The sequence below is a fragment of the Acinetobacter sp. YH12156 genome (assembly GCF_013418235.1).
GTDB classification, from domain to species: Bacteria; Pseudomonadota; Gammaproteobacteria; order Pseudomonadales; family Moraxellaceae; genus Acinetobacter; species Acinetobacter pseudolwoffii.
The window spans coordinates 57,672-115,342 of sequence record NZ_VPCL01000014.1; the positions used below are offsets into that span (position 1 = coordinate 57,672).

A 57,671-nucleotide genomic window follows, 5' to 3' on the forward strand; every position below is an offset into this window, starting at 1 on the left:
TCAGAAAATGAAGGTGAACACGGCGGTTATAAAGAAGTGATTTGCCTGATCAATGGTGACGGTGTATATGGTCGCTTGAAGTTTGAGAGTGGTGCGCATCGTGTACAACGTGTGCCAGCAACCGAATCGCAAGGTCGTGTACATACGTCTGCTTGTACCGTTGCGATCTTACCGGAAGTCGATGTCGATACTTCGGTAGAAATCAATTCCTCGGATTTGCGGATTGATACTTACCGTGCCTCAGGTGCTGGTGGTCAGCATATTAACAAAACTGATTCTGCGGTACGTATTACCCATTTACCGACAGGCACGGTAGTGGAGTGTCAGGATGAACGTTCGCAACACAAAAACAAAGCCAAAGCGATGGCACTTTTGGTGTCTCGTTTAGAAAATGCCAAACGGGCTGCTGCCGATGCTGCAACCTCTGAAATGCGTCGTGATCTGGTTGGTTCAGGGGATCGTTCAGAACGTATTCGTACCTATAATTACCCTCAAGGTCGTATGACTGACCACCGCATTAACCTGACTTTATACAAGCTGGATGCGGTCATGGAAGGTGATTTGACCGAATTGCTGGACAGCCTGCATCGCGAATATCAGGCCGATCAGCTGGCCATGCTTGCACAGCAGAATGGTGGATAATGAATATTTTACAAGCGCTGGCTTTACGCGGCGAAGCTGAAAGTTATGAGCGTCAGGAAAATGCCTGGTTGCTGGAACACATCACCAAGATTGATTCATTTGATCTGTTGATGAAAAAAGATCAGGAATTGACGCCTGAGCAGGAACAAGCTTATAAGGATGGTCTGGCACGAATTGCTACCGGTGAACCTTTGGCTTATGTCACCGGTTCACAACCATTCTGGACTTTGGATCTGAAAGTCAGCAAAGATACGTTGGTGCCGCGTCCTGATACTGAAGTGCTGGTTGAAACCGTGTTAAAGTTAGATTTGCCTGAAGATGCCCGTGTGGTGGATTTGGGTACAGGCACAGGCGCCATTGCCTTATCGCTTGCATCGGAGCGTCCTGAATGGGTGATTGTTGCATCAGATATTTATGCGCCTACGCTTGAAGTAGCCAAATACAATGCAGAACAACATGATATTGAGAATGTAGAATTCGTTCTGGGTTCGTGGTTGAAACCATTTGGCCGTCAGTTCTTTGATGTGATTGCTTCAAATCCGCCGTATATCGATCCGGATGATGCGCATATGCAGCATCTGGCGACCGAGCCGCAACGTGCACTGGTTGCGGATAAAAAGGGCTTGGCTGATTTGGAAGACATTATTATTCAGGCCAAAAAGCATTTAACCGTCAATGGCTGGGTGGTGCTTGAGCATGGTTATGATCAGGCTGATGCCGTGCAGCATCTATTTAAGCAGGCCGGTTATAAAAAGGTCCGTACCGTAAAAGATTATGGCGGTAATGATCGGGTGACTTTGGGTCAGTGGCCGCATTAATTTTTAATCCTTCTTTATGAAAAGAGCGACCGATTTGGTCGCTTTTTTTTTGGTTTTTTAAATTCTTAGATTAACATCTGAAATATCCAGTATTTTTAATGACATTCTATTACTATCCTATAAAGAAAAAAGTGATGCCAGAGCATCACTTTTGTTAAATTCTTTAAAAGAATTACATCGGATAGTCTTGCAGGCAGTCATAGACTTCGACTTGATCTAAGCCACCGGTTTCCATTGCCAGACAAAGCGCTACAACTTTCACAGTATGTGCCAAGTATTGTTCATCTTTGAGCGCAATACCTTGTTGCAGGGCGACAATGCGATCTGCCGGAATTTCTAAGGCTGCGGCAGTTTCAGTTGCATCAACACGGTTAAAGAACTGAACCACAACATCTTTAAGCGCTGAGTCAGAGGCACTTAAAATAGCTTGATTAAGCTGTTCAGAGATTTGATCAGCTGAATGAACTAAAGCATTGGCGAAGTTTTGAACAAGATTCTGTTCAAGAACATCAGTCATCTTTAACATGAAAATACCTTCAACTTAGGAGAAAATTTGGGAGTACAGCCAATAGCAAAGTGCTATAAATTGAGTGAAAAGTAAGCTATTTTTAGGTGAATTGCAAAGCTTTCTGGATGACTGTGTAGTCCTGCTAATATATGCTGCAGGGCTTGAAATTTATAATCATAGTAAAAATATGAACTTAAGTTTCAATAAAATTTTATTAATATTTTTTAAGTATCAATTTATATAAATTATCTAATATTATTTTGACGATAAGCTCCCGGACTGACTCCAGTCCATTTCTTAAAGGCACGATGAAAGGCGCTGGATTCCTGGAAGTTGAGCTGGTCACTGATGTCTTGCAAGCTTTGCTCAGTACGCGTCAATAATTCGATTGCGGTATCCCGGCGTATTTCATTTTTTAATTGCTGGTAGCTGACCCCTTCGCTTTTTAAACGCCGTTGCATGGTCGCCTCGGACATATTCATTTTTGAGGCAAGATCATTCAGTTCTAGCCATTCTGACGGTGAAACTTGCAGAAGCTGTCTGCGAATCTGGGTGCTGAGTGCATAAGGATTTTTAAAACGCACCAATAAATTGTGAGGCGTTTGTTGAATAAACTGATACCAGGATTGAGCATCCTGCTTAATCGGCAGTTGCAGATAGCTTGCATCAAACTGCACATAGTTTTCATTGGCCTGATATTCAATCTGTTCACAAAAACGGACTTTATAATCAAAATCATCGAGTGGTGCAGGACATTTTAATTGAATCTGATTCAGCAAAATCCGTTGTCCACTTAACCAGCAGATCAAGGTATGAATCAGCATCAGATAGGTCGCATAACTAAACATGCGTTTTGTAGATTTTAAATCATAAATCACGATATAGGCATAGTGTTCCTCAACGAGAAGCGTGCTTTGCAGATCGTCCAGAATCAAGTTGAGAAATTGCAAAATGTGTTGTAGCGCCTTTTCCAGTGTATCTGCCTGCATAAGCATTTTTGAAAGCAATTTAAAGCTGCCACGGCGCATGGCATGACTGTCCATGCCAAAAAATTCGTCATTCATGCTGTCTGCAAGCACTGTCCATAATTGGGCAAACTGGCTTACCGACACGCGCGCTTGAGGTGCATTGAGTACTTCGGCTGGAATATTGGCTTTTTTCAGAATAGTAGAGATATCAAATTCTAATCGTTTGGCATCGAGCAAGGCTTCCTTGACCAAGTCGATCGAAATAGTCCCTTTGCTATATTCCAGTGCAGGCTTATGCATGTTCAGTGTGACATCCTCATTTTTATTGTCCAAATACCTCAGGCAAGATGCAATATTTGGAAATTGTACAGAATAAAAACTCTGTTTACTCTGCATATTAAGTCGTATCTCAAATAGAAAATTATCAGGGAAGAAATATGAAAATTCAGGGAAAAGTCGTTGTGATTACCGGGGGAGCATCGGGTTTGGGTGCAGCGACAGCCACGCATCTGGTTGCACACGGTGCCAAAGTGATTCTGGTCGATATGAATCAAGAGCAGGGTGAGGCATTACAGCAACAACTGGGTGAGCAGGCTGAATTTGTACAGCTAGATGTCACCGATGAGCAGGCCGTAGAAACGTTCTTTGCACATGTCGAAAATGCGTATGCTCAACTGAATGGTTTGATCAACTGCGCAGGTATTGCACCTTCTGCCAAAGTGCTGGGGCGTAACGGTATTCATGAATTGGCGATGTTCCAAAAAGTGCTGAATATTAACGTGAATGGCACATTTAATATGCTACGTCATGCAGCGGCGTTAATTGCAAAATATGAACTGCAATCTGGTGAAGAAGAGCGTGGCGTGATTGTAAATACCGCTTCGGTCGCCGCTTATGATGGTCAAATTGGCCAGACCGCTTATGCTGCTTCCAAAGGTGCAGTGGTGGCGATGACTTTACCTTTGGCTCGTGAACTGGCACGTGAAGCCATTCGAGTGATGACCATCGCCCCGGGCATTATGGAAACCCCGATGCTAAAAGGTATGCCGCAAAATGTTCAGGATGCTTTGGGACAAATGGTGCCATTCCCATCACGTTTGGCTAAACCTCAGGAATTTGCCCAGCTGGTGGGGCATATTTTTGAAAATAGCTATTTAAATGGTGAAGTGATTCGTCTGGATGGCGCGATTCGCATGCAGCCTAAATAAGTCTTCGATTTATATAGGACATGATGATTTGCACAGCTGCCAGTTTCTCATTGAATTTAAATGACTTTGTTTAAGCATGCATTTTCTTTTGAAGGATCAAAAGAAACAAAAATCCTTTGCGAAACTGAAGATACATCCCTGTATCTCAGTTTCGCAGGCGACATCCATGCCGCCTTAACTGACGTTCCAACGATCTCAATAGTAAAAAGCTTGAAGTAAATAAAATAGATATAGAAAGGGAAGTTCAATGATTTTAAATGATGAACAAAAAATGATTCAGGACATGATGCGCAATTATTCGCAGCAGAAACTGAAACCAACAGCGGCCTTACGCGATAAAACAGCACAATTTCCTGCACAAGAACTCAAAGAACTGGGTGAGCTTGGCGCACTGGGTATGACCGTTGCTGAAGAATGGAGCGGTGCAGGTCTGGATTATGTTTCTCTGGTTTTGGCACTTGAGGAAATTGCCGCAGGAGATGGCGCAATTTCGACCATTATCAGTGTGCAGAACTCTTTGCCTTGTGGGATTACCCAGCGTTATGGCACCGAAGCACAGAAACAGCAGTATTTAACTAAACTGGCCACCGGTGAATGGCTGGGTTGTTTCTGCTTGACAGAACCTCAGGCCGGTTCAGATGCCAGTTCTTTAGAATGTAGGGCCGAACGTGATGGCGATGAATGGGTACTTAATGGCACCAAGCAGTTTATTACCACGGGCAAACATGCACAGATCGCATTAGTCTTTGCTGTGACAGATAAATTGGCAGGGAAAAAAGGCATTTCATGTTTTCTGGTACCGACCGATGCACCGGGTTATATCGTGTCACGCCTAGAGGAGAAAATGGGTCAGCATTGTTCCGATACCGCGACGATTGTTCTGGATAACTGCCGGATTCCGGTGGAAAACCTGCTGGGTCAGGAAGGTGAAGGCTACAAAATTGCCTTGTCCAATCTTGAATCTGGTCGTATTGGTATTGCAGCACAATCAGTCGGGATGGCTCGGGCTGCGCTGGATGCAGCGGTGGAATATGCCAATGAACGTAAAGCCTTTGGTGTAGAAATTGTGCAGCATCAGGCAGTGGCTTTCAGGCTGGCAGATATGGCGACACAAATTGAAGCGGCACGTCAGCTGACCTTGCATGCGGCAACTTTAAAAGATGCTGGTTTAGCCTGCTTAAAAGAAGCCTCAATGGCAAAACTGTTTGCATCAACCATTGCAGAACGGGTCTGTTCCGATGCGATTCAGATTCATGGTGGCTACGGTTATGTCTCTGATTTTCCAGTAGAGCGTATTTACCGTGATGTGCGCGTGAGCCAAATTTATGAAGGTGCATCGGATATTCAACGTTTGGTGATTGCGCGTGAAGTCTGTCAACGTTGATTTTGATTAAAAAATAGATTTTGGTCGATATTCAAATCTGGCATTTCGGTTGATGGATATGGAAATTGCCAGGATCAAGCAACCCTGATTAGCTAAAGACAGACAGTACGCAGAAGATAAATAAAGCAGCATGATTCATGTCTTAGTCATCAGGCATGAATTAGATGTGAAGAAACTATGCTGATGGAATCAGCAGGAACAACAACGATAAGTGGACACACTCAGGCAAGGTCGCCTGAAAAATACAACAGGATAGAGGTTGTCGTCATGAAGACACTAGAACAAGCATATGTTGATTTCAATTTTGAAAATATGGTTCAGGAACATCTGGCTGGAAATGCAGAGTCCATCAATGCCTATACTGAATGTTGTGGACGTTACCTTGGCCAAAACCGAACCGCACTGATCTGGGAAGGCAAAAATGGTCAAACAGAGCAGTGGACATTTGAACAATTGGCAACTGCTTCAGGACAGCTGGCCAATTATATGCATTCTCTGGGTTTAAAAGCAGGAGATTGTATAGCTGGACTACTGCCAAGAACACCTGCACTCTTAATTACTATTTTGGCCACCTGGCGGATCGGTGCTATCTATCAGCCTTTGTTCACTGCCTTTGAAAGTAAAGCAATTGAGCATCGTATGAGTACAGCCGCTACTCAACTGATTGTCACCGATCAAGAGCAGCGCTTGAAACTGCATGATCTGAATATTCCAAATATTCTGACCGTACATCAGGCAGTGGCAGATCATTATCCGGATGCTGACTTTTGGACCGAGTTAAAGCAGCAGTCAGAAGAGTTTGAGCCAGTGAGTGGCCAATTTAATGATATTTTTCTGATGATGTTTACTTCAGGCACCACAGGCTTGGCAAAATCGGTTCCTGTACCTTTAAAAGCGTTGTTGGCCTTTAAAGGCTATATGCTGCACGCCGTAGATCTGCGAGAAGAAGATTCCTTCTGGAATCTGGCCGACCCAGGTTGGGCCTATGGACTATATTATGGCATTGCGGGCCCGCTCAGTTTAGGTCATAGCATCATTATGGATGAACGTGGATTTAGCGTCGATAATGCTGTACATATCATTGAGAAATATAAAGTCAGTAACCTGACTGGCTCGCCAACTGCATTCCGGATGTTCTTTGGCTTTAAAGAAAAATTTGATGCAGGGATTAGTTCGCATTTGCGTGTGGTCAGTAGTGCAGGTGAACCGCTTACGCCTGAAGTGATCCAGTGGTTCAATCATGATTTAAATGTGAATATTTATGATCAATATGGACAGACTGAACTCGGTATGGTGATCGCCAATCATCATGGCTTGGAGCATCATAAAAAAGTGGGTTCAGCTGGATTTGCGATTCCGGGGCATCGCTTTGCGGTATTGAACCCAAAACATCAGGAAGTCGAAAAAGGCGGGATTGGAATCTTGGCAATTGACTGTTCGGCTTCACCCTTGATGTGGTTTAAAGGCTATGCCGGTCATAATCGAAAGTCTTTTGTCGGGCAGTATTATTTAACCGGTGACACTGTAAAACTGAATGAATATGGCGGTATTGATTTTATTGGACGTGCGGATGATGTCATTACAACCTCAGGCTATCGGGTGGGGCCTTTTGATGTAGAAAGTACCTTGCTGGAATGTGAAGAAGTGCTTGAATCTGCAGTCGTTGGTAAACCAGATCCAGAACGAACAGAAATTGTAAAAGCCTTTGTGGTACTTAAACCAGTCTATCCAGCCACTGAAGAACTCATGCTGAAGCTGCAAAGCTATGTGCGTTCACGCCTATCCAAGCATGCCTACCCAAAAGAGATTGAATTTGTCGAGTGTTTACCTAAAACATCGAGTGGAAAAATTCAGCGAAATTTACTCAAACAGCAGGAAATTGCCAAACTTCAAGAAATGAAGCGAGTCAGTTAGTTTTTTTGATTGAGTGCTAAAAGGCTGCCATGGCAGCCTGTGGTTTTTTGACAAAATACAGCATTTTCTAGTTAAATTTTAAATTAGAGATAGGACTGATTTTTACAAGATTTTATTTTCAAAAGTACGAATTAAATTAAGCGAAATACATTGTTGATGTAATTACATTGAAATTACGACAAGGTTTAAGATTAAATATATCAAAAATTTAGCCTCTTAGTCTTAAGAGGCTAAATGTATCCATTACCAAATATTGGTTTGTAAATTTACTTTTTGGTGTTCCGCATGTGGCTCACCCGCTTCACCGGTAACGCCACCTTTTAAAGTTAAAGCTTTAAAGAGCTGGGTGACTTTATTGTCGGTCACATTCCAGTATTCAGCGCTGACCGCTTCAGCAATCAATACCCGTACAGTCGGATCATCCTTGCCTTCAAACCAGTTTTCAGCCCAGGGATTCCATAATTGCTCAATCAAGATGCGGTCAGTACTGATCTGAGCATGTGCACTAATCGACACATAAATACCATCTGATGGTTTTGCAAAAGACAGACCAATCTGACCACGGCCTGTTTCTGCTGCTTTGACCAGATCATTGGTATTACGCAGGATGAAATATAAGTTTTGACGTTCATTCATCTGCTCGGAGTTCAGCATGGTCATCGGCTGGGAGTGGATTTCATGTGTGTCGGTTAAATGGCTGATCATGGTATAACGAACATCCTTGATCAATTCCCATAATTTTTCACGATTATCATGTTGAGTATGTTCTCCATACGATTTTATGAAAGCTGAAAAAATTGCTTGGTATTTTCAGATTAATCATATTTAGAGACAGATGCCTGAGGTCTCACTGAACTCATACATTTTCATACTCAAATACAGGCAGAGACTACAGAATTGCTAAACAAGACAGCTCGATTTACAGGGGAATTCAATAGCAAAGATTTTAAAAACTTCAGGTCTGACACCTTTTATAAATGAGAAAGAGCTGTTTGCCGGAACCGTTTAATTGAGGTGATTCAACAAATCTTGCCAAGCCATAGCGGCTGCAGCTTGATACCGAGCGTTTAGCTGATATGCTATTTGGCTCAACGATTGCCGAACCATTTATTGATATGCTGTAAATTGACTGTGAGATTGATCTTCCAGAGATTTATCAGCCTTTAGAAACTTCAGTAAGGCTAATTTTTGCGATCATTGTTAAAAATTTTCGAAACAAGGAAAGACGTTGTCTACATTTAACATGGATGCCATCTCCCCAGAATTTGAACTCACTGATGCTGAACTACATCTGTATAGCCGTCAGATTCTTCTGGATGGCTGGGATATTGACGCTCAAGAAAGGTTAAAATTTTCTAATGTCTGCATTATTGGTTGTGGCGGGATAGGCTGTACACTGGCAGAACTTCTGGCACGCGCAGGCGTGGGGAAAATTACCCTGATCGATCCGGATACCATCGAGATGAGTAATTTGCAGCGACAACTGGCATTTATGCCGCAGGATATTGGATTTTATAAGGCAGAAACTCTCGCCAAAAGGCTGGGCCAGATTAACCCGAACGTACAGGTTGAATATGTGAATCAGGCCTTAACGGCTGAAAATGCAGTCAGTGTGATTCGGCATCAGGACTTGGTGCTGGATGGTTGCGACCAGTTTGCGACACGTTATCTGGTTAATCAGCGCTGTGTAGAACTGAATGTACCTTTGTTGAGTGCCTCGGCGATTGGCCTGCAAGGGCAACTTTTTATGCTCGAAGGGGATTCGGCCTGCTATGCCTGCCTGTTCCCACCCGAGAATCAGGCCGATGAAAGTCTGCGCTGTGCAGATTCCGGAGTACTGGCGACCACGCCTAACGTGATGGCCAGCTTGCAAGCCCATCATGCCTTGTTATATCTGGGTTTGGGATTGATGCCACTCAGACAAAAACTGCTGTTATGGGATGGATTGAGTTTTAAGCAGCGGATTCTCGCTTTCGAAAAAGATACAGATTGTCCGATCTGTCAGGCAAGATAAGCCTGCAAATTAATATTTTTTTGCTACACTGCATGTAATTAATTTTTCCTAAGACATTATGAAAAACAATATCTGGTTAGATGGAATACGTTCAGTTGCCCGCATGGGAGAAACAGCGGTCGTTGCGGCAAAGGCGGGCTTTAAATATGTTACTGAAAAGCCAAGCAATGCCAAACTCATGCGGGAGACTTTTGAATCTCTGGGTTCAACTTATATCAAGCTGGGGCAGTTTATTGCCAGTACGCCGTCTCTATTTCCGCGTGAATATGTAGAAGAATTTCAGGGCTGTCTGGATCAGACTCCACGCTTGCCGTTCAGTTATATCCAGCAAGTGTTGGCCTCTGAATTTGAAGGGCGTAATCTGGATGAAATCTTTGCATCGATTGATGAAACGCCGTTAGCTTCTGCATCTATTGCACAGGTGCATGCAGCCAAACTGGTGTCTGGCGAAGATGTCGTGATTAAAGTACAAAAACCGGGCGTAGAGACCATTTTGTACACTGACTTGAACGTCCTACATTGGGCAACCAAGTTACTGGAAAAAGCAGTACCAAAAGTCAAGTTTGCGTCACTGGCCGACATTGTCGAAGAAATCAAAACCCGTATGGTGCGTGAAGTCGATTTTATCGAAGAAGCCCAGAATCTGGATGATTTTGTTAATTACCTGAATATCACCAACAATCAGGCAGCGACTGCACCGAAGGTTTATCATCAATATTCGACCCGTCGTGTGCTCACCATGCAGCGTTTATACGGTGTGCCTTTGACAGATTTTGAAGTGGTTAAAAAGGTATCCAAAGATCCATCTCAAGTACTCATCACTGCGATGAATACTTGGTTTGGCAGCTTGATGATGTGTAACAGTTTTCATGCCGATTTGCATGCAGGCAACCTGATGCTGCTCGAAGATGGCCGTGTCGGTTTTATTGATTTCGGTATTGTCGGTCAGCTCAAGCCTGAGGTATGGACGGCATGTATGGCATTTATGGATTCATTGCAACATACCAATTATGAGCTGATGGCACAGAACATGCTGAAAATGGGTATGACTGCTGTGCAGATTGATACCAAAGTTCTGGCAGCGGATCTTGAGCGTTTATTCAGTGGCGTATTGATGGCAGACCCTCAGGAGCTGTTAACATCAAATCCGGCTGATCTGAACGATATCATGATGGATATGGTGGCTGTGGGTGAACGTCACGGCATCCGCTTCCCGCGCGACTTTGCTTTGCTGTTTAAGCAAATGCTGTATTTCGACCGTTTTATGCGAATTTTGGCACCATATACCGATATCTATGCCGATCAGCGTTTGCAAATGATTCAGGACATTGATCCGAATTTACTGTTAAAGCATTAATTTAATCCCTCCCGACCTCCCTTCCTTGCGCAAATTTTAAAGCAGCGCTTTAAAATAGCTCAGGGAGGAGTGTTTCACTGCTTGATAAAGTATAAGCGATAAAAGTTCCTCTTTATAAAAGAGGGATTTAGGGAGATTAGTTGTAAATATCATATTCTCGAGCAATCCAATGGACGCCATTATTATTGAAGGTTTAAAGGTTGAAACAGTCGTGGGCTGCTTTAACTGGGAGCGTCAAATTATTCAGCCTTTAATGCTGGATTTGACCATTCAAACCGATTTAGAACAGGCATCAAATTCAGATGCTCTTGCAGATACGCTGAATTATGCAGAAATTTGTGAGATTTCAGCCAAGGTCATTCAAGAAGCTCAGCCTGAATTGATTGAACATGCAGCAAAGTTAGTGCTGAATGCACTTTTTACTACCTTTACAGCAATTGAATCGATTAATATTACGATCCGTAAGCCTGCCATTATCGCGCAAGCCAATTCTGTAGGGATACGTCTTGAACGCCACCGAAACGATTTTCGCTCTAGCATTAGCGAGTAATTGTCATCCTCAGCAACATTTTCAAGCTGCACAGCAAGGTATTTCTGAATGGGGAGAAGTCCAGTTCTCTCCCATTTATAGGATTCCTTGCCGGGATGGCATCGGCGCCGATTACTGGAATGCGGCATGTCTATTAAAAAGTTCGGTGTCGAGTGCAGAAATTATTGAGCTGCTTAAACAGCTGGAACAGGCATCAGGGCGGACACGTCCATCGCATCAAATTACCCTGGATGTAGATCTGATTGCCTGGGGATCAGATCTTCGACATATGCAGTTTAATGAAAAAAAATTGCCCCTGGCTTTGGATGTAAAAGTTCCCATGTTTGATATCTGGCAAGACCCTGTATTCGAGCATGAGTTACATTGTTTCCCAAGAGTTGAACAGCTGATTTAAATCAAATCACCTAATTTTTTGCTGATGTAATTTATGCAATACGAATGTTTAAAAGCCTGATCAAGCAAGATCAGGCTTTGTTATGATTTAGTTTTTTGTTTTTATATGAAAAGAAAAATTCAGCGAAGATGGGGCAGATGAGATTAGAAAAAATTTAAACATAAAAATATGAGAAATCTTGGCTTATGTCATTTTAATCCTCGTGATTCTTTATATCATCCAATGGGGATTTCATGGTTTTCCGACAGGTAATTCATATGTGATTGATTTGAAGCCATAGAATTTATTTTAAGTTCGGTAAAAATCCTCAAAGCAGTAAAAATGCATCATCGCGCTTTTACTTTTTCTTGTTATAAAAAATAATCAGCAATACGATAATGATCACCAAGATGGCAAGAATGATCGCAGTTTCCATAACAATACCTCTCAGACATAGATCTTAAGGTTTAAGCGTCTAAATTAAAACTGAACGTAAATTAAAATAAACTCAAGTTTTGTTAGAGCCGTTAGTTTTTCGAAAAAACATTTTTCAGTGATGTTAATAGAAGAACCGCTCAATCCTATTCTGTATTTAACTAAAAAATAAACCCATATTTAGGCAACAGACACATTAAATAATGATCCGATCCAGGCGCTAAATAACATGGCGATAATTCCCCACAGCATCACCCGAACTGCACCTCTCCAGACGCTCACTCCACCGGCATAGCTCGCCAGTGCACCCATCATCCCCAAACTTAAAACGCCAATCAGCATGACGCCTTTATCCAGATAGTGTTCCGGTAGAATCATGATTGAAATTAAAGGAAATAATGAACCTACCGTAAATGCCATAGCCGAAGAAAATGCAGCGAGAAAGGGCTGAGCCGAGGTATGTGCTGAAATACCAATTTCATCCCGGGCATGGGCATCCAAGGCATTATGGTCGGTCAACTGTTCAGCGACCTGTTGTGCCAAAGCGGGTTCCAGACCTCGTTGTATATAAATCGTTTTGAGCTCATTTAATTCATGGGTGGGATGGCGTTGCAGTTCGCGCTCTTCCATGAGTAGATCATTGGTTTCAATATCTTGCTGGGATTTTACTGAAATATATTCACCAGCTGCCATTGATGCGGCGCCAGAAATCAATCCGGCAACACAGGTTACCAATAAAATTTCAGTGGATGCTCCACTGGCTGCGATACCCACCACCAGACTGGTGACCGAAATAATCCCGTCATTTGCCCCCAGTACAGCTGCACGAAGCCAGCCCGCACGTTCGATATAATGTTTTTCAAGATGGTATGAATGGCGCACAATGAAGCCCTTTTTTATTATCATTATGATTATAGTAAATTTAAGTCATGTATAGATAGTAGGATTGAATCGATCTGAAAATTACCTTGAATGATCAGATCATAGTGCGCTTGGTTAAGTATTTTATCAATCCAAAATAAAACCGAGGTGAAATTCATTTATTCAAAAGACCAGACGGACTTGATATATAATTGATATCCAAGGGATCAAATTTATTTAATAAAAACAATTATATAAAAATTATAGCTGAGTGAGCTGGTTTAAAAAGAGAATTATCATGAAAGAAAAAAATGAGAGCCATAAATGTTTGGTGTGCGGCAAGCACTTTCTTCTGAAAGATCTTACTCCGATGGGAACGGTCAGAAAAGTCATTACTGAAGAGATTGGCAAGGATATTCCAGTCTGGACGCCGCAAGATTATATTTGTCAGACAGATCTAACCCGCTATCGCATGCAGTATGTACATTCATTATTAAGTTTGGAAAAGGGTGAGGTCACAGATCTTGAGGTCGAAGTGATTCATAGCATGCATCAGCATGAACTGATTACTAAAAATGTGGAAACAGCATTAGAGCAAAAGTGGACTCTGGGCGAAAAGCTCGCCGATAAAATTGCAACTTTTGGCGGAAGCTGGACATTCTTAATTTGCTTTGCAATTTTTCTGGGTCTGTGGATTACGATTAATACGGTTGTTTTGGTAACTTAGCCTGCCGATCCCTATCCCTTTATCCTGTTAAATTTAATTCTGTCCTGTCTCGCGGCAATTCAGGCACCGGTCATTATGATGAGTCAGAATAGACAAGAGGCAAAAGACCGTCTACGTTCTCAAAATGATTATCAGATCAATTTAAAAGCCGAACTGGAAATCCAGCATTTACATGAAAAACTCGATCATCTATTAATGCATCAATGGGAAAGGCTGGCGCAAATACAGGAAATCCAGCTGGATTTACTCTCGGAAATGAGCAAGAAGTATTGAAATGAAAAGCTGTGGTATTTCTCATATTTTATATGGATTGTAAATAAAGGATGATCGCATATCTTTAGCGAATAAATTTAGATCAAAATTTGAGACACATTAAAAAGCCCACAATGCGTGGGCTGAGATCGGATCGATCTTTTTAAATAAAATAACTGGTCTTGGTCATGAGTTTGGAAATAGCTGTCATAGTGATTTTGACCGGAGCAGGCAGATCTACACCGCCTGCCTTCAACGCTGTATCCCGATGATGCAGCTCATCTTCATTCATCTGTTCCAGAATGCGCCGAGAACGCTCATCTTGCGGCGGCAACTGGCTGATATGATGCTGCAAGTGCATGCTCACCTGACGTTCAGTTTCTGCGACAAAACCCAGACTGTATTTATCACCGGCAATTCCGGCCAGCGCGCCCATACCAAAGGACAGGCCGTACCAGACCGGATTGAGCAGACTGGTATGGCTATCCAGTTCTTTCAAGCGGTCTTCACACCAGGCCAGATGATCCTGTTCTTCAACTGCCGCCTGTTCCATCTCACGACGCACATTCGGAAGTTTCGCCGTCATGGCCTGACCATGATAGAGCGCCTGTGCACACACTTCACCACTATGATTGACCCGCATCAAACCTGCCACATGACGGGCATCGCTCACCGTCAATTGTGTTTCTACCGGTTGGGCTGGATTTTCACGTTGTGCCGATGTCGTGCCCGGGACGAGACTGCGTAATGCCTGATCAAAAGAATGAATCAGCTTGTCGACACCTGTATATTGACGCATGAATTAATCCTCCAAGGGTGTTTTCGCGGTTTTGATCATGGGTTTGAGTCGGAAAAGCAGCCATAGGGTAAACAGGCCGCTCAACACTGCGGTAATACAAAAAAGTATTTTAAGATCAAGCTCTAAAATACTTAAAATAATAATCGAAAATATAGCAGAAGATACCATGAAAACGGCATTCAGAATGTTATTTGCTGCAACCACACGCGCACGATGTGAGCGGGGAGAATGCGCCTGCATCATGGCATAAAGCGGTACGATATAAAAACCGCCACTAATCCCGAGTAAGGTCACTGCCAGCATCACATGGTAATAACTCCAGCCTTGCTGAAACACATCAGCCAGACCGATTAATTCACCGGTACGTGCTGGAACAAAGGCCAGACTCGCGGCCAGATATAGGGCAAAGATCACCAGACCGATTGCGCCAAATGGCACCATCTTGATATTGACCTGGCTGCCACCGATTTTGCGGCATAAATATGAACCTAGCCCGATTCCGACAGAAAAGAAAGTTAAGAGCAGGCTGGCAACATTTTCAGAGGCATGCAGATTTTGCAAGGTCAGTTGAGGGATTTGAGTCAGATAGGTTGCGCCGTAAAACCAGTACCATGAGTTGCCCAATAAAATGGTAAAGACTAATGGCAAACCCTGGGCATATTTTAATGTTTGCAAGCTGGTACGGAAAAAATTCCAGTCAATTTGCAGTTCTGGCGCAGGGATATTCTGTTTGAGAATATAACGACTCGATCCATAACCAATCAGGGCGATCACAACGACTGTTAAACTGATCCAGATCAGATTACCAGAATATGCAGCAATGACCGCACCACCCAGAATCATACCGAATAAAATTGCCAGCGATGTTCCGGACTGAAACAGGGCATTGCCAGACATCAGCTCATTGGGTTTTAGCACTTCCGGTAAAATGGCATATTTGATTGGGCCAAAGAAGGTGGACTGGGTTCCCATCAGGAACAAGGCAAATAACAGAATCCAGAGGTTGCCAAGCAGGAAACCCACCGTTCCCAACAACATAATCACAATTTCCAGAATCTTTAAATAGCGAATCAGCTGTGAACGTTCGTATTTATCGGCAATTTGTCCGGCGGTGGCTGAAAAAATAAAATAAGGCAGGATAAACAGCAAAGCAGCCAGATTATTCAAGGTGCTGATGCTGGCCGATTGTTGCTGAATCCAGCCGTAGGTGATGACTAGGAGTAACGCTTGTTTAAATACATTATCGTTTAATGCACCAAAAAACTGCGTCAGAAACATCGGTAAAAAGCGCCGAGAAGCTAACAAATGTTCATTTTTGTTCATATAGAGCGTGCTACATTAAGTTTTATTAAGAAATGTCAGTTATGCGTAAACATTGAGAAAAATCATGTAAGATACTTTCAGCCATGTAAAGGTAAAAACCAATCAATTAAGCTCTTTAGCTTATATTTTTCGGTCAAATAATCAATTAAAGAATGTATTCGTTTCGAGTTTGCCATGCCTGCAAAGAAAAAATTTAAAAAAACGATGCTTCATCGCAGTATGGGGTCGCTTATACCACTTCAGAGTGGGGCACAGTTGTGTATGAGCATTTTTTTTATGATGTTATCCCATCAGAGCATGGCACAAATCGAACAGCCTGAAACACCTGTGGCCATTTCTCAGGCAGAAATGGTAGATGAACTGTCCAAAGAAGCGATGCGACAGGGACTGGTCACATCTGAAAATGAAGCCACCGAAAAAATTGAAGAAGCGATACAGCCGGAAGCATCTGTCGACAGCATGTTGATGCTGGAGCAACAGCAAAATGCAGGCTCCGGTCTGGACGTATTTACACCGATCCAGTTCGATGATCTGGAAGAGCTGCCGATCCAGTCCATTGACCAGAACATGGCGAATGAAATCTATCGTGAGGCCGAGCAAGCCAAGCAGGAAGCACAAAATTATCGCAATACCCAGACCGCTGAAACAGTCGTAGCAGATATCAGTCAGCAAGAGTTACTTGAAATCAATCAGGCACCTGTAAATGTCGACCAGTTGATGCAATCGATTCAGGCAGACAGCCAGATTATTGTACAAAATAATGAAGCCGGCATGACTTTGCCAGAAGTAACGGGGCCACTTGTTGCTGAAGATGAGAAACGTCCCAATATTTTTAAACGACTATTTTATAAAATCCGTCCGCCACGTCAGATCATGACCGCGAGAGTTCCGCGAATTAGTGCGGATGTGGTGATTATGAACGGCGAAGGTATTGCGCAAAGCAATGGTATGCTGAATCGTAGAGCTGAGCCTGAAGGCTATCTGAATTTAAGAAATAATGTCAAAGCCAAACTGTCCAGTTTTACCCAGGAGTCTTTTGGCGACTTTAATTCCGCTTTGCCACAACTGCGAACCTTGTCCCGACAGGCGGCACAGGCAGTCGGTTATTACAATGCCCAGTTCAGGTTTGAAAAAATCTCTGATAGTCGCGTTCGGGTTTTTGTCACCCCGAATGAACCTGTGCTGATCACTACACAAAATCTGGAATTTAGCGGAGCGGGTGCGGAACAGCCGCAATTCCAGGTCATCAGTCTTTTGCCTGAGCAGGAAGAGGGCGATATTTTCAATCACGGCAATTATGAACAGACCAAACAACGGATTAATACTGCCGCCAATAACAACGGTTATTTTGATTCATACTGGCGCTTGCATGATGTCAAGATTGCACAGCCACAAAATACGGCCGATGTAAATCTACGTTTCGAGACAGGCGAGCGTTACAAGCTGGGCAATGTCGAGTTTAGAATGAGTGATCCTGAAAAGGAATTTCCGCTGGATCGTGATGTACTCGAAAGTCTGGTCACCTGGAAAGATGGTGCAGACTATACCTTCTGGCGAGTGAATAGCCTGGCCAATAACCTGACCAACTCGCGCTATTTTAACTATACCCTGGTGGACGCAATTCGCCCTGATCCGGTTGACAGGGAGCTGGAGCTGGCACCGGATATTCAAAGCCTGATAGAAGAACAGAAACTTTCTGAAGATCAGGCGACTGCGACACAGCCTGATCGCTCAGTGGCATCTGCTAAAGAAGTCACTCAAAATGTCGTCGATGAAGACCAGTTTGCCGGTAGCCGCGATCAGGAAAATCCAAATTTAAGAAGCTTGCGGGTCGAGCAGCAGACCAAAGAAAATGAGCAGGAGCGTTTAAAGGCACAAGCGCGGGAAGAGAAGAAAGTTCCAGTGATTGTGACTTTAAATGCAGACCGTTTAAACAGTGCTGAACTGGGTCTGGGTTATGGAACAGATACCAATATCCGTCTACGTGGTCAGTACCGCCGCGCCATTGTAAATAAGCGCGGACATTCTTTTGATGCCAACCTCGAGTTGTCAGGTATCCGGCAGTCCATCGATGGTCGTTATAACATTCCTTATCACCATCCGCTGAATGATTATGTCAGTATTGTCGGTGGTTATGAGCGCGAAGAACGTGATGGCGTGGCTCAAGGTGAAGGTCTGCAAATTGAATCGGCAGTGCTGGGTGTAGACCGGATTATTAAAAACCCGCTGGGTAACTGGCAGCGTACTTTTGGAGCGCGTTACCGTCTGGATCGCTTGAAGCAGAATGGTTCTGTTGATTTTAACCAGATTCCGGAAGCGTTTCGCTTTAATACCGAAGATGAACAGCAGTCGTTACTGGTCGGTTATGAAGTTTCACGTACCGATACCGATCGTCGGGTCAATCCGACCAAGGGTTTCAAGCAGACCTACAAAGTCGAGCTGGGTAGTGAGGCGTTATTGTCTGATGCAGATATGGCGATTGTAAATGCAGGCTGGCGTTTTATCTATTCATTGGGTGAAAATGCAGATCATCAGTTTGTTGGACGTGCCGATGCCGGTTATATCTTCACTGAAGATTTTGCCAAAGTGCCGTATAACCTGAGATATTTCACCGGTGGTGACCAGAGCATTCGTGGTTTTGATTACAAGAGTCTTTCTCCGGAAATTGAAGGCTTTAAAGTCGGTGGTCAGGCCTTAGGGGTTGCTTCCTTAGAGTATAACTATCAGTTTAGGGAAGGCTGGCGTGCTGCGGTTTTTGCAGATGCCGGAAATGCTTATAATAAAGAGTTCAGTAATCCGACCGAATATGGTGCGGGTGTGGGGATACGTTGGGCCTCACCGATTGGACCGATTCGTATCGATGTGGCGACTGGATTGTCTGATGACAATCACCCAATTCGTCTGCATTTCTTTATTGGTTCGCAGCTATAAAACATCATTTTTTAAAAATAGTTATTTGGGTACATCATGGTCGAGAACCAACCACAGCCAGAACAACAACCACAAGATAGCGTTGTGCCGAAAAAGCGCCGTATATTGAGAAGTATCCTGTTGTCGGTACTTTTCTCACTCATTTTCCTGCTCTCTGTGCTGGCGCTGCTGTTTTCGACCAATCAGGGCAGTAAGTTCCTGCTAGATCAGGTATTACAACGCCAGCAAATTATTCATTATGAATATGAAGGCGGAAATTTATGGCGTGGAATTATTCTTAAAAATGTGCTGGTCAGCCTGAAACCGGTCGATGTCAAAATTGATCGTGCTGATGTAAAACTGGGCTGGCGGGCGATCATCAAAAAAGAAATTCATCTGAATGAAGCAGATGTCCGTAACCTGCAAATTATTAATAAAACTCCGTCTAGCAGCGAACCTTTCAAGTTCAATGCCATCCGTTTGCCTTTTGTGCTGCGCGTCGATCATCTGCTCCTTGATCATCTGATGATTAAAACCCAAACCACGGCAGTTGATTTTTATAATATCGAATTAAATGATGCGCTCTGGTCTGGTACCGAATTAAACTTTGAAGATTCCCGCATGGATATGGGTTATCTCTCGGTGCGTGAAGCGACGGGTAAAATGCAGTTTGAAGGCAAATATCCACTGGATGCCCGCGCAATCGTCAATCTGCCTTCTTTAAGAGACAGCTTGAATATTCATGATATTCAGGTTCGGGCGCGTGGCACGCTGGATACGATTCAGGCAGGCGTAGCGACCAATACACCCGATTTATTAACCGGTTGGGCCATCGTACATCCAATGCGGCCCCAGGTGCCGATGCGTGGCGAGTTAAAATTTAAGGATTATAACTGGCCGATTCTGACTGAGCAGAAACTGTTTACGAAAGACGGGATTGCCGAGTTCAATGGAGATATCGATCGTCTGGACTTGAACGTCCGTACCGACCTGATCGGTGAAAATATTCCACAAGGCCAGTATAACGCGGTGATGTATACCGATCTGGTCAATCAGCTCAATATTACCGATCTGAATGGCCAGCTGATGAAAGGTGCGGTTAGCCTTGCCGGGACAGTGGGCTGGAACGAACAGGTAAGCTGGGATCTGAACGGACGATTAAACGGAATTGATCCTAAGCATGAACGTATCCCGCAAGTCGTACAAGACTTTTTACCACCTAGCCTGGATGGCAATATTGCCTCAAAAGGCAATCTGGAAAATGGCCTGCATCTGACGGCGCTGGTAGATTTTGACCGTTATGAAACTTGGAATATCAAACTGGATCAGAATCCGGTTAAAGACAATAAAGCACAACCGATTCTTCTGGATGTTGCCTGGCAAAATATCGACCGCGCCGTACCCTATGTCGGCTGGCTCAGCAGTCAGTCTGGCGATGTGAAACTGGCACTGGTCGAAGGCCAGCAGAATATTCATGTGGCAACCAAAGTCGAACAGCACGAACAAGGTCTTCTGCCAGCAGGCATGTATCAGGCCAAACTGGATCTGAAAAATAATATTCTAAATGTGCCGAGCTTCAATTATAGCGCCAATGCACAGGCAGGTAGCTTAAGCGGTCATGCGCGAATTGAACTGCCACAAGAAAAACGCCAGTTGAAATGGACTGCATTATTAAACGCCAAAGACTTAAATACCCGAAGTCTCGCTGCGGCTTCACCGATAGACCGTTTAAATGGCCAGATCAAGGCCAATGGCTATGCACAACCCAATCAGCAGATTATTAAACTGTCTAATGTAGACCTGACTGGGCGCCTGGCAGAACAGAACGAAACAGTACGTCTGACCGGTAACAGTACCATTGCCTTATTATTCCATAATGAAAAAGCCGGCGGTGGTTTTAGAGGCTATGCAGTCAATTATGATGGGGCTTTAAATGCCAGTCAGGGAATCCTGAAACTGCGTGTTTCAGGTACACCAGAAGTATTGAGAGTCAATGAATTGCGTCATGATGGTATCGCTGGCAAGATTAATGCCAATGGTCTGGTGAATCTGGCAAATGGTATTGACTGGGATATTAACGCTTCATTAATCCGCTTTAAGCCGCAATATTTTAATGCCAACCTGAAAGGCGAGTTGTCGGGCAATGTAAAAACCCAAGGGGTTTGGTCAGATGCCTTAAAACGCATTCAGATCCAGCGTTTGAATCTGGCCGGTATGTTAAATAACAAGCCGGTACGAGGCACAGGTAATTTATCAGTCATTATTAATTCAAATCAGCGTGGTTTTGTTCCAGAGCAGTTTGAAGCCAATAACCTGTTCCTGTCTTATGCCAGCAACCAGATTCAGGCCACCGGCAATGCGCAGAATCTGCAACTCAAAGTCAACGCACCAGCATTGTATGAGTTATATCCGGGCTTAAAAGGTCGTGCGCAGGGCTATATCAATATGCAGGCGCAGCCACGTTTGCAGGCTTCGGCAAATCTTTCGATTGATAATTTTGCCTTTAAAAACCTGATGAGTGTGCAAAAAATTCGTGTCCGCGGGCAGTTGCCGACCTCGCAGACCACAGCAACCTTATTAACTGCCACAATGGATCGCTTGCGTAGCGGTTCACGGGAAATTGTACGCGGGGAAATATCACTTGCCGGTACTCGTGCGGCGCATATCCTTAAAGTTCAGGCAGAAAATAAACTGTCAAAATTCTTTGTGCAGCTGGCCGGTGGCTTTAATGCACAAAATAACTGGCTGGGTCAGATTCAAAAAGGTGATTTTGACTCTTTGCGTGCTCATTTAGTACAGCGTCAAAATGCGGCAGTGATTTATAATGCGGCCCAGTCTGATCTGTTTGTCGGTGCACATTGCTGGATGAGTCAGCAAAGCCAGTTGTGTTTTGATCAACCGATTCGGGTCAATAAAACCCGTGGCAGCGTATCCTTTGTGACCCAAAACCTGGATCTGGATGATTTCAGTGCATTCCTGCCTGAAGGACTGGCATTGACCGGTAAAGTGAATGGTTATGCCAAGGCAGCCTGGGCGCAAGGTGCTAAACCAAAAATTGATGCGCGTTTGGTCACCCGAAGTGGTGTGGTCGGCTTATCTTCGGAAGACCCGGATTATTTAGGTTCTACCCTAAAATATGATGAAGTGGGTCTGGTGGCAAAAAGTGTCGCAGAAGGCTTACAAGTTCGACTGGATGTAAAAACTCCGGATATCGGGACAGGGTATGCCAATGTCATTATTGATCCATATCGGGACAGTAAACCGATGCGTGGCGAAATTGCCTTTAATCAGGTGCAGCTTAAAGTCTTTAAACCCTTTATTCAGGACATCCGTAATCTGGATGGCACCTTGTCCTATGCCGGAAAAGTGAGTGGAACCTTAACTGATCCTTTGCTGGAAGGTGAGGTTCGAGTCAAAGATGCTTCGATCAGCCTGATCTCCTTGCCGGTGAATCTGACCAATGTGCAGTTGTATTCATCGATACGTCAGAATTCTGCCAGTATTAATGGTGCATTTAACAGTGGTCGTGGCGTGGGTAAATTGACCGGTTCAGTCGACTGGAAAGGTGATCCGCGAGTACAGTTAAAACTGCAAGGTGAAAATCTGCTGATTCGTCAGGCACCTTTAATTACTGCCGTGGTTACGCCCGATTTAACCTTGGACATGTATCCATTCAATAAAAAGCTGAGTCTAAGTGGTACGGTTGATGTGCCACGTGCACTAATTTCTATGCCTGAAGCCTCAGAACCTGTGGTCGGACTTTCTTCAGATGTACGTGTGGTGCGTGAAGGTGATGACCAGCTGGCTATTCTCAAATCTGCCCGTCCTTGGGATATTCGGGCTGATGTGGCGGTTTCTCTGGGTGATCAGGTGATATTTCAGGGCTTTGATAGCCGTATTCCGCTATTGGGCCGGGTCAATCTGTCACAGCGGGGTCTGGAAACTGCGATGCGTGCCAATGGTGCGATCGGGGTATCACAGCGGGTGAAAATCGAAGCTTATGGTCAGAGTCTGGATCTGAACCGTGCCATTGCCCGTTTTAATGGTGAGTTGACCAATCCGACGCTGGATGTTGATGCCAATAAGTCGGTTCAGGGAAGTACGGTCGGGGTACGGGTGACGGGCACTGCTTCAAGTCCAAATATTCAGATTTATAATGATGCTGGCTTGTCAGAGCAGGAAGCTTTAAATGCCTTGATTACTGGTCGTATCAACGAAGGTGCATCCGGTTTAAGTCAGGCTGAAGGATTCAGATCTGATGTGAATAATACCATTGCCGCAGCAGGTATCAGTCTGGGCCTGGGTGGAACCCGCGCGCTGACCAACCAGATTGGACGGACGTTTGGCTTGAGTGGTTTGGCACTAGATGCACAAGGAACAGGGGATGATACCCAGGTGTCGGTGACCGGCTATATTACCCCTGATTTATATCTTCGTTATGGTGTTGGGGTGTTTACCCCGGTGAACAAGCTGACTTTACGTTATCAGGTGAATCAGCGTCTTTACTTGGAAGCGAGTCAGTCCTTAGAACGTGCAATTGACTTGTTCTATAACTGGCGTTTCTAATCATAAGGACAGATAAATATTTTTAAATGATTGCTAGATTTCATTAGATATCTTTAATTGATCAAAAAATGTTCAATTTATTCATATTTAAATAGATGCTGAAAATACCCTCATCCTTCTGGGATGAGAAGCACTGCTTCGCAAGAGGATGAGGGTATTTTATTTATAATGATTAAAAAATGACTTATCAAAGAACGCTAGTATCTATTGATATGTATCTGGCTTGAAAACCGCAATATAGACCCGGTTACACAAATGATCATGCTTGTCCCTTGAATGAAACGATCAAATGTTTGAGCATGATATTTTCTGGGTTATAGAAGTGATGGATCGCCATGATAGATGAAGAAAAGCCGTTAAACTTCGATGATGACAATGAGCCTCAAGATTTCGAAGATGAAGAGTTTATCGATGATAAGAAAGAGGATGAGCTGTACAACACGATTACCAAAGATGGTTCAAGTGTTGATCCTGCAGATGATGGCACGCGGCATATTCGCCCTGAAGATGGTAATCCCATAGAAGTTGAAGAGTAAAGAAAAAAGTCCAATTCAATATTGGGCTTTTTATGTTCGTGATTTTCTTTGTCATGAAGTACAGTGCTTTGGGTATACACCTGTAGAAGCAATGAATATCAGAATTTAAGCGCAATGGGCTGCAAAAAAGTTGTGAAATATGGCTGAAATTATGTTTCTGTTACATCCTTAAGAAAAATGAATGAAGCAATAAATCAGCGCTAAAATATAAAAAATCAATCAAATCAGATCATAATAAATTGAAAATCAATAAAGCCTTAATAAAATTAGGTGTATATTGAAAGTACAATTTCACTCATCAGAGTATGTTCGCATGGCAACTAAATTTATAATCCGTTTTGCAATGATTCTATTCGCTGTACTTATTTTGACTGCGCTTTCGATTCAATTTTTCTTTGATCCAGAAGTGACTGTGGTTTTATGGATCTTCGCTGTACCCTTTATTCTGGGGGTGCCAATTTTAGCCTCTGTCGTATTGGCAAGTAATGAGGAACTGGATATTCATAGCGTAAATTAAATTGAAAAAAGCCCTCATTTTTTGAGGGTTTTTTATGATATAAAGATGCTTAAATAGCCTAAGCTACTCAACTAGAGTCATTCAATCACTAATCTTTAAATGTGTCATTTAGCGCACTTTGCACCGCTTCAACACGTGCCTTGCAGGCTTTATAGGCGCTCATGGATTCTTCCACGATTTTCATCAGATTATCAATGTCCGGTTCTTGCTGAGATTCGAGCAATTCCGCATTCTTTTTCAAGATGTCATAGCCTTGCTGGAAGCTTAAAGTATCATGAGTCATGGGGAAGTACCTGTATAAGTTGTGCTGAAAAAATGCCATCCTGCAGTTCTACCTGAACCGGATCGCTGGGCTGAATCTGGTTGATAGAACCCACCACATGTTCTTGCTGACGTACGATGGCATAACCTTTCGATAAAACATGTCGTGGGTTTTGCAATAGCGTTTCCCGCATCAGGGCATCTAGCTGCTGATTGATTAGTTGGGTATGTTGCTGAGCCAGACTGGAGGTATTGGCCTTGATCTGTTGCAGACGTTGCAGGGCATCCATAATTTGGCTGTTGGCCAGACTTTGAATGAGTTTTAAGAATTGATCATTCTGATTTTGGTAGGCTTGAATTTGCTGTTGAGATAAACGCTGAATCCGCTGTAAATAATTCAAGACATCTTGTGTGAGTTCGACTATATGATTGCGAATTCCGGCGATGACTTTACTCGGAGTATCAAAGGAGCGATGCGCAATCTCATCCAGAATGGTGTGGTCTTTTTCATGTCCGATGCCCACCCAAATCGGAACCGAGCGTTTACAGAGCAGGGCAGCCAGATCATAATCATTTAAATAAGCCAGATCATTGACTGCTCCGCCACCCCGAATAATGACGATTAAATCTGGCGCAGTGTCATAGGTTTTCGCCCATTGTTTCAGAGCTTGTGCCAGACTCTGCATAATGCTTTGCGGGGCAGAATTTCCCTGAAAAGTCGCAGTGTGATAGATAAACTCGCAAACTTGCGCACGATGTAGTGCATCGGCATCTTTTCTGAAATCTCCGAGACCTGCTGCGTTTTCGGGAGCAATCACTAAAATTCGGTTCAAATCAAAAGGGCTGGGCAGGTTTCTATTACGCTGAATCAGCCCTTCAGCGCTTAGCCTGTCAATAATCTGCTGATAACGCCGGGCAATATCACCCAAGGTATAACCCGAGTCAATCTCGACGATATTTAAAGAAAAACCATATTGTGGATCAAAATTGGCTTTGACTTTAATCAGAACTTTGAGATCACGACTTAATTCAATCCCGCTTTCACGTTCAAATTGAGTGACAATTTTCTGGGCGCTAAATTTCCAGATGGTGGCTCGGCAACTGGCAATGACCTGATCGCTATCAGCCTCTTTTTCTGCCAGTTCCAGATAATAATGACCTGCTTTGATACTAAGGTTACGAATCTCAGCTTTGACCCATACCGGCGTATCGAAAGTGAGTTTGACCACTTCCTGAACTGTCGCAAGATATTCCTTGAGGGAGAGTTGGAGATCGTCTGTCATGCCAGTAGAAAGTTTAAAATTCAATCAAATAGTAAATCAATCTGGCAAAGATCACAAATCTAAAAATGCAGTTATTTAAACTTTATGTAATGACATTGTGTTGATAATGGAATGAAGAATCACTTAATTGAGAACGCTAAATTAGTATTCGTCTCAATTTAAACAGATTCCACGCATCTCTAGCTTCAGCAATCAAATAGTTGGCAAGATAGCAATACTGAATTTAGCAATACTTTTATTCTTAAACTTTATTGAAGGTGTTTGATTAACAATGTACACAGACTTGTGCCTAGAAAAGGTATGGAAATATGCTAAATTAGTGCAGAATTATTGAAGAAGAATACACGCTCATGAAAAAAACAATGCTGTTCGGTTTGCTGGCGGTTGCTTTAAGCGCCTGTACCACTACACCACAATCAGAAACGGAAGCGCCTAAAATAGGTATGCCAAATCCGGCGAGCACTTATTGTGTCAATCAGGGTGGCAAGCTTGAAATACGTAATGAAAGTAATGGCCAGGTTGGATATTGTCATTTAAAGAATGGACAGGTGGTAGAAGAGTGGGAGTTGCTGCATATGAACCAGCCTAAATGTATTGCCGATCAGGCGATGACATTGGTTGGTCAGTCCAACCTGACTGAAGCGCAAATCAAACAGAAAACCCAGGCGCAGATTGTACGTATGGTCGAGCCGGGTCAAGCAGTCACCATGGATTATCGTGAAGAGCGTGTGACAGTAACCGTAGATCCTGCCAGCAAAAAAATTATTCAGGCTTCATGCGGTTAAGTATTTAAAAAACAAAAGCCCATTGATGGGCTTTTTTAAATTTAGAGTCATACTGGCATTTTAAATGACAAATCTTCCCCGATCTTTTATATTGCCCCTCGGAAGGAGAAACTCATGAAAAAGTTATTGGCTTTATCGTTTATGCTGGCTCTGGCCGGTTGTGCCGAGAAGAAACCCTTAACCCCTGAAGAGCAGTGGCAAGGTTATTGTCGAAGTGTGGGGAATGCCGCGCGGACCATTATGCTGGATCGTCAGAATGCGATTGAGAAAGAGAAAGCAATCGAGCATGCCCTCAAGATCGATGATGAAACCACCAAAGGTTTTATTCTGAACATTATTGATGAAGTCTACGCACTTCCAGCCGAAGAGATTAAGGCAGATGTAAAAGCAGCCCGTGAAAAAGTCCGCGCTGAGTTTACTGAAAAATGTATTGCCACGCCGCATGATGAATTACCAGATTACAAACCGTTCTAGGGAACGGTTTTTTAATGGCTGAATCAGGCATAGCAACATCTCTTTAAAAAAGTATCAACCCGAATAAAAGACAAAAAAACCTCTACTTAATAATAAAAAAATAGCCTAAGCAAAATGTACACTTTGTGACAATTTCTAAATCTAAAATATAGAAATACTTATCTTTATATTGAATAATGAATTTAACTCCAATTACCCGAGGAGTAACACAATATGCAAGTCGTCAGATATTTACATCATTCTGATCTGCTCTTAGAAGATGAACATGGTGTAGTCATTATTGCTGGTAGTCGCTATGTCCTGAGCGTAGGCGACAAAGTATTTTTAAAGAAGGTGCTAGAACAAGAAAAAAAGCTGTATCAGGTGGATATTTCCTTTGCCAGCAATAATCACAGCACGATGTGTGAAGATGAATGCGTGGTGAAATTCAAAGGCTGCCGGGATTCATATCAGCAATATTTAAACTCGACCACTGTACACTAAGGTGGAGTATCTTTTTAACTTCAAATCAGGCAACATCATGGTTGCCTTTTTTATGCATTAAATTCAGTTAAAAGGGCCTGCTCATAGGCTTGTTTCTTGAGATCTGATCTAAAAGTGATTATTGAATAATCATTAAGAGCATCATTTAGTTATAAAATAACGAGCATCACAAAGAAACACTTGAGTTGCATTAACTTTTAACTGGAAATTTAGTAAAATTTCGGAGTCCATATTATTTGTGAAGCTTGGAATAAGCAGGAATTCATAAGTAATTTTTTAAAAAAGAGGAATAACACTGTGCTAGAAGCTTACCGCCAACACGTTGAAGAACGTGCCGCACTCGGAGTCCCACCGAAGCCACTTGACGATGCCCAAACCGCTGCATTAGTTGAACTACTAGTTAACCCGCCAGCTGGTGAAGAAGCATACTTGGTAGATTTGCTTGAAAACCGTGTACCAGCAGGTGTTGACCAAGCTGCATATGTAAAAGCTGCGTTCTTGGCTGCATTGGCAAAAGGCGAAGCAACCTCTCCACTTATTTCTAAAGAACGTGCGGTTTACTTGCTAGGTACTATGCTTGGTGGTTATAACGTAGCGCCTTTAGTTGAACTTTTAGACAACGCTGAACTTTCTGAGCTTGCTGCTGAAGCGCTTAAGAAAACGCTTCTTGTATTTGATGCATTCCACGATGTCGCTGATAAAGCAAAAGCGGGTAATGCAAATGCACAAGCTGTTATGCAGTCTTGGGCTGATGCTGAATGGTTTACTTCACGTCCAGACGTTCCTGAAGAAATCAAACTGACAGTTTTCAAAGTCACTGGCGAAACCAACACTGATGACTTGTCACCTGCACAAGATGCTTGGAGCCGCCCGGACATTCCATTGCACGCAAATGCAATGTTGAAAAACGTACGTGACGGAATCAACCCGGAAGTTCCTGGTGAAGTTGGTCCATTAAACCAAATCAAAGAATTGATCGCGAAAGGCAACCAAGTTGCTTACGTAGGTGACGTTGTTGGTACAGGTTCATCTCGTAAATCTGCAACCAACTCTGTGCTTTGGTTCTTTGGTGATGACATTGCTCATATCCCGAACAAAAAAGACGGTGGTTACTGCCTAGGTTCTAAAATTGCGCCAATTTTCTTCAACACGATGGAAGATGCGGGTGCATTACCGATCGAGATCGATGTTGGCAACATGAACATGGGCGATGAAATCGTTCTTAAAATCGATCATGCTGCTGCGAAAGTTTCTGCATCTAAAGACGGTGCTGTAATTGCTGAAGCTGATCTTAAAACACCTGTACTTCTAGACGAAGTTCGTGCGGGCGGTCGTATTAACCTGATCGTTGGTCGTGGTTTGACCACTAAAGCACGTGAAGCTTTAGGTCTTCCAGTATCTACATTGTTCCGTACTCCGGTTCAACCTGCTGCAACTGGCAAAGGCTTCACTCAAGCACAGAAAATGGTTGGTCGCGCTTGTGGTCTTCCTGAAGGTCAAGGTGTACTTCCAGGTACTTACTGTGAACCTAAGATGACCACAGTTGGTTCGCAAGATACAACAGGTCCAATGACGCGTGACGAATTGAAAGACTTGGCTTGCCTAGGTTTCTCTGCTGACCTTGTTATGCAATCTTTCTGTCATACCGCTGCGTATCCAAAGCCAGTTGACGTTCAAATGCAACACTCGCTTCCTGATTTCATTATGAACCGTGGTGGTGTGTCTTTACGTCCAGGTGACGGTATTATCCACTCTTGGTTAAACCGTATGCTTCTTCCGGATACTGTGGGTACTGGTGGTGACTCGCATACTCGTTTCCCAATCGGTATTTCGTTCCCGGCGGGTTCTGGTCTAGTAGCTTTTGCTGCAGCAACTGGTGTTATGCCACTTGATATGCCTGAATCTGTACTTGTGAAGTTCAAAGGTAAAATGCAGCCTGGTATCACACTACGTGACCTGGTACATGCAATTCCTTACTACGCAATTCAAGCGGGTGACTTAACTGTAGAGAAGAAAGGTAAGAAAAACATCTTCTCTGGTCGTATCCTTGAGATCGATTTGACAGAAATGGAAACTGACCTGACTGTTGAGCAAGCATTCGAATTGTCTGATGCTTCTGCTGAACGTTCAGCTGCTGGTTGTTCGATCACGCTTTCTGAAGAGAAAGTTGCTGAATACCTTCGTTCAAACATCACTATGCTTAAGTGGATGATTTCTGAAGGTTATGGCGATGCGCGTACAATGGCTCGTCGTGTTGAGAACATGGAAAAATGGTTAGCGAATCCATCACTGCTTAAAGCGGATGCGGATGCTGAATACACGAAAGTGTATGAAATCGATCTAGCTGACATTAAAGAACCTGTTCTTTGCTGCCCGAACGATCCAGATGATGCAAAACTTCTTTCTGACGTTCAAGGCGTGAAAATTGACGAAGTATTCGTTGGTTCTTGTATGACAAACATTGGTCACTTCCGTGCGACTGGTAAATTGTTAGAGAAAGTTCCAGGTGGTGCATTGTCAACTCGTTTGTGGATTGCTCCGCCAACGCGTATGGACGAACATCAGTTGATGGAAGAAGGTTTCTATAATATTTATGGTAAAGCTGGTGCGCGTACTGAAATGCCAGGTTGTTCATTATGTATGGGTAACCAGGCACGTGTAGCTCCGAACACAACTTGTGTATCGACGTCTACACGTAACTTCCCGAACCGTTTAGGTCAGGGGGCTAACGTTTACTTGGCTTCTGCTGAACTTGCATCTGTTGCTGCTGTATTGGGTAAATTACCAACTCCAGAAGAATACCAACAATATGCAGCTCAAATTGATAGTATGTCAGCTGACATCTATCAATACTTAAGCTTCGACAAGATGAGCGAATATACTAACGCTGCTGCGAATGTTGATACGAAGAAAATTGCTGCTGCTCAATTGACTTAATGAGCTAGGATTAAGAAAAGCCGAAAGGCTTTTCCCTAGCGCAAGAGCAAATCTATGATTTGCTTTGTTAATTAAGTAATAAGCGGTATAAAATAAGGGCTGATTTGTCAGCCCTTATTTTTTTTATGAAAATAAGAAATTAAAATTAGAACTCAAAAATTAGGTATGGAAAATAATAGAGAATTTTTTAAATATGATGAGGCCTTAGAGTCATTAATAAATAAAAAATTAATACGTGATATTGGTAATAAGGGGGAAATATTTGAATTGATACAGAAAGGGTGGGAGTTGACATCTAATTTAAATTTTGCAGCATGAAATTCTGTATCTTTTCACAACTTCAGAATTAAATTTTTGAGTATGTCCAATATTGAAAAACTTTTATTGGTAATGCTTTACACTTTATCCAATAAATCGTTTAATCGCCACATTGAAAAATGATTTAAAAGTTGATATAACAATGACAAAACAATCCCGATTCCTCTGTATTGGCGGTTTCCTTAACGGAACCCAAGTCAAAGACCAAGGCGATAGCTTTGTCTGTGTCGAAAAGTCTAAAAATGTGACTTACTATAAAAAAGAAATTTTACATCCAGATGCTTGGAATCATGATTATTACGTCTGTGAAAGCACCACAGATCAGCAAGCGCGCAACTGGGTTTATGATATTCCATCACGTTAATTGCGTCTATTCAGGCTATAAATTAAACAATTATTAGAAACAATAACTTGCATTACATTTCTGTGATTGATTTTTCATCTCTCTTTCCCAAAACTGTATGAAAATAAAGCCAATAGGGAATGTTATGACTTATGAAATAGATGCCTTTGGCACTCTAGTAATTGCTGTTTTTTTTCTTTTTATTGGGCGGTATCTTGTTAGTAAAATTAGCTTCTTTAGGAACTATAACTTACCTGAACCTGTAATCGGTGGTTTAGTCGCAGCGATTACGGCCTTTATTTTCTATAAATTGTTTAATATCAGTGCCACATTTGACGCACAGATTCAAACCATCCTGATGCTGATGTTCTTTACTTCTGTTGGCTTAAGTGCAGACTTTTTGAAACTGAAAGAAGGCGGAAAATCGCTCCTGATCTTTCTGGTCTGTGTCATTTTATTTGTAGTCGTGCAAAATGCGGTTGGTATGAGTTTAGCCACAGTGCTTGGACTTGACCCATTGATCGGGTTGATTGTTGGTTCTGTCACCTTAACGGGTGGTCATGGTACCGCCGGTGCCTGGGGCGAGGTTCTGGAGACTCAATATGGAATCCAGGGAGCAGTTGTTCTCGGTATGGCAAGTGCCACATTTGGCTTGATTATTGGTGGACTTGTAGGCGGTCCAGTTGCCAAGTTCCTGATTAAACGCAACCAACTGGCTGATACGGTAGCACAAGAGACCAATGAACAACAGCTCGAATCGCACATTAACACCGCACCCTTTGAGTATCCAAAGAAAACCCGATTGATTACATCCAGTAATGCCGTGTCGACTTTGGGGATGTTTGCCCTGTGTATTTTTGTCGCCAATCAGATGACAGACTTCAGCCAGGGAAGATGGTTTGAATTGCCCACTTTTGTATGGGCTTTAGGCACAGGTGTGATTGTGCGTAATGTCTTGGAGCATGTGCTGAAAGTCGATATCTTCGACCGTGCAATCGATGTATTTGGCAATGCGTCTTTATCCCTGTATTTATCTATGGCTTTACTATCACTGCAACTCTGGTTACTGGCCGATTTGGCAGGTCCGCTCATTACCATTTTATTGGCGCAGACAGCGGTATTGATTTTATTTACCGCAATTGTGACCTTTAGAATCATGGGCAAAAATTACGATGCAGCAGTATTAGTGGCAGGGCATTGTGGTTTTGGTATGGGGGCAACACCGACAGCGATTGCCAATATTCAGGCGGTGACCAATAGCTATGGTCCATCACATAAAGCTTTTTTAATTGTACCGCTGTGTGGTGCATTTTTTATTGATATTGTGAATGCTGTGGTGATCCAAAGCATCATTGCATTTTTCGGCTAAATGTTAATACGTTTTTAAAATCATACATGCAATAAAAAGCCCCATGGTTAGGGGCTAGTCGTATATAGGTCAAGCCCATATACTGTAAGAGGCTCATCTCAAACTGAGTGTATTAGAACATAGCAGCTTGCAAATAACCATCTAAATCTGATTTAAACCGTCAATTGTTGTTCAATCACCGGCCATAAATTCTCATGTGATTTTTTAAACATCAGCATATGGCCAATGGCTTTATGCGCATATCTTTTAGGTTGAAGCTCAATCATCTGAGTATCTGCATTGGGGTATAAACGCAGTAAATCTTTTACATTTGCTTCTGTTGCAATTTCATCATCCGATGACCAGATCGAAATAATCGGGCAGGTGATTTGAGCATGAAAATCTGAGCGTGGTAATAGGGTTTTACCCATTGCATTCATGACATAGCCCGGTTTGCTACAGAACTGTGCCCATTCACGCGCCACATCTTTAGGCAGATTTTCGCCCATGCCAATCGCTTGAGTTGGAGCATATCCTTTGCTCATACGGGCCAGTGGGAAAATGAGATTGAACATGACCGGCGCCAGCAGTTTGGTTTTACCTTTAAGTCCTTTGACATGTCCGGTTGAGCCAGCAACAGCCACCACTTTTGCAACTTTGTCATAATTCGGTACGATCCCCAGAAGCTGACCACCAGCACTATGCCCCAGCAAAATCACTTTTTCTGCATGAGTACGTGCTAATAAAGCATCAATCGCGGCGGGAATATCCAGTTGACCCCATTGCACAATACTGGCTTTGGACTGTTTTAAAGGGCCTGCGAGTGACTCACCAATTCCCCGAAAGTCAAAGACCAGTACCGCATAGCCCTGAGCTTGCAACCAGATGCAGAAATGATGATAAAACTGTTGGGTAATACCTGTGGCAGGACAGACCAATACCGGACGTTTTTCAGATTCTGAAGAAGCCGCATAAAAGCGTGCACTTAAGTGATAGCCATCCTGGCACTGTAGAGTCAATGTTTCAAATTCAGACATACGATACACTATGATTTTAGCTTCCTGATGAAGCTTTAACTTTATACAGTTTTTGAAGGGATGCTTGCGCAAAGCATGACTTAAAAGTCAGTAAAATAATAGATATGGAATGAGCTTATGCTATCAATGGAACTTGCACTGGCCGTTAAAATCGCCATTATTTTTAGTGGAATATTCTTGTGGATTGGGATGTTTACCGGGGTCTGGAAGTATTGGCAGATCCGTCAATCACCACAGTCACGCGCACATTATTATGTCGATATTGCCCATCGTAGCAGTCTGCTATATGCACCAGCGACGCTAATTCTGGCAGTTCTGGCATATTATTCCGATTTATCCAGTGCCATGAATTTGATCTGCGTACTGGTGAATATCGTATTTTTTAGTTTTTCGATTGCAGCTTATATGCTGCATGGTTTCCTGCAAGATACCACCAATCAGTTTAAGCAACCGCATCAACTGGGTCGGTTTCATCTACCTGGCAGTCTGATGAGCTTGGCAATGCTGGGATTAATTATTGCAGAACTTGGAGGAACGGGGATTTTACTCTATGGCGCATTTGGTGGGCTATTTTAATTATTCTTAAAAGTAATATTTTGGTTTTTTTACCAGATGGATGACTGGCCACATCATCCATCTGGGCTAATTTAAAATTTGATTATCGGTATTTCTGGTCTATGGCAGCCCACAGGAAGAAAGCAGCTGAGACGATCAGCGCATAACCAAAGTATTCAAGTTTTAAATTACCTTGAATTAAGCAATGGACGGTTAAAGTCAGCATAAGTGCAAAAGTGGTGCATATAAATGTCACCAGATTGGTGTCGTTGGCTTTAAGAGCGTCAATGAAGACTTGCTTGTTGAAATGTAATGATAACATCTCCATCCCTCCCATTTATTTATGTTATTGAAGACTAAAGCAGATTAAGTTAGTCAGAATTGAACATACAGTTGTACTGTTTAATATCAGCCTTTGCAACCATCGGGCTGCACTTTCAAGGTCAAAATGGCCTTCTTTAGTCGTAAAAATGCATAATCAATTGATTAGTAAAGCATTATATATTCAGATTACACCTCCATATCGTCATGAAAACAATAGCTAGCAATTGTTTGATGTGAGCAGATAGAAAATGCAAATTCTACGCCAAAGATATGTAGTGTTAATCAATAGAATGTAAGACTGTGTATAAGTCAGGGGGCAAGATGGTTTAAGTCAGCAACAACATGTATCTAAAAGCTAAAATTCAAAAAATTATTTATATTTATATTAAAAATAGGATCATTCGAGCCTAATTATGAATCACACTTTCTGGAAAAAGCACGAGTAAATAGACACACAGCGATGATTTGATATTGTCTGTAAGAAACAATAAAAGTCCGTTTGGGTAAAACCTGACAATTATTGATCACGCTAAAACCAGATTTTGGGTAAAAATACGATCTTTATCAGACAGCCTAGAAAGATTAGTTTCTAATACGATCAATCACAGCTGCAATCAGCAATACAATCATGGATGGAATAAACCAGGCCAGATTCTGTTCTGAGAGCGGCAAATTTTGTAGTACGGCAGGCAACTCAAAACCAGCAACTTTTATTCCATCAAAAATACCGAAGATAAATGCCACTAGCGTCACTGGTGCAATCACATGAGACGGTTTTTTGAAGAAGCTAGCGCAGAAGCTCAATAAAATCACATTAATTGCAGGTGGATAAATCGCGCTCAATACGGGCACCGAAACGGCAATCAGTTTGGTTAAACCCAGATTTGAAATAATCAGTGAGAAACCGACCAGAATAAATACAAAAATCTTGTATGGAATTTTAGTCAAACTGGAGAAATATTCGGCACAGGCGCAGGTCAGGCCAATCGCAGTCACCATACAGGCAATAAAAATCATGCCAGACAGGAAATAAGCACCCATATCACCAAAGGCATGTTGTACATAGGCATGCAGGATAATGGCACCATTGGCTGCATTCGGTGCAATTTCGTGGCTACCGAGTCCGAGTTTAAACAGACTTAAATACACCAGTGTTAAACCGATACCGGAAATAATGCCGGCATTCACCGCATATTTGGTAATCAGTTTTTTATCGGTTACACCACGTGAAGTAATCGCTTTCACAATCACGATCCCGAAAACCAAAGCACCTAAAGTGTCCATGGTCAAATAACCATTGACGATGCCTTCAGTCACCGGACTGGTAACGTAATTATTGATCGCTGCCGGTGGATTGCTGGCAGGAATCATTACGGCTGCCACACCCAAAATGATCAAAGAAATAATTTTAAGCGGTGACAGGAAATAGCCAACTGTATCCAGAATCTTGTTCGGATATAAAGACACGATGGTCACTACAGCAAAATAGATGATGCTGTAAATGAGCAGGCTGCCAGATTCATTGCCAAAGTAAGATGAAAAACCGATCTCATAGGAAACGGTTGCGGTACGTGGTGTCGCAAATAAAGGGCCAACAGCTAAGTAACACACCACAGTCAGTAAAATACTGGCTGCTTTACCAAGTGGGGAACTGAGTGCCTGAATAGAACCTTCAACACGCGACAACGCAATAATGGTGATTACAGGTAAGCCGACTGCAGTAATAAGGAAACCTAAAGCAGCGAGCCATACATGTTCACCGGCTTGTTGAGCCACAATCGGAGGGAAGATAATGTTGCCCGCACCAATAAACAGTGCAAAGGTCATAAAACCTAGGGCGACAATATCCCGGGTACGCAGACTTGTCATAAAGGGAGATCAATCGACCAAAAGAAAGCGATTTTAGTGTATATGTCCAGCTTTTTGGAGTTTATTTTAAGGCTGCAGACCTTGAATCTATTGATTTTGCTGCTCAGATAACCATTCATTCAAATTTTGGTAGAAATATCTGATTGATAATCAGCTAAAAAATAGATGATCTAAGCCCACTGTATGGATTGATCTGAATTTTCTTTAAAATTCTCAGATTATTGTTTATATGAATAAGCAACAGTTGAAATTCTGATTTCCAGAAAAATTGCGGTGATGAAATCTACTAACTGTGACATATGTAATAAAAAAGGGACTATAATTCAGATATTCATAGTGAGGATAGATATATGCGAGCTCCAGCGATTAGTCTTAAAACTGAGCAAGATGTAGAAAAATTGCGGATATCTGGGCGTTTAGCCGCAGAAGTTTTAGCGATGATCGGGGAGCATGTCAAGCCAGGTGTCACGACCGAATATCTGGATGATCTCTGTCATGATTTTATTATCAATACTCTAAAAGTAACACCGGCCAATATTGGCTATTATGGTTATACCAAGACCACCTGCATTTCGCCGAATGAAGTAGTCTGTCACGGTATTCCATCCTCAAAAACCGTGTTGCAGGATGGTGATATTATCAATATTGATGTGGCGATCATTAAAGATGGTTATTTCGGTGATACCAGCCGGATGTACTATGTTGGAACCCCATCTCCAGAAGCCAGACGTCTGGTCAATACCACCTATGCAGCGATGCTGGCCGGGATTCATGCAGTGAAGCCGGGAGCTACCTTAGGCGATATTGGTTATGCAATTCAAACCGTTGCACAGCGTGAAGGCTATTCGATTGTGCGTGAGTATTGCGGTCATGGCATCGGCAAGGTTTATCACGAACAACCGAATATTCTGCATTATGGACAGCCGGGTCAAGGCATCAAGCTGGTGCCGGGTATGGTCTTTACCATTGAGCCGATGGTAAATATGGGTAAAGCTCGTGTCAAAGAGCTAAAAGATGGCTGGACTGTGGTTACCACGGATAAATCGTGGTCTGCACAATGGGAACATATGGTTTATGTGACCGAAACCGGATTTGAATTACTCTCTCCATGGCCTGAAGGCACGGGTGATTATCCGGAAATTTAAAATTTTGACGGGATTTCTGTTAAAAACTTTTGACTTGCCAAATTTACAAGTTCATCGTTTTTGCTGACAAAAATATACAAAACACTACAGCAAAACAATGGTTTGAAAATAGAAGTCTGGTTAGACTGAGTGTCAGTTACAAAGTTTCCTTTTTTATTCACTGTGCTGTAGTGACCTGTTTCTCTAGCTCATTTTTCCCCAAGAATGAGCTATTTTTTTGTCCATATTTTTATTAGCTATGGTTTAATTCTGCGACCAGATAGTCAATAAATACCCGGACTGCAGGCAGCAGACCGCGACGTGAGGGATAAACCGCATGAAAAATACCATGCGGTGCTTTCCAGTCAGGTAAAACCCGTACCAGTTCGCCACGTGCCACATACTGCTCTACCACGTTATCTGGCAATAAGGTCACCCCGCAGCTTGAAGCCGCAAGTTGCGCCAACATATTGAGGTCTGAACCCAATACAGTTGGACTGACCCGAATTTTCTTTTGTTCTTGCTGCTCGTTTTGTAAGGTCAGAAATTGTTCGGTATGATCTTCTGCCATAGTCAGAATCTTATGTTCAGCCAGTTGCTCGGGGGTTTTTAGCTCACCAAACTGATTGAGATAACCTTGACTTGCAAACAGATGCTGTTCAATTTTTTCAAACTGACGGATGACCAGATTCGGATCGTCATCCAGATTGGAGCGTACCCGCAGTGCCAGATCACAGCCTTCATTAATGATATCGACCCGGCGATTGGTGATCATCATCTGAACTTTAATTTCTGGATATTGCTTGAGGAAGTTTGGCAGGATTTTGGCGATTTCATTCTGGGCAATTAAAACCGGCAAACTGACTTTAATCGTACCACGCGGTTCGGTACTAAGATGATCGACCAGATCATGTGCTGCCTGTGCTGCATTTAACATGACTTGTGCATGGCGGTAAACGTTCATGCCAATATCGGTGACCGCAAAATGACGCGAGCTGCGTTGAATCAGGCGGACACCTAGACGTTCTTCCAAGTTATGGACACGACGGCTAAGCTTGGATTTAGGGATGTCTGTTGCACGTTCGGCTGCGCTAAAGCCGCCATGTTCCACCACCTGTGCAAAGCAGTAAAAATCATCAAGATCAGTCAGCATTCCAAAATTCCATTTATGCAACAATCTGCTGATTAAAAATTGATTGTTACGTTCTGTCAATTAAAAAAATATTGAAGTTACTAAAATTTAAAAGCCAACACACTCGATAATGTGATACATAGGCGCTCATTTATAATGTCTGGAATCTCATTACACCACAGCTAAGTGGTGATTCATTAAAAAAATTGCCATTCAATATATAAGCTTAGATAATAAATAAATTTCGTATTAGCCGTCGATGTAAAGTTCAATCAGTTTGAATAATTATTAGGTTAAAAGATATTTATTTTCTAAGCTCTAGCACTCATTTATGATTAAAAAAATTGTCTTAAGCCTATGTCTCTGTGTTTCTCATGTGGCTTTTGCTCAACAGATCGCCCTCAGTTTCGATGATGGACTAGACCCAGCCAATAACCCAGATGCTTGTCATATCAATAATGACATTCTAAATACCCTAAAACAAAAGCGAATTTTGGCTATTGTCTATCCAAGCGTCAGTAAAATTAGCACAGAAAAAGGGTTGCAGATGATTTCAGAGTGGGGGAAACAGGGGCATCGAATAGGCAATCATGGAAATTTACATCTTAACCTAAATAAAGATGACATTAGCTTGAAAAATTATTTAAAAGACATAGAGCAAGGACATCAAATATTTTCTACATTACCCGGATTTGTACCACATTACCGATTTCCATTTCTTAAAGAGGGAAATACGCTAGAAAAAAGGGAAGGAGTACGACAATGGCTGATAACCCATCATTATCAATCGGGAACTGTTAGCATCGATGCGAGTGATTGGTATTACAATCAACTGTTTTTGCAGTATCAGCAAGCACAAGATCAAGAAAACCTGAATAAATTAAAACAAGCCTATCTGTTTCATTTGCTTGATCGAGCACAGTATTACGATAATTTAGCACAACAAACATTAGGACGTTCCCCCAAGCATGTGCTTTTACTTCATGTAAGAGCCATTAATGCGGCTTGGCTAGAAGACATTATTGATTTGTTTAAGCAACAGGGCTGGAAATTTGTTGATAGTGATAGCGCTTATCAGGATTCAATTTATAAAATTCAGCCACAAACTCTACCTGCGGGTGAAAGTATTTTATGGAATATTGCACAAATTTATGGGCTCGAGTCATTACGTTATCCAGCTGAAGATGCCCCCTATGAATATCCAAATTTGAAAAAATTTGGTTTAAGTGTGGCGCCTTAGATACGGTTATTTCACTTTAGAAAATCACGAGGTGTATGCTATAGACAGTAAGAGTTAGATGTATTTAGGCTGTAACCAATATGATTAAGTGTCGCTACGTTTTCTAAATACCTGAATAATCATCATTGAACATGACACAGCATATGTCTTGTGATGAAATTATTTTTCTAGGAGCTGGATCAACTGTTGCATACCGTGAGTGGCCGTTTGGGTGATCTTGTGAAATTGTACCGGCAATTGTTGTTGGTCTGCTTTGGGGTCAATATAATAGGCCTGGCAAGATGCCGGAATGTCATGAATCAATCCCGCCACTGGATAAACTTGCAGACTGGTGCCAATCACCACAAAAATATCGGCATCTTGTACACAACTTTGGGCTTCTGCGTAGGCAGGAACGGCTTCGCCAAACCAGACCACGTGTGGACGCAGTGGATAACCTGCTGTGCAAAAGTGCTTGTTTAAATCTAATTCAGTTTCTTCAACCGGATAGAATTGGGTCGTACTTTGTGCATCTGGACCTGAGGTTTTAGCCAGTCGGATATTGCCATGAAGATGAATCACTTTGCTGCTGCCGGCACGTTCATGCAGATCATCGATATTCTGGGTAATGACATGCACATCATAATCTTGTTGCAGTTGCGCAATCTGGAGATGTGCAGTATTTGGCTCTGCCTCCAGAATATTTTTTCGGCGTGCATTGTAAAAGCGCTGTACCAGTTGCGGATCTCTGGCCCAGGCCTGCGGAGTGGCGACATCTTCAATCCGATACTGTTCCCAAAGACCATCGCTGTCACGGAAGGTATTGATGCCACTTTCTGCGCTCATACCCGCACCTGAAAAGACCACCAGTTTTTTCATTATTTTTCTCCTGAATATTTAAACTGCTGAAGTACTCGATTGTGAATTCTCTTTCAAGAAGACACCGAGTTCTCTGGAAAATTTTAGCGGTTCAGTCAGCAAGGGCGTATGACCGGATTTTTTAAAAATCACCTGTTTGGCTTGAGGCAGGCTTTCTGCAATCAGGCGCTGTCCTTCAAAAGGATAGAGCCGGGATTGCGCGCCGCTAAAGAAAGTCACCGGACATTGAAGTTTGGTTAATGCTTCACGGTAATCTTCTCGATGATACAGATAATTGTTGATATACCAGGCCATGTAGTCCACACGGCTGGATGGCAGTAATAAACTTTGAAAGCGAGGTTGATGCAGTAAAAACTCAAATGCTTTAAGACTATAGGGATGACTGTTTTGCAGCTGGATAAAGCGCAGCCATAATGCGCCAATCTGTTGGCGTACTGTTTGATCTAGATCGCGAATAAATTGAATTTGCGGATGTGCAGCGAGGAGAACAGACAGTTGCTGCAAAATCTCCCTAAATTCGTCATGTTTTGATCCAAACAGACCAAAAGCCCAAGTATCATCTACCGGTATTTTGGGTGTCTGATCAATATGCAAATAAGCCGTGATCCGTTTAGCGAAATGATCAGAGTGCAGACCATGCATAAGTGTGGTTGCCCCCATAGAGTAGGCAATGACTATGACTCGATCGAACTTGAGCTGATCTACCACTGAGCGCACATCCTGCCAATGACAGTTAATTGCATCCAGATTTGCTGGAATTTTACAGTCTTTGGATGCACCGAAACCACGCCATTCTGGAATAATAAAACGAAACCTGTTTTTATGCGGATATAAAAAGGCCGCCCATTGCCAGCTCAACATGCCCAGACCAGACAACACTAAAACCGGTTGACCCTGACCGTATTCACGTACAAACAGCTGTTCGCCGTCTGGCATGCGATAAAAGGGCATGAATATTCTCCTTATTTTTATCCCGATCGTTTATTTAAACTGTTTGAGTCGCGGAATAACGGTTTCCAGCCAGTGAATCCAGCCAAGTTCTTGATCAATGCCGAGTTGTAAAATCATTTTATGAATATACAGGGTGCGATCATTTTCATTAGCTTGGGCAAAGTCTTTGGCAAAAATTTGCTGATAGGTGTTGAGTTTTTCTTTGTGCAGGACTAAATGCCGTTCCAGTTCCGCTAATGTGTTGTTGCCACCAAGCTGCGCTTCAGCACGTAAGCGTACCATCAATTCTTCGCGCAACTGTGCCGGTGGGCTTTGCTGTATCATCCAGTGAGCCAATTCTTCACGACCGGGCAGTTCAACCTGATAGGTTTTTTTACGTGAATGTGCATCTTCTTCTTCGAGTGTTGAAATCCAACCCTGTTTTGACATGGCGTTCAGCTCTCGATAGATTTGCTGGTGGGTCGCATTCCAGAAGAATCCCATTGAGCGGTCAAAGCGCCGCGCCAGTTCTATTCCGGTACTGGGTTTTTCAATCAGGCTGGTCAGTAGCACATGCGATAAAGACATAAACGTCTCAAAAAAATGACTCGGGATTATTATGCAACATGTTGCATAAAAATCAATTCTGATTTATATATTAGTGCAACAAGTTGCATAATTCTGATCGATAAATGCAATATCTGATCAGCTGAATAAAAATAGCCAGCACATCAGCACGCTAAGGAGTTGAAATGTCTAAATATCCGAATTTACTTGCCCCGCTTGATTTAGGGTTTACCACACTCAAAAACCGGGTGCTGATGGGGTCAATGCACGTGGGGCTTGAAGAAGCACCCGGCGGATATGAGCGGATGGCAGCTTTTTATGCAGAGCGTGCCAAAGGTGGCGTGGCCTTAATCGTGACGGGTGGTATTTCACCCAATGATCATGGGGTGACGTTTCAGGGCGGCTCCAAGCTTGACAGTGTCGAAGAAGCTGAAAAGCATAAAGTGATTACCCAAGCGGTGCATGATGCAGGCGGGAAAATTGCCCTGCAAATTTTGCACACGGGCCGTTATTCCTATCAGGCAGAAAATGTTGCACCCTCTCCGATTCAGGCACCCATTAACCCGGTCAAGCCGCATGCTTTGAGTTCAGCTGAGGTTCAGCAAACTATTGATGACTTCGCCAATTGTGCCAAGCTGGCACAGTATGCCGGTTATGATGGCGTAGAAATTATGGGGTCGGAAGGTTATTTGATTAACGAGTTTATTGCAGCGCGAACCAATCATCGTGATGATGAATGGGGCGGCAGCTATGAAAACCGCATTCGTTTCCCGATCGAGATCGTGCGCCGTACCCGTGAAATGGTCGGTGAAAACTTTATTATTATCTATCGTCTGTCTATGCTGGATCTGGTGGAAGGTGGCTCAACTTTAGATGAAGTGGTACAACTGGCTAAAGCCATTGAAAAAGCCGGTGCCACGATTATCAATACCGGCATCGGCTGGCATGAAGCACGTATTCCGACAATTGCCACCAAGGTTCCTCGTGCAGCCTTTACCTGGGTTACCCGCAAGCTCAAAGGTCTGGTAAAAGTTCCTCTCATTACTTCTAACCGCATCAATACACCTGAGATGGCTGAGTATGTACTGGCTTCTGGTGATGCCGATATGATTTCCATGGCGCGTCCAATGCTGGCTGACTCTGAGTTTGTGCTTAAAGCTGAACAGGGTCGTAGCGATGAGATCAATACGTGTATCGGTTGTAATCAGGCCTGTCTGGATCATATTTTCTCGATGAAAATTGCCACCTGTCTGGTCAATCCACGGGCCTGTTATGAAACCGAACTCATCTTCAAAGACGTTGGCGAAGCGAAAAATATTGCCGTGATTGGGGCAGGTCCTGCCGGTTTAAGTTTTGCAGTCTATGCAGCGAATCGTGGTCATCAGGTCACGGTATTTGATGCGGCTGCACAGATTGGGGGACAATTTAATATTGCCAAAACCATTCCGGGCAAGGAAGAATTTTATGAAACCTTGCGCTACTTTAAACGTCAAATCGAGTTGCAGCCACGCATCAAGTTAAAGTTAAATCATACTGCCAGTTTTGCAGAACTTGAAGTGTCAGCATTTGATGAGATTGTCGTGGCAACAGGGGTAACCCCGCGTCAACTGGATATTCCGGGGATTGATCATCCAAAAGTCTTATCTTATCTCGAGGTGTTAAAAGAGCGTAAAGCTGTGGGACAGCGTGTGGCGATTATTGGTGCGGGGGGTATTGGTTTTGATACCGCGGAACTTCTGAGCCATGAAGGGGAAAGTGGCAGTATCAATCCAGAAAAATTCTATGATGAATGGGGCATCGATACCAAATATGATCAGGTCGGTGGTTTAAAAACTCCAGTTCTGGAAAAATCATCCCGTGAAATTTACTTATTGCAACGAAAAGCTGCTTCTGTGGGTTCTAGTCTGGGTAAAACCACGGGCTGGATTCACCGCACAGGGCTTAAACATCGTGACGTGAAAATGATTGCGGGTGCCAGCTATGACAGGATTGATGATCAGGGCTTGCATATCACCGTCAATGATAAGCAAATGGTGTTGGAAGTGGATAATGTCATTATTTGTGCTGGTCAGGAATCTTATACCGCCATGTTTGATGAGTTAAAATCTGCTGGTAAAAGTGTACACCTGATTGGTGGCGCCAAAGAAGCGGGTGAGTTAGATGCTAAACGTGCCATTCGTCAGGGGGCTGAATTGGCAGCGGTGATCTAAAAATATTAAAACCTGCTTTTTTTCCTCTCCTTTATTAAAGGAGAGGATTTATAAGAAAGAATCTCCCTTGTGAAGCAGTACTTCTCACCTTTAATAAAGGGGGAGCGCTCTGTATTTAAAATATCAAAACAAAAAAGGAACCTCAAATGAGCATCGAAACTACAAAAAAATCCATTGATCGTTGGCACGAGATGTTAGCAACCCGCGATATGTCGATCTTGAATGAGTTACTTGCTGAGGATGTTGTATTTCGCTCACCTGTGGCTTTTCATCCTTATCCTGGCAAACAGGTGGTCTTTTTTATTCTGAGCAATGTGATCCAAGTCTTTGAAAACTTCACTTATCACCGTGAATTTATAAGTAAAGATGGTAACAATGTCGTACTTGAGTTTTCTGCTCAGGTAAGCGATAAAAAACTCAAGGGAGTTGACATGATTCAGTTTAATGAAGAAGGTCAGATCATTGATTTTGAAGTGATGATCCGGCCTAAGTCTGGACTTGAAGCCTTAGCGGTACAAATGGGCCAACGGATGCAGTCATTCCAAGTTAAAACTTAATTCGAATTATTGATTCAAGTCGGCATGAAGTTTGTAAATCACAGCTAGTCGAACTAGAGAGGATGACAGATGAAAATGTTGCTTAAAAAATTGGGTCAGCTGTCCAGTGAATATCTAGATCGCTTCAGTGGCGCAGATGAACCGACCCTGTATTACCATCCAAATGGTGTTTTTTCAGGACTCATTGAACGCTTACCGCAGCTGCAACAAAAATATCGTCCTACGCCGTGGTTAGCCAATGCACACGCACATATTCTATATTTGGATCTTATTAAAAAACATACGATTAAACTTAAATATGATGTACTTGAACAGCTAAAAATGTCGGATGGCGGGATTACCGGTATTGCCTGGTATGGGCTGGATTTGCCAGCAAATACACCGACCATTGTCTTATTACATACCATCACCGGCTCTCCAGAGTCGATGCGTGAACTGGTACAGGATCTGCATAAACATACCGGTTGGCGAGTGGCCTTGTGTTTGCGCCGTGGGCATGCAGACCTGCCCATGCCTGTAGCTAAAATGAACCTGTTCGGCTCGACCCAAGATCTACGTGAACAACTGCTGTATATACAGGATAGATTTCCTCAGTCTGAACTGTATGGGGTTGGATCTTCTGCGGGTACAGGCTTGCTGGTGCGTTATCTCGGAGAAGAGGGATCACAAACACCGTTAAAAGCGGCTTTTGCCTTATGTCCAGGCTATAACACCGAAACTGGATTTGCCCATGTACATCCGTTTTATAGCAAAGTCATGGCCAAAAAACTAATCAAACGCTTTATTCATCCTTATCAGGAAACCTGGCAAATTTATCCTTCCTGGAAGCAATTGCTGGAGGTAAAAGACTTATCGGAGTTTGAACAGCGTTATTATCAACTGGCCGGTTTTTCAGACTATGAGAGTTATAGTAAGGCCACGAATCCAATTTATGTATTTGAAAACATTAAAGTTCCATTAATGATTTTAAATGCGGAAGATGATCCGGTGTGTCATATCCAGAATCTGGAACCTTATAAAGAAAAAATTCGGGCAATGTCGAATATCATGGTGATTACCACCAAAAAAGGCAGTCATTGCGGATTTTATCAAGGTCTGATGCAAACAGAATCGTGGGCTACGCGATTAATGGCAGACTATTTGATGCACTTGTCTCGTAATTCTGCACCGACATCTGCTTAAAAAAGAGTAATAAAAAAACCCAGCAAAAGCTGGGTTTTTTTGATGAATTCTCTTGATTAATCAAGCGCTGGCATCGCTGCTGCAATGGCATCAGCCACAGCGTCTTCTTCAGATTTGTTTGAATCAGAGTTTGATTTAGGCGTTGCTGCAGGTTTTGAAGGCTCTGGAGCTGGATTGTTTTCTGACGGCGTTCTTGTTGGAGCTGGTGTAGCTTCAACAGGTTCAGGCTTCTTCACTTCACGACGAATTTCAGTCGTCGTGTTAGCTGTCTGTTCACGTTGAATTTCCACAGTTGTCTCTGGAACTTCTTCAATTACCGCGTCTTCTACCGGCTCAAGCGGTTCAAACTGTGCTGGTTCAGGCGTTACAACTTCAGGTGCTGGATTAACCTCAACTTGTTCTTCTTCTTTAGGTGCTTCTTTTTTTACACACGCAGTCAAGCTCAGGCCAGTCAGGATTACGGTACAGAGTAAAAATTTCTTCATCATCATTGCATCAAACAGAAAAGTGTGGAGGGGATTACACTATTATAGCAGCAAATTACAAGATAGAAATCATATGAACTTACAGTAATTTTTTATTGGAATTGCTGTTAGAATAGTCAATTGTTTATTGTTCTTTGAATTGATGCGGATTGACTTTGCTTTCTAGGTACAAGGTAAAGTAAAATTGCGCAACATTGCAGGCCGATTTAGGCTCGATTGTACGAGAAACCCAATGACCCATTTTATTTTCGTTACTGGTGGTGTAGTTTCATCACTAGGTAAAGGTATTTCAGCTGCTTCTGTTGCTGCACTTTTAGAAGCTCGTGGTTTAAAAGTGACCATGGTAAAAATGGATCCATACATTAATGTCGATCCAGGGACGATGAGCCCATTCCAACATGGTGAAGTTTTTGTTACAGAAGACGGTGCTGAAACAGACTTAGATTTGGGTTACTACGAACGTTTCTTGCGTCGTGCGAAAATGACCAAACTGAATAACTTCACATCAGGTCGTGTTTACCAAGATGTTCTGAACAAAGAACGCCGTGGTGACTATCTGGGTGGTACTGTGCAAGTTATTCCACACATTACTGACAATATCAAAGAGCGTGTCCTGCGTGCAGGCGAAGGCTATGATGTTGCGATTGTAGAGATCGGCGGTACAGTAGGTGACATTGAATCTCTCCCATTCATGGAATCTGTACGTCAGCTAATGGTTGAACTTGGTCATAAACGTACCATGTTAATGCACTTAACGTTACTCCCATACATTAAGTCTGCAGCAGAATTAAAAACCAAACCAACACAGCACTCTGTTAAAGAACTTCTGTCGATTGGTATTCAGCCAGACATTCTCATCTGCCGTACCGAGTACGATGTAGATGCAGATACTATCCGTAAAATTGCATTATTTACCAACGTTGAAGCACGTGCCGTTGTGGTATGTAAAGATGCACGTTCGATCTATCAGATTCCACGTACTTTCTACGAACAGAATGTTGATGATTTAATCTGCGAACGTTTTGGTTATAACGACCTTCCTGAAGCGGATTTAACCGATTGGGATAACGTGGTAGAAGCATTATTGAACCCAGAATACACCGTTCGTGTAGCGATGGTCGGTAAATATGTAGAACTTCCAGATGCGTATAAATCTGTGAACGAAGCACTTTTACATGCCGGGGTGAAAAACCGCGTTAAAGTCCAAATTGACTATGTCAATGCAGAAGAACTTGAAAGCCAGGACGTGAACGAAGTATTGAAAGATGCCGATGCGATTCTGGTTCCAGGTGGTTTTGGTGAACGTGGTACTGAAGGCAAAATGCAGGCGATTCAATTCGCACGTGAAAACGGTGTACCTTTCCTTGGTATTTGCTTAGGTATGCAGTTGGCTGTAATCGAATATGCACGTAATGTTGTGGGCATTAGCGATGCAACGTCGACTGAATTTAACCGTTCGACCAAATCTCCATTGATTGGCTTGATCACTGAATGGTTAGATGAGCGCGGTGAAGTTCAGCAACGTTCTGCTGACTCTGATTTGGGTGGCACCATGCGTCTAGGGGCTCAAAAATCTGAACTGGTTGCAGGCACAAAAACAGCTGAAATCTATGGTTCTGAAGAAATCATTGAGCGTCACCGTCACCGTTACGAAATGAACAACCGTTATATCCCATTGCTTGAAGAAAAAGGCATGAAGATTTCTGGTTATTCACCGGTACAGCATCTGGTAGAAACAGTTGAAATTCCTCAACATCCTTGGTTTATTGCGGTACAATTCCACCCGGAATTTACCAGCTCACCACGTGAAGGTCATCCATTATTTGCCGGTTTCATTGATGCTGCGAAAAAGCAGTACCAAAAAACTCAATAATCGGTGTGTAGGACACAACTAGGAAGTTTAAATGTCGCAATTAAAACCACAAGAAATTGTACGTTTGGGCGATATACAAATGGCAAATCATTTGCCATTTGTATTATTCGGCGGAATGAATGTACTTGAATCTAAAGACTTGGCTTTTGAGATCGCTGAGACTTATGTCGATATTTGTACACGTTTGGGTATTCCCTATGTGTTCAAGGCCAGCTTTGATAAAGCCAACCGTTCAAGCTTGAACTCGTTCCGTGGCCCAGGCCTCGACAAAGGTCTCGAGTGGTTAGCTGACATTAAAAAACACTTTAATGTGCCAATCATCACTGATGTACACGAGCCGTACCAGGCGGCGCCTGTTGCAGAAGTGGCGGACATTATCCAGCTGCCGGCTTTCTTGAGTCGTCAGACGGATCTGGTGGAAGCCATGGCAAAAACCGATGCCATCATCAACATCAAAAAAGCACAATTCCTTGCACCACACGAAATGCGTCATATTTTGCATAAGTGTCTGGAAGCAGGAAATGACAAACTGATCATTTGTGAGCGTGGTTCAGCATTTGGCTATAACAATCTGGTTGTAGACATGCTGGGCTTCGATATCATGAAAGAAATGAATGTGCCTGTGTTCTTTGATGTCACCCATGCCTTGCAAACTCCAGGTGGCCGTGCCGATTCTGCTGGCGGACGCCGCGCCCAGATTACCACATTGGCGCGTGCAGGTATGGCAACCGGTCTTGCAGGTTTGTTCCTGGAAGCACATCCTGATCCAGAGAAAGCCAAGTGTGATGGCCCATGTGCATTGCGCATGTCTCAACTTGAGCCTTTCTTGGCACAGCTAAAAGAATTGGATACCTTGGTCAAAGGTTTCGAAAAGTTAGATACACACTGAGTTTATCACTCTTGCGCTGCCCTAAAGGCAGCTCATATTAATCAACTGAGGAATAGTTCATGAGCCAAATCGTTGACATTCGTGCACGTGAAATTTTGGACTCTCGTGGTAACCCTACCATCGAAGCAGACGTAATCTTAGCATCTGGCGTAGTTGGCCGTGCATGTGCACCATCTGGTGCTTCAACTGGTTCTCGTGAAGCTTTAGAACTTCGTGATGGCGATAAAGCACGTTACTTAGGTAAAGGTGTTAAAACTGCGGTAAATAATGTAAACACCTTAATCCGTGATGCTTTGCTTGGTAAATCTGTATTCGAACAAAAAGACATCGATAACACGATGATTGCTTTAGACGGTACTGAAAACAAAGAAAAACTGGGTGCAAACGCAACTTTAGCTGTATCTTTGGCTGCTGCACGCGCTGCTGCTGATGAAAAGAAAATTCCTCTTTTTCAATATATTGCAGACCTTCGCAACAACTCGATTTTGACCATGCCTGTACCAATGATGAACATCATCAATGGTGGTTCACATGCAGACAACAACGTTGATATCCAAGAGTTTATGATTGAACCTGTAGGCTTCACTTCATTCTCTGAAGCGCTACGTGCCGGTGCTGAAATTTTCCATTCACTTAAATCAGTATTAAACAAAAAAGGTTTAAACACTGCTGTGGGTGATGAAGGTGGTTTCGCACCAAACCTTCGTTCTAACGAAGAAGCAATCACGGTTATTCTTGAAGCAATTGGTCAAACTGGCTACAAAGCAGGTTCTGACATTATGCTGGCGCTGGATTGTGCATCTTCAGAATTCTACAAAAATGGTCAGTACATTCTTGCGGGCGAAGGCAACAAAGCGTTCACCAGCAACCAGTTCTCTGACTATTTGGCTGGCCTTGTAAACCAATACCCAATTATTTCAATTGAAGATGGTTTGGATGAGTCGGATTGGGAAGGCTGGTCTTACCTGACTTCGATTCTTGGCGACAAGATCCAGTTGGTAGGTGATGACCTGTTCGTAACGAATCCTAAAATCCTGCAACGTGGTATCAACGAAAAAGTAGGTAACTCGATCCTGATCAAATATAACCAGATCGGTACCTTGACTGAAACTTTAGATGCGATCTATCTTGCCAAAGAAAATGGTTACTCTACTGTGATTTCACACCGTTCAGGTGAAACTGAAGATTCAACCATTGCGGATCTTGCAGTAGGTACAGCAGCAGGTCAAATCAAAACCGGTTCACTTTGCCGTTCTGACCGTGTAGCGAAATATAATCAGTTACTTCGTATTGAAGAATTGACTAATGCTGCATATCGCGGTAAAGCTGAGTTTAAAGGTTTGAACTAAGCGACTTATGTCAATGTTAAATGTATTCGACTCGACTGCGAGTAAAGTACTGTTGGGCCTTGCGATCATTTTGATCGCAGGGTTTCAATATTTATACTGGTTTGGTGAAGGTGGTTATCATGATCATCAGCAGCTGACCCAGAAAATCCAGCAGCAAATGGAATTGAATGATGAGCTGAAAGAACGTAATCGCGTTCTGGCGGCAGAAGTCTACGATTTAAAGAATGGTATTGAAGCCATCGAAGAACATGCGCGTTTAGATCTTGGCCTGATTAAGCCACGTGAAACTTTTATTCAAATGAGCACGATCAGTACTCAATATAAACCCATCTATCTTAATCCAAATTCTAAAGTAGATCTGCGAACCAATGAGTCACCTGAGCCAACAAATACCCCGTAAATTATGGGTCATTCTTCCTGCTGCAGGTTCAGGTAGCCGTTTTTCTAAAACAGAACTCAAGCAATATCAGACGCTTCAACAACGAACTGTTCTTGAACATACCGTTGCACGTCTGAATCAATTGCCTTTGACTGGTTATGTATTGGCGATTGGTACACAGGACAATGTCGCAAAAACTCTGCCATTTTCCGATCTGGAAAAAGCACATTTTTGTTTGGGCGGCGCAGAGCGAGTGAATTCGGTGCTGAATGCATTAAATTATTTATCTGCAATGGCCTCTGAAGATGACTGGATCATGGTGCATGATGCGGCACGCCCTTGTGTCAGTCTGGATTGTCTTCAACAGTTGGTCAATACGGCAATTGCACAGGATCGGGCTGCGATTCTGGCGATTCCGGTACGAGATACACTTAAGCGTGTAGTCACCGGTTCTGATATTGAGGAAACGGTGGATCGCTCCATGCTCTGGCAGGCACAAACGCCGCAAATGGCCAAGCTGGGCACATTAAAACGGGCGATTGAACAGGCTTTGCAGGATGGTGCTAACATTACCGATGAAGCCAGCGCACTGGAACATATCGGTGAGCAGGTGAGTGTGGTGCAAGGGCGCTCCGATAATATTAAAATTACCTATCCAGATGATCTGGAACTGGCCAAGCTGATTTTACAAGCTCAGGCTTAAAAATATATTCGATAAAATTTGAATAAAAGCAGAATAAATCTGGCTATAGCGATCTATTCCCTATAGCTTTCACTTATAATTTTGCCATCATTCTTTTTCACCTTTTGGCCAATGATACCTTCACAGCAGTATCGGTTTTTACGTCATTCTTTGCGTGATGGACGTAGTATTAACCCGCAAGATTCATCCCGGTGGACCAATTTGCACCTTGATCCCTGGTTGTTGTGCTTTCTGGTTCTCAATGCAATCCTGGGGTTGATGGTGGTGTATAGCGCGACCTCTGAAGATTCCGGGATGGTTGTTCGTCAGGCGATTAGTTTCGGGATTGGTTTTGTGCTGCTGTTTATCTGTGCGCAGATTCCACCGAAAGTCTATCAGGCGATCAGTCCCTACCTGTATGCCTTTGGCATATTCATGCTGCTTTTGGTGTTTGTGATTGGTGAAAAACGCCTGGGTGCAACGCGTTGGATTACTTTGCCTGGTATTGGGAGTATGCAACCGAGTGAGGTAATGAAATTTGCCATGCCTTTGATGATGGCCTGGTATTTTGCACGTAAGCCATTTCCTCCCAAATTTGTACATATTGTCGGTGCATTAATTTTACTGGCTATACCATTTGTTTTGGTTGCACTCCAACCTGACTTGAATATTGGTTTGGTGGTTCCGGGTGTTTTTGTCTTGTTTTTAAGTGGGATGTCGTGGCGTCTGATTGTTGGTGCGGCAGCAGCACTGGCTGTAGCAGCACCGGTTTTATGGATGTTTGTACTACAAGAGTATCAAAAGAAACGTATCACCACGATGTTTGATCCGGAGTCGGATGCATTGGGTGCAGGCTGGAATATCATTCAGTCCAAAATCGCCATTGGTTCAGGTGGTTCCACAGGCAAAGGTTATACTGAAGGGACACAATCGCATTTGGGTTATCTGCCCGAGCATCATACCGACTTTATTATGTCGACCTATGCCGAAGAATTCGGTTTTATTGGTGTGTTTCTGCTATTTAGTTTATTTACTGCGATTATTATTCGTTGTTTGATGATTGGCTTAAACAGTTTTCATAATTTTGGACGTTTATATGCCGGAGCTATTGGACTGACCTTTTTCTTCTTTGTATTTTTAAACTCGGGCATGGTGAGTGGTATCTTACCGGTGACTGGAGACCCATTGCCGCTCATGAGTTATGGCGGAACGGCGGTGATCTCAATGCTCGCAGGTATGGGAATTGTGATGTCGATTCATACCCATCGATAAATTATTCTAAAAGTCGGATGTGTTCCGGTTTTACAAATATTGTTAAGACATGCGGGTAAAGAAAAGTATCTTCATTATATTCATGCTCAATGTGGAAATTGCTTCCAAATGCAGAGTGATATAACCATACAACAAAAAGCAGAAATGGATAAACGATATAAAGAAGCCCTCAATCGAGGGCCTCTTTAGTCTTAAAACTTAACTGAAAAACCAGGTGTAATAGCCCCAGATCATCAAAGGCCAAGCCAAAAATGGACTAAATAGCCATTTCCAGAACCAGTGGCGAGGTACGAAACCGACACCATGTACAAAGCCTCCAGAAATACCAATCATGATATACATCATGGCACTATGGCTATATTCACCGTTGGCATCCAGCATTGCAGAGGGATGAACCAATAACACTGCGGCGAGAGGAAAAGCCAGCAGGCAGGAAATCATCATCGCAAATTTGTTTGGTTTCTTGTCTACAACGGTTTTCTCAAGCGCAGCTTCGGTCATATTTTATTCCTCATCCAGGTCTTGGTGTTGTTCCATATAAATTGCAGCAATCACACTGGCAAAACACGCCATCAGTACACCCAGAATCCAGGCAAAATACCACATAATTTTGTCTCCTTAGTGCACAGCCTTAATACAGGCTGTGTGAATTGTCTTCAATATGTTTGTTGGTAATCACGCCCCACATCTTGTAATAACACCAAGTGGTATAGATCAGGATCAATGGAACAAAAATACAAGCTGCAACTGTCATGACAGTTAAGGTGTTTTTACTGGATACCGCATCCCACATCGTCAGACTGACAGTCGGATTTAAGCTGGATGGCATCAGGAACGGGAACAGGGCAAAACCGGCAGTCAAGATTGCACCGACGACTGCCAGAGAAGAACCCAGGAAGCTCAAGCCAGCCTTGTTTTTACCTGCAGCCAGTACAATGATTAATCCCCCTAGAATGCCGGCAATTGGAGCTGCCATTGTAATTGGATAAGTTGAATAGTTGTTCATCCAGCCCGGATTGGCATTGGTCAGTACTTCTTTTGCTAATGGGTTGGCAACACCATTGGTGTCAAAAGGCATCACCAGGCTATAACCCTGGATGTTTCCAAAATACAACCATGCACCCGCAGCAAGGAAAGTCGCCAAGTAGACCAGACCCATGATTTGTGTCGCTTTGGCAGAACGTTGACGCAGGTCGCCATCAGTACGCAGCATCAGCCATGCACCACCATGTGCGCATAACATCGATAAACTGACCAGACCACACACAATCGCAAATGGATTCAGCAGGGCAAAGAAACTTCCTGTGTAGGTAGAACGTACGGTTTCATCCAGGGTAAAAGGCACACCGAGGAACATATTACCAAACGCTACACCAAAGACTAATGCCGGAACTGCACCACCAATCGCCAAGCCCCAGTCCCAGGAAGTACGCCATTTGGTATTTTCCAGTTTAGAGCGGTAATCGAAGCCGACCGGACGTAAGAATAAGGCAAACAGTACCAGTAATAATGCCCAGTACATGCCAGAGAAGGCTGTTGCATAAACCATTGGCCAGGCAGCAAATAAAGCCCCCCCGGCAGTAATGAACCAGACCTGGTTACCATCCCAATGCGGGGCAATGGTATTGATTGCAGCACGGCGCTCGTTATCATTTTTGCCCACAAATGGCATGATCGCCATAGAGCCCATATCGAAGCCATCGGTGAGGGCGAAGCCAATCAGCAATACGCCGACCAGCACCCACCAAATTATTTTGAGTAATTCATATTCGATCATGCTTGAGTCTCCCCATTTGCCTTTTCTGCTGCAAGCTTTTCAAAGTGGTATTTACCGGTATGCAGGGAACTTGGACCAAGGCGTGAGAATTTGATCATCAGATACATCTCGATAATCAATAACACCGTGTAGAAGGCTGCCAATGCCAGGATTGAACCCCATACATCGCCAGTACTTAAGCTGGAGGCTGAAAGATGAGTTGGTAAGACTTCACCAATCGTCCAAGGCTGACGACCGACTTCTGCTACATACCAGCCAGTTTGTGCAGCCACCCAAGGTAAAGGCAGTGCAAATAAGGCAAATTTTAATAACCAAGGTTTGTTTTCAGCATTGCGTTTCGCAACCGCAAAGGTAGCCAGAACAAAGAGAAGCAGCATCAAGAAGCCAGAACCGACCATGGCACGGAAGGCCCAGAACAGACTTGGTACGTGTGGAATAGTGTCTGCCGCCGCAGCTTTAATTTGTGCTTCAGTCGCATCCACCACATTTGGCGTATATTTCTTCAGCAGCAAGCCATAACCGAGGTCTTTTTGTGATTCATCAAAAGCCGCTTTAAGCTCAGGTGATTTATCTCCTGCACGGAGCAGCTCTAACTGTTCATACGCCACCATACCGTTACGGATCCGCTGTTCGTGCTGAGTAATCAGATCTTTAATTCCGGTCACTTGTTCAGTGGTGGAGCGGGTTGCAATCAGACCCATCGCATAAGGAATCTTGATCGCATAGTCAGTGGTTTGGGTTTCTGCATTTGGAATCCCAAATAAGGTGAATGCTGCTGGTGCAGGATGCGTATCCCATTCTGCTTCAATCGCCGCAAGTTTGGTTTTTTGGACATCGCCCAGCTCATAACCTGATTCATCACCCAGTAAAATCACTGAAAGTGTAGACGCAAGCCCGAAGATGGCTGCAATGGCAAAAGAACGGCGTGCAAACGGCAAGTCACGTTTTTTCAGCATGTAATAACTTGAAATGGCCAGTACAAAAATAGCACCTGTGACATAACCTGCAGACACTGTATGTACGAATTTTACCTGAGCAACCGGGTTAAAGATCAGTGCGGCAAAGTCCACCATTTCCATACGCATGGTTTCGTAGTTGAATACAGAACCAACCGGGTTTTGCATCCAGCCATTGGCGATCAGAATCCACAGCGCAGACATGTTCGAACCTAAAGCTACCAGCCAGGTAACTGCCAGATGTTGCACTTTGGACAGGCGATCCCAGCCAAAGAAGAACAAGCCAATAAAGGTCGATTCAAGGAAGAAGGCCATCAAACCTTCAATCGCCAGCGGTGCACCAAAAATATCACCGACATAATGCGAGTAATAAGCCCAGTTGGTTCCGAACTGGAACTCCATGGTCAGGCCTGTGGTTACCCCTAAGGCAAAGTTAATACCAAACAGTTTTCCCCAGAACTTGGTCATGTCTTTATAGATTTCTTTGCCGGAAATCACATAGGTGGTTTCCATAATGGCAAGCAGAAAAGCCAGGCCTAAAGTCAGTGGAACAAAAATAAAGTGATACATCGCGGTCATGGCGAACTGGAACCGCGAGAGATCGACCACGCTTTCAGAAATCATCAACGTGTCTCCTGGATTTGGGAAGGATTGCCGGCGATACGCTCGGCGACTTGGTTGTCAAAATTTTTAGGAATCGTAGGTGCATCAAACCAGATGTTTTTAATGATCATCAGTAAAATAACTTTGATAATTAAAATAGCGGTTATTTCTCTAACTACTCTCTGGTTTAGATTTTTGGGAACTAAGCTCATTCGACTAAGCCTGTCTGTGACTTGTTGTATATTATTAATCTATTGTAACTAAAAAATAAATAGACGATACAGTTTAAATAAGAATATATTTATAAGATATTGAAAATAAATGAAATATAATTAAATTAAACAAAAAATATTCTAAATATTTTTTATTATTTTTTGTAAATTTTCAGATTTTAAATCCGACTAAAACAGTTATATTTATCTATTTAAATGTAAATTATTTTTATTCTGATTTGTGTGGTTTTATATTTTTTAATCTGATAGAAATGCTTGGTTTTAAAATATAAGGATAAATCAGTCAAACTGTGTAAGCCTGTTGTTAGAAGGGGGTTGTAGCTTTGTATCGCAATCTTTTTACTATTTTTTCAATAAAAACACGCAAAAAAAAAGAACATGCATGAAGCATGTTCTTTTTAAGCTTTTGGAGGAGGGTAAAGCTTAGAAGTCGTAACGGAAGCCTAGAGAAAGACCAGTTGCATCTTCACCACGTTCACCAGCTACATTATTTGATCGCGCCTGACCCCATGGTGTTACATTTGAGTTTTCATCATTTAGTACGGTTGCCAGGTTTGCGTATACACGTACTGTTTTGTCTAAACGATGTTCTACACCCAGTGCCAATAATGTTGCATTCGCATCATCTGCATCTACATCACGATGGAACACTTGACCACGTAGATAGGTTTTTGGTGCAAATTTATAATCAGCT

53 protein-coding genes and 1 pseudogene (2 of these 54 cut by a window edge) are annotated in these 57,671 nt (G+C 42.9%); 32 read left to right on the forward strand and 22 right to left on the reverse strand.

What is annotated here, in order from left to right; all coding sequences use genetic code 11:
* Positions 1-642: the 3' portion of a peptide chain release factor 1 gene (gene prfA / locus FTU87_RS12605; protein ID WP_180097551.1), read on the forward strand. Its footprint begins 447 nt before the window's first position; only the last 642 of its 1,089 coding nucleotides appear in the window; its start codon lies beyond the left edge, outside the window; it ends in the stop codon at positions 640-642.
* Positions 642-1,460, forward strand: a complete 819-nt coding sequence (prmC, locus tag FTU87_RS12610) for a peptide chain release factor N(5)-glutamine methyltransferase (RefSeq protein WP_180097559.1) — start codon at positions 642-644, stop codon at positions 1,458-1,460. The genes prfA and prmC overlap by 1 nt, the downstream gene beginning before the upstream one ends.
* 172 nt (positions 1,461-1,632) lie before the next feature.
* Here the strand turns inward: prmC and FTU87_RS12615 are convergent, their stop codons facing one another.
* The gene (locus tag FTU87_RS12615; protein ID WP_180040151.1) at positions 1,633-1,986 is read right to left on the reverse strand and encodes a hypothetical protein; all 354 of its coding nucleotides are present in this window, start codon (positions 1,984-1,986) and stop codon (positions 1,633-1,635) included.
* 227 nt (positions 1,987-2,213) lie between these two features.
* Complete coding sequence (locus FTU87_RS12620; RefSeq protein ID WP_180001141.1) at positions 2,214-3,236, reverse strand: AraC family transcriptional regulator; 1,023 nt, start codon at positions 3,234-3,236, stop codon at positions 2,214-2,216.
* A 137-nt stretch (positions 3,237-3,373) separates the two neighbouring features.
* On the opposite strand from FTU87_RS12620, the gene FTU87_RS12625 reads away from it, so the two are divergent.
* The 3 genes from FTU87_RS12625 to FTU87_RS12635 all read left to right on the forward strand — a co-directional run bounded on the left by FTU87_RS12625 (position 3,374) and on the right by FTU87_RS12635 (position 7,442).
* Complete coding sequence (locus FTU87_RS12625; protein WP_005097220.1) at positions 3,374-4,144, forward strand: 3-hydroxyacyl-CoA dehydrogenase; 771 nt, start codon at positions 3,374-3,376, stop codon at positions 4,142-4,144.
* Positions 4,145-4,391: 247 nt separating this feature from the next.
* Positions 4,392-5,528 (forward strand): acyl-CoA dehydrogenase family protein, encoded by a 1,137-nt coding sequence (locus FTU87_RS12630; protein WP_179999463.1) that lies wholly within the window; start codon positions 4,392-4,394, stop codon positions 5,526-5,528.
* 267 nt (positions 5,529-5,795) lie between these two features.
* Positions 5,796-7,442, forward strand: coding sequence for an AMP-binding protein (locus tag FTU87_RS12635; RefSeq protein ID WP_180001142.1), 1,647 nt, complete (start codon positions 5,796-5,798; stop codon positions 7,440-7,442).
* A 243-nt stretch (positions 7,443-7,685) separates the two neighbouring features.
* Here FTU87_RS12635 and FTU87_RS12640 read toward each other — a convergent pair whose 3' ends face one another.
* Positions 7,686-8,147, reverse strand: a complete 462-nt coding sequence (locus FTU87_RS12640) for a pyridoxamine 5'-phosphate oxidase family protein (protein WP_257220489.1) — start codon at positions 8,145-8,147, stop codon at positions 7,686-7,688.
* A gap of 538 nt (positions 8,148-8,685) precedes the next feature.
* On the opposite strand from FTU87_RS12640, the gene FTU87_RS12645 reads away from it, so the two are divergent.
* The 4 genes from FTU87_RS12645 (at position 8,686) to FTU87_RS12660 (ending at position 11,757) form a co-directional block, all read left to right on the forward strand.
* Positions 8,686-9,456 (forward strand): HesA/MoeB/ThiF family protein, encoded by a 771-nt coding sequence (locus FTU87_RS12645; protein WP_180097596.1) that lies wholly within the window; start codon positions 8,686-8,688, stop codon positions 9,454-9,456.
* A gap of 58 nt (positions 9,457-9,514) precedes the next feature.
* Entirely contained in the window at positions 9,515-10,813 is a 1,299-nt protein-coding gene (locus FTU87_RS12650; RefSeq protein ID WP_180097561.1) for an AarF/ABC1/UbiB kinase family protein, read from the forward strand.
* A gap of 169 nt (positions 10,814-10,982) precedes the next feature.
* A complete protein-coding gene (folB, locus tag FTU87_RS12655; RefSeq protein ID WP_074383219.1) occupies positions 10,983-11,363 on the forward strand; it encodes a dihydroneopterin aldolase in 381 nt (126 codons plus the stop codon).
* Entirely contained in the window at positions 11,320-11,757 is a 438-nt protein-coding gene (locus FTU87_RS12660) for a 2-amino-4-hydroxy-6-hydroxymethyldihydropteridine diphosphokinase (protein WP_100355339.1), read from the forward strand. Before folB ends, FTU87_RS12660 begins: the two co-directional genes overlap by 44 nt.
* A gap of 594 nt (positions 11,758-12,351) precedes the next feature.
* Here the strand turns inward: FTU87_RS12660 and FTU87_RS12665 are convergent.
* A complete protein-coding gene (locus FTU87_RS12665; protein ID WP_005097209.1) occupies positions 12,352-13,053 on the reverse strand; it encodes a VIT family protein in 702 nt (233 codons plus the stop codon).
* 277 nt (positions 13,054-13,330) lie between these two features.
* Between FTU87_RS12665 and FTU87_RS12670 the strand changes: the two are divergent.
* A pseudogene (locus tag FTU87_RS12670) lies at positions 13,331-14,032 on the forward strand (DUF1003 domain-containing protein).
* 142 nt (positions 14,033-14,174) lie between these two features.
* Here FTU87_RS12670 and coq7 read toward each other — a convergent pair.
* A complete protein-coding gene (coq7, locus tag FTU87_RS12675) occupies positions 14,175-14,810 on the reverse strand; it encodes a 2-polyprenyl-3-methyl-6-methoxy-1,4-benzoquinone monooxygenase (RefSeq protein WP_100355338.1) in 636 nt (211 codons plus the stop codon).
* A 3-nt stretch (positions 14,811-14,813) separates the two neighbouring features.
* Positions 14,814-16,133, reverse strand: coding sequence for an MFS transporter (locus FTU87_RS12680; protein ID WP_180097563.1), 1,320 nt, complete (start codon positions 16,131-16,133; stop codon positions 14,814-14,816).
* 174 nt (positions 16,134-16,307) lie between these two features.
* On the opposite strand from FTU87_RS12680, the gene FTU87_RS12685 reads away from it, so the two are divergent.
* The 4 genes from FTU87_RS12685 to FTU87_RS12700 all read left to right on the forward strand — a co-directional run bounded on the left by FTU87_RS12685 (position 16,308) and on the right by FTU87_RS12700 (position 24,662).
* The gene (locus FTU87_RS12685) at positions 16,308-19,064 is read left to right on the forward strand and encodes an autotransporter assembly complex family protein (RefSeq protein ID WP_180097565.1); all 2,757 of its coding nucleotides are present in this window, start codon (positions 16,308-16,310) and stop codon (positions 19,062-19,064) included.
* A gap of 36 nt (positions 19,065-19,100) precedes the next feature.
* Positions 19,101-23,609, forward strand: a complete 4,509-nt coding sequence (locus tag FTU87_RS12690) for a translocation/assembly module TamB domain-containing protein (RefSeq protein WP_180097572.1) — start codon at positions 19,101-19,103, stop codon at positions 23,607-23,609.
* A 335-nt stretch (positions 23,610-23,944) separates the two neighbouring features.
* Entirely contained in the window at positions 23,945-24,145 is a 201-nt protein-coding gene (locus FTU87_RS12695; RefSeq protein ID WP_005097200.1) for a hypothetical protein, read from the forward strand.
* Positions 24,146-24,458: 313 nt separating this feature from the next.
* The gene (locus tag FTU87_RS12700; RefSeq protein ID WP_005097198.1) at positions 24,459-24,662 is read left to right on the forward strand and encodes a hypothetical protein; all 204 of its coding nucleotides are present in this window, start codon (positions 24,459-24,461) and stop codon (positions 24,660-24,662) included.
* 88 nt (positions 24,663-24,750) lie between these two features.
* Here the strand turns inward: FTU87_RS12700 and xseB are convergent, their stop codons facing one another.
* Positions 24,751-24,945 carry an exodeoxyribonuclease VII small subunit gene (gene xseB, locus FTU87_RS12705; RefSeq protein ID WP_005170556.1) on the reverse strand — a complete coding sequence of 65 codons (195 nt, stop codon included), beginning with the start codon at positions 24,943-24,945 and terminating at the stop codon, positions 24,751-24,753.
* On the reverse strand, positions 24,935-26,206 hold the full coding sequence (gene xseA / locus FTU87_RS12710) for an exodeoxyribonuclease VII large subunit (RefSeq protein ID WP_074383211.1): 1,272 nt from the start codon (positions 26,204-26,206) through the stop codon (positions 24,935-24,937). The genes xseB and xseA overlap by 11 nt, the downstream gene beginning before the upstream one ends.
* A 350-nt stretch (positions 26,207-26,556) precedes the next feature.
* On the opposite strand from xseA, the gene FTU87_RS12715 reads away from it, so the two are divergent.
* The 6 genes from FTU87_RS12715 (at position 26,557) to gltS (ending at position 32,915) form a co-directional block, all read left to right on the forward strand.
* The gene (locus FTU87_RS12715; protein ID WP_074383210.1) at positions 26,557-26,991 is read left to right on the forward strand and encodes an I78 family peptidase inhibitor; all 435 of its coding nucleotides are present in this window, start codon (positions 26,557-26,559) and stop codon (positions 26,989-26,991) included.
* Between the two features lie 114 nt (positions 26,992-27,105).
* Complete coding sequence (locus tag FTU87_RS12720) at positions 27,106-27,465, forward strand: hypothetical protein (RefSeq protein WP_005097193.1); 360 nt, start codon at positions 27,106-27,108, stop codon at positions 27,463-27,465.
* A gap of 213 nt (positions 27,466-27,678) precedes the next feature.
* Positions 27,679-27,948: a hypothetical protein gene (locus FTU87_RS12725; RefSeq protein ID WP_005097192.1), complete on the forward strand. Its 270-nt coding sequence runs from the start codon at positions 27,679-27,681 to the stop codon at positions 27,946-27,948.
* Positions 27,949-28,245: 297 nt separating this feature from the next.
* A complete protein-coding gene (locus tag FTU87_RS12730) occupies positions 28,246-30,885 on the forward strand; it encodes a bifunctional aconitate hydratase 2/2-methylisocitrate dehydratase (RefSeq protein ID WP_074383209.1) in 2,640 nt (879 codons plus the stop codon).
* A gap of 460 nt (positions 30,886-31,345) precedes the next feature.
* Positions 31,346-31,567 (forward strand): hypothetical protein, encoded by a 222-nt coding sequence (locus FTU87_RS12735; RefSeq protein WP_180097574.1) that lies wholly within the window; start codon positions 31,346-31,348, stop codon positions 31,565-31,567.
* 124 nt (positions 31,568-31,691) lie between these two features.
* Positions 31,692-32,915: a sodium/glutamate symporter gene (gene gltS / locus FTU87_RS12740; protein WP_100357037.1), complete on the forward strand. Its 1,224-nt coding sequence runs from the start codon at positions 31,692-31,694 to the stop codon at positions 32,913-32,915.
* A 152-nt stretch (positions 32,916-33,067) separates the two neighbouring features.
* Here gltS and FTU87_RS12745 read toward each other — a convergent pair whose 3' ends face one another.
* Complete coding sequence (locus tag FTU87_RS12745) at positions 33,068-33,931, reverse strand: alpha/beta fold hydrolase (protein ID WP_180097576.1); 864 nt, start codon at positions 33,929-33,931, stop codon at positions 33,068-33,070.
* A 117-nt stretch (positions 33,932-34,048) separates the two neighbouring features.
* Here FTU87_RS12745 and FTU87_RS12750 point away from each other — a divergent pair, with 117 nt between their 5' ends.
* Entirely contained in the window at positions 34,049-34,507 is a 459-nt protein-coding gene (locus FTU87_RS12750; protein WP_005097113.1) for a hypothetical protein, read from the forward strand.
* Positions 34,508-34,589: 82 nt separating this feature from the next.
* Here FTU87_RS12750 and FTU87_RS12755 read toward each other — a convergent pair whose 3' ends face one another.
* A complete protein-coding gene (locus tag FTU87_RS12755; RefSeq protein WP_005097112.1) occupies positions 34,590-34,808 on the reverse strand; it encodes a hypothetical protein in 219 nt (72 codons plus the stop codon).
* Positions 34,809-35,392: 584 nt separating this feature from the next.
* Entirely contained in the window at positions 35,393-36,679 is a 1,287-nt protein-coding gene (gene brnQ / locus FTU87_RS12760; protein ID WP_159138303.1) for a branched-chain amino acid transport system II carrier protein, read from the reverse strand.
* A gap of 350 nt (positions 36,680-37,029) precedes the next feature.
* Between brnQ and map the strand changes: the two genes are divergently transcribed.
* Positions 37,030-37,824 (forward strand): type I methionyl aminopeptidase, encoded by a 795-nt coding sequence (gene map, locus FTU87_RS12765; RefSeq protein WP_074383204.1) that lies wholly within the window; start codon positions 37,030-37,032, stop codon positions 37,822-37,824.
* A 232-nt stretch (positions 37,825-38,056) separates the two neighbouring features.
* Here the strand turns inward: map and FTU87_RS12770 are convergent, their stop codons facing one another.
* Positions 38,057-38,956: a LysR substrate-binding domain-containing protein gene (locus FTU87_RS12770; protein ID WP_005097107.1), complete on the reverse strand. Its 900-nt coding sequence runs from the start codon at positions 38,954-38,956 to the stop codon at positions 38,057-38,059.
* Positions 38,957-39,266: 310 nt separating this feature from the next.
* Between FTU87_RS12770 and FTU87_RS12775 the strand changes: the two genes are divergently transcribed.
* Positions 39,267-40,175: a polysaccharide deacetylase family protein gene (locus tag FTU87_RS12775; RefSeq protein WP_180049041.1), complete on the forward strand. Its 909-nt coding sequence runs from the start codon at positions 39,267-39,269 to the stop codon at positions 40,173-40,175.
* A gap of 159 nt (positions 40,176-40,334) precedes the next feature.
* On the opposite strand, the gene FTU87_RS12780 is transcribed toward FTU87_RS12775, so the two are convergent.
* From FTU87_RS12780 to FTU87_RS12790, 3 genes are read right to left on the reverse strand one after another with little or no spacing between them, the layout of a single operon-like run.
* Entirely contained in the window at positions 40,335-41,033 is a 699-nt protein-coding gene (locus FTU87_RS12780; protein ID WP_180049039.1) for an NAD-dependent deacylase, read from the reverse strand.
* Positions 41,034-41,051: 18 nt separating this feature from the next.
* Positions 41,052-41,984 (reverse strand): alpha/beta fold hydrolase, encoded by a 933-nt coding sequence (locus tag FTU87_RS12785; protein WP_180097578.1) that lies wholly within the window; start codon positions 41,982-41,984, stop codon positions 41,052-41,054.
* 30 nt (positions 41,985-42,014) lie between these two features.
* Positions 42,015-42,551 carry a PadR family transcriptional regulator gene (locus tag FTU87_RS12790; protein WP_005097101.1) on the reverse strand — a complete coding sequence of 179 codons (537 nt, stop codon included), beginning with the start codon at positions 42,549-42,551 and terminating at the stop codon, positions 42,015-42,017.
* A 164-nt stretch (positions 42,552-42,715) separates the two neighbouring features.
* Between FTU87_RS12790 and FTU87_RS12795 the strand changes: the two genes are divergently transcribed.
* The 3 genes from FTU87_RS12795 to FTU87_RS12805 all read left to right on the forward strand — a co-directional run bounded on the left by FTU87_RS12795 (position 42,716) and on the right by FTU87_RS12805 (position 46,479).
* A complete protein-coding gene (locus FTU87_RS12795) occupies positions 42,716-44,740 on the forward strand; it encodes an NADPH-dependent 2,4-dienoyl-CoA reductase (RefSeq protein WP_180097579.1) in 2,025 nt (674 codons plus the stop codon).
* A 146-nt stretch (positions 44,741-44,886) separates the two neighbouring features.
* Positions 44,887-45,297: a nuclear transport factor 2 family protein gene (locus FTU87_RS12800; RefSeq protein WP_180097580.1), complete on the forward strand. Its 411-nt coding sequence runs from the start codon at positions 44,887-44,889 to the stop codon at positions 45,295-45,297.
* A 69-nt stretch (positions 45,298-45,366) separates the two neighbouring features.
* Positions 45,367-46,479: a YheT family hydrolase gene (locus FTU87_RS12805; RefSeq protein WP_005097097.1), complete on the forward strand. Its 1,113-nt coding sequence runs from the start codon at positions 45,367-45,369 to the stop codon at positions 46,477-46,479.
* A 56-nt stretch (positions 46,480-46,535) separates the two neighbouring features.
* Here FTU87_RS12805 and FTU87_RS12810 read toward each other — a convergent pair whose 3' ends face one another.
* Positions 46,536-46,970 carry a hypothetical protein gene (locus FTU87_RS12810; RefSeq protein WP_180097581.1) on the reverse strand — a complete coding sequence of 145 codons (435 nt, stop codon included), beginning with the start codon at positions 46,968-46,970 and terminating at the stop codon, positions 46,536-46,538.
* 226 nt (positions 46,971-47,196) lie between these two features.
* Between FTU87_RS12810 and FTU87_RS12815 the strand changes: the two genes are divergently transcribed.
* From FTU87_RS12815 to rodA, 6 genes are all read left to right on the forward strand, one after another.
* Positions 47,197-48,837: a CTP synthase gene (locus FTU87_RS12815; protein WP_005097095.1), complete on the forward strand. Its 1,641-nt coding sequence runs from the start codon at positions 47,197-47,199 to the stop codon at positions 48,835-48,837.
* Positions 48,838-48,868: 31 nt separating this feature from the next.
* Entirely contained in the window at positions 48,869-49,726 is an 858-nt protein-coding gene (kdsA, locus tag FTU87_RS12820) for a 3-deoxy-8-phosphooctulonate synthase (protein WP_005106657.1), read from the forward strand.
* 59 nt (positions 49,727-49,785) lie between these two features.
* Complete coding sequence (eno, locus tag FTU87_RS12825) at positions 49,786-51,075, forward strand: phosphopyruvate hydratase (RefSeq protein WP_005097093.1); 1,290 nt, start codon at positions 49,786-49,788, stop codon at positions 51,073-51,075.
* A gap of 7 nt (positions 51,076-51,082) precedes the next feature.
* Positions 51,083-51,475, forward strand: coding sequence for a septum formation initiator family protein (locus tag FTU87_RS12830; RefSeq protein ID WP_005097092.1), 393 nt, complete (start codon positions 51,083-51,085; stop codon positions 51,473-51,475).
* Entirely contained in the window at positions 51,444-52,157 is a 714-nt protein-coding gene (gene ispD, locus FTU87_RS12835; RefSeq protein WP_005097091.1) for a 2-C-methyl-D-erythritol 4-phosphate cytidylyltransferase, read from the forward strand. The genes FTU87_RS12830 and ispD overlap by 32 nt, the downstream gene beginning before the upstream one ends.
* Positions 52,158-52,268: 111 nt before the next feature.
* Entirely contained in the window at positions 52,269-53,408 is a 1,140-nt protein-coding gene (gene rodA, locus FTU87_RS12840; RefSeq protein WP_180097582.1) for a rod shape-determining protein RodA, read from the forward strand.
* Between the two features lie 198 nt (positions 53,409-53,606).
* Here rodA and FTU87_RS12845 read toward each other — a convergent pair whose 3' ends face one another.
* The 6 genes from FTU87_RS12845 to FTU87_RS12870 form a co-directional block, all read right to left on the reverse strand.
* The gene (locus tag FTU87_RS12845) at positions 53,607-53,909 is read right to left on the reverse strand and encodes a cyd operon YbgE family protein (protein ID WP_005170606.1); all 303 of its coding nucleotides are present in this window, start codon (positions 53,907-53,909) and stop codon (positions 53,607-53,609) included.
* Between the two features lie 3 nt (positions 53,910-53,912).
* Complete coding sequence (gene cydX, locus FTU87_RS12850) at positions 53,913-54,014, reverse strand: cytochrome bd-I oxidase subunit CydX (RefSeq protein ID WP_004278713.1); 102 nt, start codon at positions 54,012-54,014, stop codon at positions 53,913-53,915.
* 25 nt (positions 54,015-54,039) lie between these two features.
* On the reverse strand, positions 54,040-55,185 hold the full coding sequence (gene cydB / locus FTU87_RS12855; protein ID WP_074383199.1) for a cytochrome d ubiquinol oxidase subunit II: 1,146 nt from the start codon (positions 55,183-55,185) through the stop codon (positions 54,040-54,042).
* Positions 55,182-56,765, reverse strand: coding sequence for a cytochrome ubiquinol oxidase subunit I (locus FTU87_RS12860; RefSeq protein WP_180097583.1), 1,584 nt, complete (start codon positions 56,763-56,765; stop codon positions 55,182-55,184). Before FTU87_RS12860 ends, cydB begins: the two co-directional genes overlap by 4 nt.
* Positions 56,765-56,956 carry a cytochrome oxidase putative small subunit CydP gene (cydP, locus tag FTU87_RS12865; RefSeq protein ID WP_004645265.1) on the reverse strand — a complete coding sequence of 64 codons (192 nt, stop codon included), beginning with the start codon at positions 56,954-56,956 and terminating at the stop codon, positions 56,765-56,767. The genes FTU87_RS12860 and cydP overlap by 1 nt, the downstream gene beginning before the upstream one ends.
* Before the next feature lie 444 nt (positions 56,957-57,400).
* Positions 57,401-57,671, reverse strand: partial view of a porin gene (locus tag FTU87_RS12870; protein WP_180097584.1) — the 3' end only. Its footprint extends 836 nt past the window's final position; 271 of the gene's 1,107 nt are visible here — the last part of the coding sequence; its start codon lies off the right edge, out of view — the gene reads right to left on this strand; it ends in the stop codon at positions 57,401-57,403.

Excerpts from the sequence above, each read along its gene's own strand:
- FTU87_RS12680 (WP_180097563.1), bottom strand. The coding sequence starts at position 16,133 with ATGAACAAAAATGAACATTTGTTAGCTTCTCGGCGCTTTTTACCGATG.
- xseA (WP_074383211.1), bottom strand. The coding sequence starts at position 26,206 with ATGACAGACGATCTCCAACTCTCCCTCAAGGAATATCTTGCGACAGTT.
- FTU87_RS12690 (WP_180097572.1), top strand. The coding sequence starts at position 19,101 with ATGGTCGAGAACCAACCACAGCCAGAACAACAACCACAAGATAGCGTT.
- FTU87_RS12645 (WP_180097596.1), top strand. The coding sequence starts at position 8,686 with ATGGATGCCATCTCCCCAGAATTTGAACTCACTGATGCTGAACTACAT.
- FTU87_RS12635 (WP_180001142.1), top strand. The coding sequence starts at position 5,796 with ATGAAGACACTAGAACAAGCATATGTTGATTTCAATTTTGAAAATATG.
- cydB (WP_074383199.1), bottom strand. The coding sequence starts at position 55,185 with ATGATCGAATATGAATTACTCAAAATAATTTGGTGGGTGCTGGTCGGC.
- ispD (WP_005097091.1), top strand. The coding sequence starts at position 51,444 with ATGAGTCACCTGAGCCAACAAATACCCCGTAAATTATGGGTCATTCTT.
- FTU87_RS12685 (WP_180097565.1), top strand. The coding sequence starts at position 16,308 with ATGCCTGCAAAGAAAAAATTTAAAAAAACGATGCTTCATCGCAGTATG.
- FTU87_RS12805 (WP_005097097.1), top strand. The coding sequence starts at position 45,367 with ATGAAAATGTTGCTTAAAAAATTGGGTCAGCTGTCCAGTGAATATCTA.
- FTU87_RS12800 (WP_180097580.1), top strand. The coding sequence starts at position 44,887 with ATGAGCATCGAAACTACAAAAAAATCCATTGATCGTTGGCACGAGATG.
- FTU87_RS12755 (WP_005097112.1), bottom strand. The coding sequence starts at position 34,808 with ATGTTATCATTACATTTCAACAAGCAAGTCTTCATTGACGCTCTTAAA.
- prmC (WP_180097559.1), top strand. The coding sequence starts at position 642 with ATGAATATTTTACAAGCGCTGGCTTTACGCGGCGAAGCTGAAAGTTAT.
- FTU87_RS12785 (WP_180097578.1), bottom strand. The coding sequence starts at position 41,984 with ATGCCCTTTTATCGCATGCCAGACGGCGAACAGCTGTTTGTACGTGAA.
- folB (WP_074383219.1), top strand. The coding sequence starts at position 10,983 with ATGGACGCCATTATTATTGAAGGTTTAAAGGTTGAAACAGTCGTGGGC.
- FTU87_RS12735 (WP_180097574.1), top strand. The coding sequence starts at position 31,346 with ATGACAAAACAATCCCGATTCCTCTGTATTGGCGGTTTCCTTAACGGA.
- map (WP_074383204.1), top strand. The coding sequence starts at position 37,030 with ATGCGAGCTCCAGCGATTAGTCTTAAAACTGAGCAAGATGTAGAAAAA.
- FTU87_RS12775 (WP_180049041.1), top strand. The coding sequence starts at position 39,267 with ATGATTAAAAAAATTGTCTTAAGCCTATGTCTCTGTGTTTCTCATGTG.
- coq7 (WP_100355338.1), bottom strand. The coding sequence starts at position 14,810 with ATGCGTCAATATACAGGTGTCGACAAGCTGATTCATTCTTTTGATCAG.
- FTU87_RS12810 (WP_180097581.1), bottom strand. The coding sequence starts at position 46,970 with ATGATGATGAAGAAATTTTTACTCTGTACCGTAATCCTGACTGGCCTG.
- FTU87_RS12640 (WP_257220489.1), bottom strand. The coding sequence starts at position 8,147 with ATGATCAGCCATTTAACCGACACACATGAAATCCACTCCCAGCCGATG.
- cydX (WP_004278713.1), bottom strand. The coding sequence starts at position 54,014 with ATGTGGTATTTTGCCTGGATTCTGGGTGTACTGATGGCGTGTTTTGCC.
- FTU87_RS12750 (WP_005097113.1), top strand. The coding sequence starts at position 34,049 with ATGCTATCAATGGAACTTGCACTGGCCGTTAAAATCGCCATTATTTTT.
- FTU87_RS12625 (WP_005097220.1), top strand. The coding sequence starts at position 3,374 with ATGAAAATTCAGGGAAAAGTCGTTGTGATTACCGGGGGAGCATCGGGT.
- FTU87_RS12695 (WP_005097200.1), top strand. The coding sequence starts at position 23,945 with ATGATAGATGAAGAAAAGCCGTTAAACTTCGATGATGACAATGAGCCT.
- FTU87_RS12795 (WP_180097579.1), top strand. The coding sequence starts at position 42,716 with ATGTCTAAATATCCGAATTTACTTGCCCCGCTTGATTTAGGGTTTACC.
- FTU87_RS12790 (WP_005097101.1), bottom strand. The coding sequence starts at position 42,551 with ATGTCTTTATCGCATGTGCTACTGACCAGCCTGATTGAAAAACCCAGT.
- FTU87_RS12650 (WP_180097561.1), top strand. The coding sequence starts at position 9,515 with ATGAAAAACAATATCTGGTTAGATGGAATACGTTCAGTTGCCCGCATG.
- rodA (WP_180097582.1), top strand. The coding sequence starts at position 52,269 with ATGATACCTTCACAGCAGTATCGGTTTTTACGTCATTCTTTGCGTGAT.
- brnQ (WP_159138303.1), bottom strand. The coding sequence starts at position 36,679 with ATGACAAGTCTGCGTACCCGGGATATTGTCGCCCTAGGTTTTATGACC.
- FTU87_RS12745 (WP_180097576.1), bottom strand. The coding sequence starts at position 33,931 with ATGTCTGAATTTGAAACATTGACTCTACAGTGCCAGGATGGCTATCAC.
- FTU87_RS12845 (WP_005170606.1), bottom strand. The coding sequence starts at position 53,909 with ATGACCGAAGCTGCGCTTGAGAAAACCGTTGTAGACAAGAAACCAAAC.
- kdsA (WP_005106657.1), top strand. The coding sequence starts at position 48,869 with ATGTCGCAATTAAAACCACAAGAAATTGTACGTTTGGGCGATATACAA.
- gltS (WP_100357037.1), top strand. The coding sequence starts at position 31,692 with ATGACTTATGAAATAGATGCCTTTGGCACTCTAGTAATTGCTGTTTTT.
- FTU87_RS12700 (WP_005097198.1), top strand. The coding sequence starts at position 24,459 with ATGGCAACTAAATTTATAATCCGTTTTGCAATGATTCTATTCGCTGTA.
- FTU87_RS12615 (WP_180040151.1), bottom strand. The coding sequence starts at position 1,986 with ATGTTAAAGATGACTGATGTTCTTGAACAGAATCTTGTTCAAAACTTC.
- FTU87_RS12815 (WP_005097095.1), top strand. The coding sequence starts at position 47,197 with ATGACCCATTTTATTTTCGTTACTGGTGGTGTAGTTTCATCACTAGGT.
- FTU87_RS12830 (WP_005097092.1), top strand. The coding sequence starts at position 51,083 with ATGTCAATGTTAAATGTATTCGACTCGACTGCGAGTAAAGTACTGTTG.
- FTU87_RS12770 (WP_005097107.1), bottom strand. The coding sequence starts at position 38,956 with ATGCTGACTGATCTTGATGATTTTTACTGCTTTGCACAGGTGGTGGAA.
- FTU87_RS12860 (WP_180097583.1), bottom strand. The coding sequence starts at position 56,765 with ATGATTTCTGAAAGCGTGGTCGATCTCTCGCGGTTCCAGTTCGCCATG.
- cydP (WP_004645265.1), bottom strand. The coding sequence starts at position 56,956 with ATGAGCTTAGTTCCCAAAAATCTAAACCAGAGAGTAGTTAGAGAAATA.
- FTU87_RS12620 (WP_180001141.1), bottom strand. The coding sequence starts at position 3,236 with ATGCATAAGCCTGCACTGGAATATAGCAAAGGGACTATTTCGATCGAC.
- FTU87_RS12715 (WP_074383210.1), top strand. The coding sequence starts at position 26,557 with ATGAAAAAAACAATGCTGTTCGGTTTGCTGGCGGTTGCTTTAAGCGCC.
- xseB (WP_005170556.1), bottom strand. The coding sequence starts at position 24,945 with ATGACTCATGATACTTTAAGCTTCCAGCAAGGCTATGACATCTTGAAA.
- FTU87_RS12630 (WP_179999463.1), top strand. The coding sequence starts at position 4,392 with ATGATTTTAAATGATGAACAAAAAATGATTCAGGACATGATGCGCAAT.
- FTU87_RS12720 (WP_005097193.1), top strand. The coding sequence starts at position 27,106 with ATGAAAAAGTTATTGGCTTTATCGTTTATGCTGGCTCTGGCCGGTTGT.
- eno (WP_005097093.1), top strand. The coding sequence starts at position 49,786 with ATGAGCCAAATCGTTGACATTCGTGCACGTGAAATTTTGGACTCTCGT.
- FTU87_RS12780 (WP_180049039.1), bottom strand. The coding sequence starts at position 41,033 with ATGAAAAAACTGGTGGTCTTTTCAGGTGCGGGTATGAGCGCAGAAAGT.
- FTU87_RS12725 (WP_005097192.1), top strand. The coding sequence starts at position 27,679 with ATGCAAGTCGTCAGATATTTACATCATTCTGATCTGCTCTTAGAAGAT.